At 63.7% G+C, this 55,734-nt stretch carries 51 protein-coding genes and 1 riboswitch (1 of these 52 only partly in view); of the genes, 28 read left to right on the top strand and 23 right to left on the bottom strand.

Features of this window, described 5'->3' with window-relative positions; translation table 11 throughout:
* The 4 genes from EOC83_RS12655 to serA all read left to right on the top strand — a co-directional run.
* Nucleotides 1–456, top strand: partial view of an outer membrane protein gene (locus EOC83_RS12655; RefSeq protein ID WP_013529156.1) — the 3' portion only. 381 nt of this gene lie to the left of the window's left edge; the window shows 456 of its 837 coding nt (coding positions 382–837); its start codon lies off the left edge, out of view; its stop codon occupies nt 454–456.
* 225 nt (nt 457–681) lie between these two features.
* Nucleotides 682–1,521: an outer membrane beta-barrel protein gene (locus EOC83_RS12650; protein WP_318011902.1), complete on the top strand. Its 840-nt coding sequence runs from the start codon at nt 682–684 to the stop codon at nt 1,519–1,521.
* Between the two features lie 200 nt (nt 1,522–1,721).
* Nucleotides 1,722–2,897 (top strand): phosphoserine transaminase, encoded by a 1,176-nt coding sequence (locus tag EOC83_RS12645; protein WP_013529158.1) that lies wholly within the window; start codon nt 1,722–1,724, stop codon nt 2,895–2,897.
* A 67-nt stretch (nt 2,898–2,964) separates the two neighbouring features.
* Nucleotides 2,965–4,566 carry a phosphoglycerate dehydrogenase gene (gene serA / locus EOC83_RS12640; protein WP_024502929.1) on the top strand — a complete coding sequence of 534 codons (1,602 nt, stop codon included), beginning with the start codon at nt 2,965–2,967 and terminating at the stop codon, nt 4,564–4,566.
* 57 nt (nt 4,567–4,623) lie between these two features.
* Here serA and EOC83_RS12635 read toward each other — a convergent pair whose 3' ends face one another.
* Complete coding sequence (locus tag EOC83_RS12635; protein WP_013529160.1) at nt 4,624–5,088, bottom strand: DUF2231 domain-containing protein; 465 nt, start codon at nt 5,086–5,088, stop codon at nt 4,624–4,626.
* Between the two features lie 152 nt (nt 5,089–5,240).
* A complete protein-coding gene (locus tag EOC83_RS12630) occupies nt 5,241–6,146 on the bottom strand; it encodes a DMT family transporter (RefSeq protein ID WP_063169196.1) in 906 nt (301 codons plus the stop codon).
* Nucleotides 6,147–6,354: 208 nt separating this feature from the next.
* On the opposite strand from EOC83_RS12630, the gene EOC83_RS12625 reads away from it, so the two are divergent.
* Both EOC83_RS12625 and EOC83_RS12620 read left to right on the top strand, forming a co-directional pair.
* A complete protein-coding gene (locus EOC83_RS12625) occupies nt 6,355–7,653 on the top strand; it encodes an adenylosuccinate synthase (protein WP_063169195.1) in 1,299 nt (432 codons plus the stop codon).
* Nucleotides 7,654–7,727: 74 nt separating this feature from the next.
* Nucleotides 7,728–9,386 (top strand): hypothetical protein, encoded by a 1,659-nt coding sequence (locus EOC83_RS12620; RefSeq protein ID WP_063169194.1) that lies wholly within the window; start codon nt 7,728–7,730, stop codon nt 9,384–9,386.
* Nucleotides 9,387–9,403: 17 nt separating this feature from the next.
* Here EOC83_RS12620 and EOC83_RS12615 read toward each other — a convergent pair whose 3' ends face one another.
* From EOC83_RS12615 to EOC83_RS12600, 4 genes are all read right to left on the bottom strand, one after another.
* A complete protein-coding gene (locus tag EOC83_RS12615; protein ID WP_063169193.1) occupies nt 9,404–9,703 on the bottom strand; it encodes a CcdB family protein in 300 nt (99 codons plus the stop codon).
* A complete protein-coding gene (locus tag EOC83_RS12610; protein ID WP_063170355.1) occupies nt 9,703–9,945 on the bottom strand; it encodes a type II toxin-antitoxin system CcdA family antitoxin in 243 nt (80 codons plus the stop codon). The genes EOC83_RS12615 and EOC83_RS12610 overlap by 1 nt, the downstream gene beginning before the upstream one ends.
* A gap of 167 nt (nt 9,946–10,112) precedes the next feature.
* Nucleotides 10,113–11,933, bottom strand: coding sequence for an ABC-F family ATP-binding cassette domain-containing protein (locus EOC83_RS12605; protein WP_063169192.1), 1,821 nt, complete (start codon nt 11,931–11,933; stop codon nt 10,113–10,115).
* Between the two features lies 1 nt (nt 11,934).
* Nucleotides 11,935–12,594 (bottom strand): thiamine diphosphokinase, encoded by a 660-nt coding sequence (locus EOC83_RS12600; protein ID WP_027162509.1) that lies wholly within the window; start codon nt 12,592–12,594, stop codon nt 11,935–11,937.
* An 87-nt stretch (nt 12,595–12,681) separates the two neighbouring features.
* A riboswitch (TPP riboswitch) is annotated at nt 12,682–12,796 on the top strand.
* A gap of 43 nt (nt 12,797–12,839) precedes the next feature.
* Between EOC83_RS12600 and thiB the strand changes: the two genes are divergently transcribed.
* From thiB to EOC83_RS12580, 4 genes are all read left to right on the top strand, one after another.
* Nucleotides 12,840–13,838 carry a thiamine ABC transporter substrate binding subunit gene (gene thiB / locus EOC83_RS12595; protein ID WP_063169191.1) on the top strand — a complete coding sequence of 333 codons (999 nt, stop codon included), beginning with the start codon at nt 12,840–12,842 and terminating at the stop codon, nt 13,836–13,838.
* An 8-nt stretch (nt 13,839–13,846) separates the two neighbouring features.
* Nucleotides 13,847–15,472 carry a thiamine/thiamine pyrophosphate ABC transporter permease gene (thiP, locus tag EOC83_RS12590; RefSeq protein ID WP_024502936.1) on the top strand — a complete coding sequence of 542 codons (1,626 nt, stop codon included), beginning with the start codon at nt 13,847–13,849 and terminating at the stop codon, nt 15,470–15,472.
* Nucleotides 15,465–16,256 (top strand): thiamine ABC transporter ATP-binding protein, encoded by a 792-nt coding sequence (gene thiQ / locus EOC83_RS12585; protein ID WP_063169190.1) that lies wholly within the window; start codon nt 15,465–15,467, stop codon nt 16,254–16,256. Before thiP ends, thiQ begins: the two co-directional genes overlap by 8 nt.
* A 258-nt stretch (nt 16,257–16,514) precedes the next feature.
* A complete protein-coding gene (locus EOC83_RS12580) occupies nt 16,515–17,984 on the top strand; it encodes a M48 family metalloprotease (RefSeq protein WP_024502938.1) in 1,470 nt (489 codons plus the stop codon).
* Between the two features lie 24 nt (nt 17,985–18,008).
* On the opposite strand, the gene EOC83_RS12575 is transcribed toward EOC83_RS12580, so the two are convergent.
* Nucleotides 18,009–18,872, bottom strand: a complete 864-nt coding sequence (locus EOC83_RS12575) for an RNA polymerase factor sigma-32 (RefSeq protein ID WP_013529172.1) — start codon at nt 18,870–18,872, stop codon at nt 18,009–18,011.
* A 322-nt stretch (nt 18,873–19,194) separates the two neighbouring features.
* Here EOC83_RS12575 and EOC83_RS12570 point away from each other — a divergent pair, with 322 nt between their 5' ends.
* The 3 genes from EOC83_RS12570 (at nt 19,195) to EOC83_RS12560 (ending at nt 21,543) form a co-directional block, all read left to right on the top strand.
* The gene (locus EOC83_RS12570; protein WP_013529173.1) at nt 19,195–19,968 is read left to right on the top strand and encodes an amino acid ABC transporter substrate-binding protein; all 774 of its coding nucleotides are present in this window, start codon (nt 19,195–19,197) and stop codon (nt 19,966–19,968) included.
* A 127-nt stretch (nt 19,969–20,095) separates the two neighbouring features.
* Nucleotides 20,096–20,776 (top strand): amino acid ABC transporter permease, encoded by a 681-nt coding sequence (locus tag EOC83_RS12565; RefSeq protein WP_013529174.1) that lies wholly within the window; start codon nt 20,096–20,098, stop codon nt 20,774–20,776.
* Nucleotides 20,773–21,543, top strand: coding sequence for an amino acid ABC transporter ATP-binding protein (locus EOC83_RS12560; protein WP_013529175.1), 771 nt, complete (start codon nt 20,773–20,775; stop codon nt 21,541–21,543). The genes EOC83_RS12565 and EOC83_RS12560 overlap by 4 nt, the downstream gene beginning before the upstream one ends.
* A gap of 181 nt (nt 21,544–21,724) precedes the next feature.
* Here the strand turns inward: EOC83_RS12560 and EOC83_RS12555 are convergent, their stop codons facing one another.
* Nucleotides 21,725–22,336: a LysE family translocator gene (locus EOC83_RS12555; RefSeq protein ID WP_024502939.1), complete on the bottom strand. Its 612-nt coding sequence runs from the start codon at nt 22,334–22,336 to the stop codon at nt 21,725–21,727.
* 157 nt (nt 22,337–22,493) lie between these two features.
* A complete protein-coding gene (locus tag EOC83_RS12550) occupies nt 22,494–23,153 on the bottom strand; it encodes a response regulator transcription factor (protein WP_063169189.1) in 660 nt (219 codons plus the stop codon).
* A gap of 130 nt (nt 23,154–23,283) precedes the next feature.
* On the opposite strand from EOC83_RS12550, the gene EOC83_RS12545 reads away from it, so the two are divergent.
* Entirely contained in the window at nt 23,284–25,053 is a 1,770-nt protein-coding gene (locus EOC83_RS12545) for an ATP-binding protein (RefSeq protein ID WP_063169188.1), read from the top strand.
* 165 nt (nt 25,054–25,218) lie between these two features.
* Here the strand turns inward: EOC83_RS12545 and EOC83_RS12540 are convergent, their stop codons facing one another.
* The 6 genes from EOC83_RS12540 to EOC83_RS12515 all read right to left on the bottom strand — a co-directional run bounded on the left by EOC83_RS12540 (nt 25,219) and on the right by EOC83_RS12515 (nt 33,369).
* Nucleotides 25,219–25,800: a CarD family transcriptional regulator gene (locus EOC83_RS12540; RefSeq protein ID WP_013529179.1), complete on the bottom strand. Its 582-nt coding sequence runs from the start codon at nt 25,798–25,800 to the stop codon at nt 25,219–25,221.
* A gap of 367 nt (nt 25,801–26,167) precedes the next feature.
* Nucleotides 26,168–26,506: a ferredoxin FdxA gene (fdxA, locus tag EOC83_RS12535; RefSeq protein WP_013529180.1), complete on the bottom strand. Its 339-nt coding sequence runs from the start codon at nt 26,504–26,506 to the stop codon at nt 26,168–26,170.
* Nucleotides 26,507–26,740: 234 nt separating this feature from the next.
* Nucleotides 26,741–27,127 carry an RNA-binding S4 domain-containing protein gene (locus EOC83_RS12530; RefSeq protein ID WP_013529181.1) on the bottom strand — a complete coding sequence of 129 codons (387 nt, stop codon included), beginning with the start codon at nt 27,125–27,127 and terminating at the stop codon, nt 26,741–26,743.
* A 16-nt stretch (nt 27,128–27,143) separates the two neighbouring features.
* A complete protein-coding gene (locus tag EOC83_RS12525) occupies nt 27,144–30,536 on the bottom strand; it encodes a helicase-related protein (protein ID WP_063169187.1) in 3,393 nt (1,130 codons plus the stop codon).
* Between the two features lie 730 nt (nt 30,537–31,266).
* Nucleotides 31,267–31,992 carry an acetoacetyl-CoA reductase gene (gene phbB, locus EOC83_RS12520; RefSeq protein WP_013529183.1) on the bottom strand — a complete coding sequence of 242 codons (726 nt, stop codon included), beginning with the start codon at nt 31,990–31,992 and terminating at the stop codon, nt 31,267–31,269.
* A 198-nt stretch (nt 31,993–32,190) separates the two neighbouring features.
* Nucleotides 32,191–33,369 carry an acetyl-CoA C-acetyltransferase gene (locus EOC83_RS12515; RefSeq protein ID WP_127325941.1) on the bottom strand — a complete coding sequence of 393 codons (1,179 nt, stop codon included), beginning with the start codon at nt 33,367–33,369 and terminating at the stop codon, nt 32,191–32,193.
* 86 nt (nt 33,370–33,455) lie between these two features.
* On the opposite strand from EOC83_RS12515, the gene EOC83_RS33565 reads away from it, so the two are divergent.
* Together EOC83_RS33565 and phaR are read left to right on the top strand one after the other, a co-directional pair.
* A complete protein-coding gene (locus EOC83_RS33565; protein ID WP_255337222.1) occupies nt 33,456–33,584 on the top strand; it encodes a hypothetical protein in 129 nt (42 codons plus the stop codon).
* A gap of 84 nt (nt 33,585–33,668) precedes the next feature.
* Nucleotides 33,669–34,280 carry a polyhydroxyalkanoate synthesis repressor PhaR gene (phaR, locus tag EOC83_RS12510; protein WP_063169186.1) on the top strand — a complete coding sequence of 204 codons (612 nt, stop codon included), beginning with the start codon at nt 33,669–33,671 and terminating at the stop codon, nt 34,278–34,280.
* A gap of 21 nt (nt 34,281–34,301) precedes the next feature.
* On the opposite strand, the gene EOC83_RS12505 is transcribed toward phaR, so the two are convergent.
* Nucleotides 34,302–35,441: a citrate synthase gene (locus EOC83_RS12505; RefSeq protein WP_063169185.1), complete on the bottom strand. Its 1,140-nt coding sequence runs from the start codon at nt 35,439–35,441 to the stop codon at nt 34,302–34,304.
* A 92-nt stretch (nt 35,442–35,533) separates the two neighbouring features.
* On the opposite strand from EOC83_RS12505, the gene EOC83_RS12500 reads away from it, so the two are divergent.
* The 3 genes from EOC83_RS12500 to EOC83_RS12490 all read left to right on the top strand — a co-directional run bounded on the left by EOC83_RS12500 (nt 35,534) and on the right by EOC83_RS12490 (nt 38,772).
* On the top strand, nt 35,534–36,622 hold the full coding sequence (locus EOC83_RS12500) for a citrate synthase/methylcitrate synthase (RefSeq protein WP_063169184.1): 1,089 nt from the start codon (nt 35,534–35,536) through the stop codon (nt 36,620–36,622).
* Between the two features lie 178 nt (nt 36,623–36,800).
* Complete coding sequence (locus EOC83_RS12495) at nt 36,801–37,592, top strand: 3-hydroxybutyrate dehydrogenase (protein ID WP_063169183.1); 792 nt, start codon at nt 36,801–36,803, stop codon at nt 37,590–37,592.
* Nucleotides 37,593–37,641: 49 nt separating this feature from the next.
* On the top strand, nt 37,642–38,772 hold the full coding sequence (locus tag EOC83_RS12490) for a patatin-like phospholipase family protein (protein WP_027162499.1): 1,131 nt from the start codon (nt 37,642–37,644) through the stop codon (nt 38,770–38,772).
* Nucleotides 38,773–38,805: 33 nt separating this feature from the next.
* On the opposite strand, the gene EOC83_RS12485 is transcribed toward EOC83_RS12490, so the two are convergent.
* On the bottom strand, nt 38,806–39,402 hold the full coding sequence (locus tag EOC83_RS12485) for a TetR/AcrR family transcriptional regulator (RefSeq protein WP_013529190.1): 597 nt from the start codon (nt 39,400–39,402) through the stop codon (nt 38,806–38,808).
* 123 nt (nt 39,403–39,525) lie between these two features.
* On the opposite strand from EOC83_RS12485, the gene EOC83_RS12480 reads away from it, so the two are divergent.
* The 6 genes from EOC83_RS12480 (at nt 39,526) to EOC83_RS12455 (ending at nt 47,704) form a co-directional block, all read left to right on the top strand.
* A complete protein-coding gene (locus tag EOC83_RS12480) occupies nt 39,526–39,987 on the top strand; it encodes a (2Fe-2S)-binding protein (RefSeq protein WP_063169182.1) in 462 nt (153 codons plus the stop codon).
* Nucleotides 39,988–39,989: 2 nt separating this feature from the next.
* Nucleotides 39,990–42,263 carry a xanthine dehydrogenase family protein molybdopterin-binding subunit gene (locus tag EOC83_RS12475; RefSeq protein ID WP_063169181.1) on the top strand — a complete coding sequence of 758 codons (2,274 nt, stop codon included), beginning with the start codon at nt 39,990–39,992 and terminating at the stop codon, nt 42,261–42,263.
* On the top strand, nt 42,260–42,868 hold the full coding sequence (locus EOC83_RS12470; protein WP_063169180.1) for a hypothetical protein: 609 nt from the start codon (nt 42,260–42,262) through the stop codon (nt 42,866–42,868). Before EOC83_RS12475 ends, EOC83_RS12470 begins: the two co-directional genes overlap by 4 nt.
* A 155-nt stretch (nt 42,869–43,023) precedes the next feature.
* Entirely contained in the window at nt 43,024–44,199 is a 1,176-nt protein-coding gene (locus tag EOC83_RS12465) for an efflux RND transporter periplasmic adaptor subunit (RefSeq protein ID WP_013529194.1), read from the top strand.
* An 80-nt stretch (nt 44,200–44,279) separates the two neighbouring features.
* Nucleotides 44,280–47,453 (top strand): efflux RND transporter permease subunit, encoded by a 3,174-nt coding sequence (locus EOC83_RS12460; RefSeq protein WP_063169179.1) that lies wholly within the window; start codon nt 44,280–44,282, stop codon nt 47,451–47,453.
* A 92-nt stretch (nt 47,454–47,545) separates the two neighbouring features.
* On the top strand, nt 47,546–47,704 hold the full coding sequence (locus EOC83_RS12455; RefSeq protein ID WP_013529196.1) for a DUF3309 family protein: 159 nt from the start codon (nt 47,546–47,548) through the stop codon (nt 47,702–47,704).
* 57 nt (nt 47,705–47,761) lie between these two features.
* On the opposite strand, the gene EOC83_RS12450 is transcribed toward EOC83_RS12455, so the two are convergent.
* Nucleotides 47,762–48,721, bottom strand: coding sequence for an SDR family oxidoreductase (locus EOC83_RS12450; protein WP_063169178.1), 960 nt, complete (start codon nt 48,719–48,721; stop codon nt 47,762–47,764).
* A gap of 91 nt (nt 48,722–48,812) precedes the next feature.
* Nucleotides 48,813–49,022 (bottom strand): DUF680 domain-containing protein, encoded by a 210-nt coding sequence (locus tag EOC83_RS12445; protein WP_063169177.1) that lies wholly within the window; start codon nt 49,020–49,022, stop codon nt 48,813–48,815.
* Between the two features lie 114 nt (nt 49,023–49,136).
* Between EOC83_RS12445 and EOC83_RS12440 the strand changes: the two genes are divergently transcribed.
* Nucleotides 49,137–50,045, top strand: coding sequence for a LysR family transcriptional regulator (locus EOC83_RS12440; RefSeq protein ID WP_063169176.1), 909 nt, complete (start codon nt 49,137–49,139; stop codon nt 50,043–50,045).
* On the opposite strand, the gene EOC83_RS12435 is transcribed toward EOC83_RS12440, so the two are convergent.
* The 3 genes from EOC83_RS12435 to EOC83_RS12425 all read right to left on the bottom strand — a co-directional run bounded on the left by EOC83_RS12435 (nt 50,009) and on the right by EOC83_RS12425 (nt 52,419).
* Nucleotides 50,009–51,184, bottom strand: coding sequence for an MFS transporter (locus EOC83_RS12435; RefSeq protein WP_063170353.1), 1,176 nt, complete (start codon nt 51,182–51,184; stop codon nt 50,009–50,011). The two genes, EOC83_RS12440 and EOC83_RS12435, sit on opposite strands and share 37 nt — an antisense overlap.
* Before the next feature lie 117 nt (nt 51,185–51,301).
* Nucleotides 51,302–51,610, bottom strand: coding sequence for a DUF1244 domain-containing protein (locus EOC83_RS12430; protein ID WP_063170352.1), 309 nt, complete (start codon nt 51,608–51,610; stop codon nt 51,302–51,304).
* 11 nt (nt 51,611–51,621) lie between these two features.
* Nucleotides 51,622–52,419 (bottom strand): N-formylglutamate amidohydrolase, encoded by a 798-nt coding sequence (locus tag EOC83_RS12425; protein ID WP_024502956.1) that lies wholly within the window; start codon nt 52,417–52,419, stop codon nt 51,622–51,624.
* 245 nt (nt 52,420–52,664) lie between these two features.
* Here EOC83_RS12425 and EOC83_RS12420 point away from each other — a divergent pair, with 245 nt between their 5' ends.
* Together EOC83_RS12420 and pyk are read left to right on the top strand one after the other, a co-directional pair.
* Nucleotides 52,665–53,153, top strand: a complete 489-nt coding sequence (locus EOC83_RS12420; RefSeq protein ID WP_063169175.1) for a DUF1036 domain-containing protein — start codon at nt 52,665–52,667, stop codon at nt 53,151–53,153.
* A complete protein-coding gene (pyk, locus tag EOC83_RS12415; RefSeq protein WP_013529204.1) occupies nt 53,150–54,586 on the top strand; it encodes a pyruvate kinase in 1,437 nt (478 codons plus the stop codon). The genes EOC83_RS12420 and pyk overlap by 4 nt, the downstream gene beginning before the upstream one ends.
* A 42-nt stretch (nt 54,587–54,628) precedes the next feature.
* On the opposite strand, the gene EOC83_RS12410 is transcribed toward pyk, so the two are convergent.
* Nucleotides 54,629–55,693 (bottom strand): alpha/beta hydrolase, encoded by a 1,065-nt coding sequence (locus tag EOC83_RS12410; protein WP_063169174.1) that lies wholly within the window; start codon nt 55,691–55,693, stop codon nt 54,629–54,631.
* Nucleotides 55,694–55,734 lie beyond the last annotated feature (41 nt).

The following is a 55,734-nucleotide window of genomic DNA, read 5'->3' as shown; positions in this document are numbered from 1 at the left end:
TCGGATATCAACGGTACTTCGACCGAAGTATCGAAGATGAGCGCCCTGCTACTGCTTGCCAACGCCTATGTCGATCTCGGCACCTACCATGGCATCACGCCTTACGTTGGCGCCGGCATCGGCGGCGCCCGCGTCAAGTGGGATGATGTCTACGACCCGAACACCACCGAGTTCAATCCCGGCAGATCAAGCTGGCGTTTCGCCTACGGTCTGATGGCCGGCGCTTCGTACTGCTTGACCGACAAGATCATTCTCGATGCCGGCTACCGCTTCTCCCATATCCAGGGCGGCCGCATGTTCGACTGGAACATCACCAGCTCCGGTCCCGGCTTCGATCGTGGCATCAACACACACGAAGTGCGCGGTGGCCTGCGTTACCAGTTCGGTGGCAACAACGGTTGCGCCGCGCCGGTCGTTGCCTACCAGCCCGAACCCGAGCCGATCTACACCAAGTAACAGCATCTACATTACTTGAATTCTTCACAAACCGCCCGGCCTCAGCCGGGCGGTTTTTCGTTGGCCGCCTGGAATCGACAGGGGAAATGAATTCGCTAACGCTCTGTTAGCCTTAACCGCCACTTAACCACTATGGTTAACAATGCTCCTTGAAACGATGGCTGCCGCTGCGATTGCGGGCTGCGCCAAATTCGGGAGTCGGGGACCATGAAACTTACATCGCGTATGGCGCTGGCGCTCGGTGCACTAGCCCTCCTGCCGCTGACGCCGGTGCACGCGGCCGACTACGATCCGCCGATCTATGTCGACCAGGCGCCCGACTACGTCCCGGTCGAGGTCGGCTCCGGCTGGTATCTGCGCGGTGATCTCGGCTATGCCTTCAACAAGCCCTATGAATTTTCGGAAACTCCGGCCGGTCTGGTTACGGATACCAGCCCGCTGTCTGGTTCGATAGGTATGGGCTACCATTTCAACGATTACTTCCGTGGTGAATTGAATTTCGGTCTGCTGCCGACAAGCAAATTCGCCAGCAAATTCGACAGTACTTGCGATGGAACGCAGACGGTGACTGTCACCAGCGGTGGCAGCACAAGCGCGTTCGCCGGCCCAAGCACCCGTGGATGCGAAGGCTCCAACGACGGCAACAACAAGGCCTACGATGTGATGGCCAGCGCCTTTGTCGACCTGGGCACTTATGTCGGCTTCACGCCCTATGTCGGAGGCGGTGTCGGCATAGCGTACAGCACCTACAAGTACGCTCAAGGCGCTCGCAACTGTCAGAATTCATCGACAACATCAGGTACAACCACGACCATCTTTGAATGCGACGATCCAAACGGCTATGATGGGACGACGCAGTCGGAGAAGCAGTTCAGCTTCGCCTATACGCTCGGCGCCGGCTTTGCTTATCAGGTCAGCAAGAATGTTGCAGTCGATGTCGGCTATCAATACACGGCTCTGCCTTCCGCGAAATACGTGACAGCAGACGCTGTCGGCAACCCTGAGTTCAAAAAGGGCCTCGATTATCATCAGGTCAAGGTCGGGCTGCGCTACGATCTCTGGTAGGCGCGGCGAGTACGAGGACCAGCACGGCGGATCATGGGGTCCGTCGTTTGCGTTTGAAGTCACGACATCCTGATCGGGGATCGCCGGTATCCCGGCAACGACAAAAACTTTCCTCTTGACGCCTGAAGCCCGAACGAATATCGCCGTCCGTGGGCCACCCCTCCCCAACGAGGGGCCACTATCTGGAAGGATAGACCACGATGACGACGCATACGAAGCCCGGACTCCGTCCGGCAAACCCCAATTTCTCCTCAGGTCCCTGCGCAAAGCGCCCCGGCTGGTCGGTCGAGGCGCTAAGAAATGCTGCGCTCGGCCGTTCCCACCGCGCCAAGATCGGCAAGACCAAGCTCGAACAGGCGATCGAGCTGACGCGGGAGATTCTCCAGGTCCCGGCGGGTTACCGCATCGGCATCGTGCCGGCGTCGGACACCGGTGCGGTCGAGATGGCGCTGTGGTCGCTGCTCGGCGAGCGCGGCGTCGACATGGTCGCCTGGGAGAGCTTTGGCTCCGGCTGGGTCACCGACGTGGTCAAGCAATTGAAGCTCGCCGACGTGCGCAAGATCGAAGCCGGCTACGGCGAGCTGCCTGATCTCACCAAGATCGATTTCGACCGCGATGTGGTGTTCACCTGGAACGGCACCACGTCGGGCGTTCGCGTGCCGAACGGCGATTTCATTCCCGCGGACCGCAAGGGCCTGACCGTCTGCGATGCGACTTCCGCCGCATTCGCGCAGAGGCTCGACTTCGAAAAACTCGATGTCGTCACTTTCTCCTGGCAGAAGGTGCTGGGCGGCGAGGGCGCTCACGGCATGCTGATCCTGTCGCCTCGCGCTGTCGAGCGGCTGGAAACCTACAAGCCCTCATGGCCGCTGCCGAAAATTTTCCGCCTGACCTCAGGCGGCAAGCTGATCGAAGGCATCTTCAAGGGCGAGACCATCAACACGCCCTCGATGCTGTGCGTCGAGGATTACCTCGATGCGCTCAACTGGGCGAAGTCGACCGGCGGCCTCGACGCGCTGATCGCCAGGGCGGATGCCAATGCGGCCGTCCTCGATCGCTTTGTCGGCAAGTCCTCCTGGCTCGGTCATCTCGCCGTCCAGCCGGCGACACGGTCGAACACGTCCGTCTGCCTGTCCTTCACCGATCCGGACGTGTCCGCGCTCGACGCCGACGGGCAGGCGGCCTTCGCCAAGGGGCTGGTGTCGGTGCTCGACAAGGAAGGCGTCGCCTATGATATCGGTGCCTATCGCGACGCACCGCCCGGCCTGCGCATCTGGTGCGGCGCGACGGTCGAGACGTCGGATCTCGAAGCGTTGCTGCCCTGGCTCGACTGGGCATTCGCCGCACAGAAGGCGTCGCTCAAAGCGGCGGCCTGAGATCATTCGCGGCGGCCTTCGGGCCGCCCACTCCCATCAGGATCAAATCCATTTCAAGGAGGCCGCCATGGCGCCCCGCGTTCTCGTCTCAGACAAACTCTCCCCCACCGCCGTGCAAATCTTCAAGGATCGTGGCGTCGAGGTCGACTATCTGCCCGATCTCGGCAAGGACAAGGATAAGCTCGCCGAAGTGATCGGCCAGTATGATGGCCTCGCCATCCGCTCGGCGACCAAGGTCACCGAAAAGCTGATCAACGCCGCTACCAATCTCAAAGTCATCGGCCGCGCCGGCATCGGCGTCGACAATGTCGATATCCCGGCGGCAAGCCGCAAGGGCATCATCGTGATGAACACGCCCTTCGGCAACTCGATCACCACAGCCGAACATGCGGTGGCGATGATCTTTGCGCTGGCGCGCCAGATCCCTGAAGCCAACGCCTCGACCCATGCCGGCAAATGGGAAAAGAACCGCTTCATGGGCGTCGAGATCACCGGCAAGACGCTGGGCGTCATCGGCTGCGGCAACATCGGTTCGATCGTCGCGACGCGCGGCGTTGGCCTCAAGATGCACGTCATCGCCTTCGATCCGTTCCTGTCGGACAGCCGTGCCGAGGAGCTTGGCGTCGACAAGGTCGAGCTCGACGAGCTGTTCGCCCGCGCCGATTTCATCACCCTGCACACGCCGCTGACCGACAAGACGCGCAACATCATCGATGCCGCGGCGATCGCCAAGATGAAGAAGGGCGTGCGCATCATCAATTGCGCACGCGGCGGTCTGATCGTCGAGGCCGATCTGGTCGCAGCGCTGAAGAGTGGCAAGGTGGCCGGCGCTGGCGTCGACGTCTTCGAGGTCGAACCGGCCGAGAACAACGAACTGTTCGGCATGGAGAATGTGGTGGCGACGCCGCATCTCGGCGCCTCGACGACGGAGGCCCAGGAGAATGTCGCGCTGCAGGTTGCCGAGCAGATGGCCGACTATCTGATCAAGGGCGCCGTCTCCAACGCCATCAACATGCCGTCGATCACCGCCGAGGAGGCGCCGCGGCTGAAGCCGTTCGTCAAGCTCGCCGAGGTGCTCGGCGCCTTTGTCGGCCAGGTCACCGAGGATCCGATCAAGGAGGTGGAGATCCTGTTCGACGGCTCGACCGCGACGATGAACACGCGCGCGCTGATCAGTGCAGCACTCGCCGGGCTGATCCGGCCTCAGGTCTCGGACGTCAACATGGTGTCGGCGCCGATCATGGTGAAGGAGCGCGGCATCATCGTGGCCGAGGTCAAGCGCGACAAGTCGGGCGTGTTCGACGGCTATATCAAGCTGACGGTGAAGACCGAGCACATGACGCGCTCGATCGCCGGCACATGCTTCTCGGATGGCAAGCCACGCTTCATCCAGATCAAGGGCATCAACCTCGATGCCGAGGTCGGCCAGCACATGCTCTACACCACCAATGCGGACGCGCCGGGCATCATCGGCCTGCTCGGCACCGTCTGCGGCGAGAATGGCGTCAACATCGCCAACTTCCAGCTCGGCCGCAACCGGCCGGGCGGCGATGCCATAGCGCTGCTCTATCTCGACGCGCCGTTCCCGGAAGCCGTGCTGGAAAAGGTCAAGGCGCACAAGTCGATCGACTCGGCCAAGCGGCTGCAGTTCGACGTCAACGCGATGTGATTGAGGACAGGCGGTCGCCGACCCACCTCGTTGACGCCGGCCGCCGCGGCGGCCGGTTCATGTCAACTCGTCCGAGCCATCGGAGACACCCACGCGATGTCGGTAGACCAGTTCCCAGCCCTTCCAGCCCGTAAACAGCAAGATGAGAACCACGATCAGCGATAGGACGATGCCGGTTGGCATCACGGCCGCCGCTCCGCCGGCATACCGCGAGTACCAGTTGTAAAGCTCGATCAACACGACGAGTACATTGCCGCCGGCATGGAGCCATGCCGTCGTGAGATTGCGGACCTGCACATCGCCGAGAACATCCGTCAAGCCAGCAAGCGCAGCCAGGGCAGCCATGATCAGGCCTGCGCCGAGAAGCCAAAGCGACCCGGTGACCCATCCAGGATCGGCTGTTCGCCAGAAGATAAGGTCGCAAACGAAGGTGCCGACAAAAAAGGCAATCGGAAACGGAATCAGCATCGGGTGGATAGGGTGACCAGCAATGCTTGCCGTGCTGCGAGGGTTGTGGCTCATCATGTCGCCTCCCTGGCGTTCAAACTCCGCTGGAGGTGAAATGTTCCAAGTAGGGGACGCGGCAGGATTCATGCCGCTGTTTCCGCGCCATTGGCGAAGTCCAGGCCGTTCGCGTGATTACCGCGACGGCGGAGGGCGTCAGCCGCCAAATGTCATCCGCGGTGGTCCGCCACCGCCATCTTGCGCCCGCTGTATTCGGCAAGCCCGATGCCGCCCAGCACGAGCACCAAGGCCAGCGCCTGATAGAGCTGGAACGTCTCGCCGACGATCAGCACCGACAGCAGCGTGCCGAAGATCGGCACCAGATTGATGAACAGGCCGGCGCGGTTGGCGCCGATCAGCTCGTTGCCCCTGATGTAGAAGATCTGCGAAACGACCGATGCGCCGATCGCCGTATAGACGATGACGGTCCAGCCGCGCGCGTCGGGCATGATGACCTTGCCGGCGAGGACCTCCCACAGGAAGAACGGCAACGAGGTGACGAGTGCCGAAACCGACAGGGCCAGCATCAGGCTCTGCCAGTGCATCACCGGCTTCAGCCGCAACCCCACCGAATAGCCGCTGTAGAGAAAGACTGCGACCAGCATGATGGCGTCACCGAAATTGAGTTCCAGCGTCAACAGCCGGCGCGGGTCGCCATGGCAGGCGGTGAGGATCACGCCGGCGACGGTCAGCACGACGCCGACAATCTGCGCCCAGTTCACGCGCAGGCGGAAGAAGACGAAATTGGCAGTCATGATCAGGATCGGCATCGCCGCCTGTTCGATCGAGACATTGATCGCTGTCGTGTAGTTGAGCGCCGTGTAGAAGATGGTGTTGAACAGGGTGAAGCCGCTGGCGCCGAGGGCGACCAGCACGAACCAGTGCTTGCGGACTACCGGCCAGTCCTTCTGGATGGTCTTCCAGCCGATGGGCAGCATGATCGCCACGGCCAGCACCCAGCGCAGGAAGACCAGCGTCATCGGCGAGACGTGATCGACCGCCAGCTTGCCGGCCACCGAATTTCCACCCCAAAGCAAGGTGGTGAGCAGCAGGAATATGTAGGCGCTTCGATGCATCGCGGGATTCCAGTCGCCGGAGCTGCGGTGTTTGCCGGCCTATTGCCCTCGCTCGCCCAAGTAAATGATGTCAAAGCCGAAAATTGTTGTGCCTCAGGGCATTTTCGACGGCAAAGAAAGGTCGCGCTCGCGAGGTCTTGACGTTATAGAGGCCTGTCGTTTCGAACCATATTCAAGCCGCTTGGCGGCGTCTCAAGGGAAAAGAAACATGGCCAATGTGGTGGTCGTCGGCTCGCAGTGGGGTGACGAAGGCAAGGGCAAGATCGTCGACTGGCTGTCGGAGCGCGCCGATGTCGTGGTGCGTTTCCAGGGCGGCCACAATGCCGGCCATACGCTGGTCGTCGACGGCAAGGTCTACAAGCTGTCGTTGCTTCCGTCGGGCGTCGTGCGCCACGGCAAGCTGTCCATCATCGGCAATGGCGTCGTGTTCGACCCGCACGCTTTCGTCGCCGAGGTGGCAAAACTCAAGGCGCAAGGTGTCGAAGTAGCGCCGGATCGCCTGAAAATAGCCGAAAACACAGCGCTTATCCTGTCCCTGCATCGAGAGCTGGACGGATTTCGTGAGGACGCCGCATCCAATTCCGGGACGAAGATTGGCACGACCCGTCGCGGCATCGGCCCCGCCTATGAGGACAAGGTGGGCCGGCGCGCGGTCAGGGTGATGGATTTGGCGGATTTGGAAACACTGCCCTTGAAAATCGACAGGCTGCTGACGCACCACAATGCGCTGCGTCGCGGGCTTGGTCATGCGGAAGTCACGCATGACACGATCATGCAGGAACTAACCTCGGTCGCCGACGACATCCTGCCCTATATGGACCGGGTCTGGAAGATCCTCGACGACAAGCGCCGGGCTGGCGAGCGCATCCTGTTCGAGGGCGCGCAGGGCACACTGCTCGATATCGACCACGGCACCTATCCGTTCGTGACCTCGTCGAACACGGTTGCCGGACAGGCTGCCGCCGGCTCCGGCGTTGGCCCGGGCGCCATCGGCTATGTGCTCGGCATCACCAAGGCCTATACGACACGCGTCGGCGAGGGTCCGTTCCCGACCGAGCAGAAGAACGAGGTCGGCGAATTCCTCGGCACGCGCGGCCATGAATTCGGCGTCGTCACCGGTCGCAAGCGCCGCTGCGGCTGGTTCGACGCGGTGCTGGTGCGCCAGGCCGTCGCGGTCAACGGCATCAAGGGCATCGCGCTGACCAAGCTCGACGTGCTTGACGGGCTGGACGAGATCAAGGTCTGCACCGGTTACCGTCTCGACGGCGAGATGATCGATTATCTGCCGGCCAGCCAGGGCGCGCAGGCACGTGTCGAACCGGTCTACGAGACGCTCGAGGGCTGGAAAGGCACCACTGCCGGCGCGCGCAGCTGGAATGATCTGCCGGCCCAGGCGGTCAAGTATGTCCGCTACATCGAGGAGCTCATCGGCGCACCGGTCGCGCTCCTTTCCACCAGCCCGGAACGCGACGACACGATACTTGTGACCGATCCGTTTCAAGACTAGTTTCTGAGCCTTTCCGGGCATCGCGGCTGATTTGCGGGGGCCGACGCGGAAGCAAAATACAGGTCGACTGAAGCATGGCAGATTTCGTTGCTATTCTGAAAAACGCGCTCGACAAGCATGGCGACGAGACGCCGGAAAAGCGTACGCGCATCTATGCCAGCGTTCGCACCATGCTAGCGAAGAAGCTTGGTGAACGTTCGCCGCCGTGGGCTCCCGAAGCCATAGCCACGCAGATGCGTTCGCTGGAAGACGCCATTACAAGCGTCGAGCGCGATTATGCCAAGAGCGTGCCGGAGACCGACCCGCTCGCGGAGCTGGAACACATCTTTTCGTCGATCGATCGCAACAAGAACCAGCCAAGCCATACGAGGCAGCCGGCGAAGGCGGAATCGGCCTGGCCGGCACCGCCCGTCGCCAAGCCCGAGCCCTATCAACCCGCGCCGCCGCCTGCCGCCAAGGTCGAGCCAAGCTGGCAAAGGTCGACGCCGGCGCCTGCCCAGCCGGCTCGCGCCGACACGCCTCTTCCAGGCATGAACGCCGAGGAGGCGGACGACGAGGCCGATGTCTTTTCCAGCAACGAAGACAATGAAGAGCCGGTACCGGATACCTTCCAGCGCCTGCGTCCCGCCGAGCGCAAGCGCAGCTATGGCGGGCTGATCGCGGCCGTCTTCGCACTGCTGGTCGTTGCCGGCGGCGGCTACGGCATCTGGCTGAACAAGGACGCCTTCGGCAAGATGCTGGGGCTTGGCGGCAATCAGGTAGCGAAAACCGAACCCGTGAAGCCAGCGCCGGCCAAGCCGGCAACCGATGCCGCGGCAGCGCCGCCGGCGCCCGCGGCTGGCGGCACGGAAGCCGAAAGCACGAAATTCACCCAGCGGCTGACACCGCAGGGTGGTGAAGTCGACCCGGGTCCGGCCGGTGGCCAAAGCGGCATCGGCGAAGGCGAATCGGTCGCGGCGCTGACCACCCCGCCCTCGGCCCCGAACGCACCGGCGATTTCCGCACCGGCCGCCGGTACGCCTGCCGCGACTACGCCTCCGGCGACAGATGCCGCCCCCGCAACGCCGCCTGCCAACGGAGCAGCGCCTGCAGCGCCGGCCGGTGCTGCCGGCACGCCGCCAGCACCGGCAGGTGCCGCGCCGCCCGCCCCGGCGGCTGCGCCTGCGGAAGCCGCTCTGCCTGTCGGCCAGAAGGCGATCTTCTATGAGGAGCGCACCAGCACCGCCCAGGGCTCCGCCGAGCCCGGCAACATCGTCTGGTCGCTGGTGCAGGAATCGCCCGGTGGCGACCTGCCGCCGGAGCCGGCGATCCGCGCTGAGGCGACCATTCCCGGCAAGGACATCCAGTTGCGCATGACCATCCGCCGCAACACCGACCAGACGCTGCCGGCCAGCCATATCATCGAGATGATCTTCCTGACGCCCGACGGCTTCGAGGGCGGCGGTGTCGACAACATCCTGCGCGTTGCCATGAAGGCTTCGGAGCAGGATGCCGGCAGCCCGCTGATCGGCATTCCGGCCAAGATTGCCGACGGCTTCTTCCTCGTCGCGCTCAACGACACCAAGGCCGACGAAGACGCCAACATGACCTTGTTGCGCGGCCAGGACTGGATCGACGTGCCGGTGGTCTACAAGACCGGACGGCGGGCGTTGCTGACCATGGAAAAGGGCATTCCCGGAGAGAAGGTGTTCGACGAGGCAATCAAGGCCTGGCAGGCCAAGACGGCAGGCTGAGACGCTGTAGCCGCCGTTCAGAAGCCCTGGAACAGCATGTCGAGCGCAGCGACGATGTCGTCGTGGTGCTTGATCAGGTTCAGCCGACTTTCGCCCAATTCGCTGGCAGAAACGGTGGCAACCAGGTGTGTTGCCATAACGAGCTTTCGACCGTTGATCTCAAAAATCGGATGAAGCTTTCGCATCGGCGGTGGCACCATTGCGACCGGCAGAAGCGGCACGACCACCCGCGTCTTGAAATTGTCGAGCAGCTCTGACTGAACGTCGAGCACATAGCTGCCTTCGATGCGACCGGCGAAGACATCATAGCGGGGCATCAGAACTGCCGGTACTCTTCCAGCGGGATGCCATGTTTCTCGATATAGTCGTTCCACGCGTCCATCGTGGCGCGGTTCTCAAGCTTCCACAGTCGCGTTTTTTCGGCAGCCACCGCCTCCGCGATGCCGGCCTCCGCAGCGCGCGAGACATTCACGTCAAGTCCCTTGGCTTCCCTCATGAGGTTCGAATCGATCGACAGATTTGCTGGCTGACGGGTCGCACTCAAGGCAATTTTGCGCATAATAGCCTCCGCAACATGCGCATAATATATGCGCATTTCTGTATGGAGGCAATCAGGCGGTTCTAGCTGCAGGTAGGGGCGCTCGGCCCCTTCGCTATGGCTCCGGGCGTTCGTCGCTTCAATCGACAAATCGTCGTCGATTGATCGGCCTACGGCCGAAACACTCCTCACCCCTCCATCTCCTCGCGCAACATCTCCAGTTCCAGCCATTCTTCCTCGAGCGCGGCCAGCGTCGCGCGCTCCTTGTCGAGGGCGGCGATGGTTTTCTGGAACGAGGCCGGATCGCGCTCGTAATAGGCCGGATCGGCGATGTTGTTCTCCAGCCTCGAGATCGAGGCCATCACAGCTTCGATTTTCTTCGGCAGGGATTCCAGTGCGAATTTCTGCTTGAACGACAGTTTCTTCGCCGGCCCTTTTGGCGCGGCGGCTTCGCTCTTGCCTGACGCGGGCGCCTCGCCATTTTCGGCTCTCGCCCGCGCCTTGCGGTCGTCCAGCTTCGTGCCGCCGCGCTGCGCCAGCATGTCGGAGTAGCCGCCGGCATATTCGATCCAGCGGCCCTCACCATCCGGCGCGATCAGGCTGGTCACGGTGCGGTCGAGGAAATCGCGGTCGTGGCTGACCAGGATGACGGTGCCGGCGAAACCGGCGACCAGTTCCTGCAGCAGTTCCAGCGTCTCCATGTCGAGATCGTTGGTCGGCTCATCGAGCACCAGAAGGTTTGCGGGCCGCGCCAGCACGCGCGCCAGCAAGAGCCGCGCCCGCTCGCCGCCGGACAACTCGCGCACCGGCGTGCGCGCCTGCTCGGGCTTGAACAGGAAATCCTTCATGTAGGAGACCACGTGGCGCTGCTCGCCATTGATGACGAGGTTTTCGCCGCGCCCATCGGTGAGATATTGTGCCAGCGTCTCCTGCGGGTCGACCGCCTCGCGCTTCTGGTCGAGCGTGGCGATCTCCAGATTGGTGCCGAGCCGCACCGAGCCGGCGTCCGGCTTCATCTCGCCGGTCAGCATTTTCAAGAGCGTGGTCTTGCCGGCGCCGTTCGGCCCGACCAGGCCAACGCGATCGCCACGCTGGATGCGGGTCGAAAACGCCTTGACCACGGTGAGATCGCCAAAGCTCTTTTCGATGTTTTTCGCCTCGATCACCAGCTTGCCGGACTCGGTGGCGTCGCTCGCCACCATGATCGCCGACCCTTCGGCCCCGCGATGACCGCGAAAACGCTGACGCATGGTCTGCAACTCGCCGAGCCGGCGCATGTTGCGCTTGCGCCGCGCCGTCACGCCGTAGCGCAGCCAATGCTCTTCGCGAACGATCTGGCGACCGAGCTTGTGCTGCTCGCGTTCTTCTTCCTCCAGAACCAGGTCGCGCCATTCCTCGAAATGGCCGAAGCCCTTGTCCAGCCTGCGGGTCTGGCCGCGATCGAGCCAGACCGTGGCGCGCGACACGCGTTCGAGGAAGCGGCGGTCGTGCGAGATGACGATCAGCGCCGAGGAGGTGCGGATGAGTTCTTCTTCCAGCCATTCGATGACCGAGAGGTCGAGATGGTTGGTCGGCTCATCGAGCAGCAGGATATCGGGCTCCGGCGCCATGACGCGGGCAAGGGCGGCGCGCCTCGCCTCGCCGCCCGACAGGTCGTTCGGACGTTCCTCACCCGACAGGCCGAGATGCTCCATCAGATAGCTGGCGCGGTAGGGATCGTCGGCGGGGCCAAGCCCGGCCTCGACATAGGCGCGGACAGTGGCAAAACCTTCCATGTCGGGCATCTGCGGCAAATAGCGGACGGTCGCCGAAGGCTGGCGGAACACTTCGCCGTCCTGCGGCTCGATCAGGCCGGCGGCGATCTTCAGCAGGGTCGACTTGCCGGACCCGTTGCGGCCGACCAGTGCGATCTTGTCGCCGGCCGAAGCCGTCAAGGCGGCGCCATCGAGCAGCGGCGTGCCGCCGAAGGTCAGTTTTATCCCATCAAGGTTGAGAAGGGGCGGGGCCATGTCAGCTTTCAGGTAAGGGATAGGGATGAGCGAGCAGCATCGCGCGGCCATGGCCGAGCGCGATTTCGAGGCGGCCCCCGGTCTTGTCGGACTTGACCTCGTTGGAAATGGTCAGCGACGAACCGAACGCCACCTTGACGTGAGCGAGCGGCCATTTGGCGCCGGTGACGGTCAGGCCGTCGAGCTCGGAAAAGCCGAGCACCGAAAACAGCGTGCCGTCGGCATAGTCGAAGCCGGCCGTTCCGCGCAGCAGGGGGATGCCTTCCTGAGCGCCGCTGGTCAAAAGCACGTCCGTTCCCGCCTCCGCCAGCCGCAGGGCGAGCGACAGATGCAGAAAAGCGTGGTCGGCGCGCTTGCCGCCAAAGGCGCCGGCCAGCACCAGGCGGGTCGCGCCGCGCTCCAGTGCCGCGGCGACGGCAAGTTCGCCATCGGTCTGGTCCTTTTCCGCCGGGAAGGTCCGGCGCGGCACGGAAGCGAGATCGTCCGGCAGGTTGGCCGGCACCGAATCGAAATCACCCACCCACAGCTCCGGCACGAGACCCAGCAACCGCGCATGACCGATGCCGGCGTCGGCGGCGATGACGCGGGAGCCTTTGACCTGACGGTCGAGCCGTGGCGTACGGATGAGATCGCCGCCAAGCAGGATGGTGAATGTGCTCATATCGTGTGGCCCTTACCAGCCCGGCACGGGAAACGGAAGGCGGCAAACTCCCGCTTGCATGGCGGATCGGCCCGGCCTATGTGTCGAAACGCTCTAACGGGGTGCCGGACGCGATCTTCGCGGACCGGCTGAGAGGCAGTCTCGCCAACCCGCTGAACCTGATCCGGTTTGTACCGGCGGAGGGATTAGACGTTTCGGACAGTCCGACGCCTCAATTCCTTTCAATTCAAACGAAGGAGGCGCCGATGCGCACGCTTTTATACGCTCTTGTTTCAGCAACGGTCGTGGCCTTGTCCGGGCCCGCCTTGGCCAAGGACAAGCTCACCGTCTACACCTATGAGAGTTTCACCGCCGACTGGGGTCCGGGTCCCGTGGTGAAGAAGGAGTTCGAGGCCGAATGCGGCTGCGACGTCGACTTCGTCTCGGTCGCCGATGGCGTCGCGCTGCTCAACCGCGTCAGATTGGAAGGCACATCGACCAAGGCCGATATCGTGCTTGGCCTGGATACCAATCTCACCGCCGATGCCAAGGCGTCAGGCTTGTTCGCGCCGCATGGCGCGGTGACGGATGTCAGTGTGCCGGGCGGCTGGAGCGACGACACGTTTGTCCCCTTCGACTACGGCTATTTCGCTGTCGTCTACGACACGCAGAAGATGAAGACGCCGCCGAAGAGCCTGAAGGAGCTGATCGAAGGCAGTGCCAACGACAAGATCGTCATCCAGGATCCGCGCACCTCGACGCCAGGCCTCGGCCTGCTTCTTTGGGTCAAGTCGGTCTATGGCGACAAGGCACCCGAGGCCTGGGCCAAGCTCAAGGCCAAGGTGCTGACCGTGACGCCGGGCTGGAGCGAGGCCTATGGGCTGTTCACCAAGGGCGAGGCGCCGATGGTGCTGTCCTACACGACGTCGCCAGCCTACCACATGGTCGCCGAGAACACGGAGCGCTACCAGGCGGCCTCCTTCGAGGAGGGCGAGTATCTGCAGATCGAGGTGGCGGGTATCACCACGACAGGAGCCAAGAATCCGCTGGCGGCCAAGTTCATGGCCTTCATGACCGGGCCGAAATTCCAGGATGCCATCCCCGAGACCAACTGGATGTTCCCGGCAGGCAAGACCGACAAGCCGCTCAATCCGGCCTTCGACAAACTGGTCAAGCCGACGAAGACCTTGCTGTTCAGCCCGCAAGAGGTCGCCGCCAACCGCAAGGCCTGGGTCGATGAATGGCTGGCGGCGATGAGCAAATAGGCAGCGCGATGGCGCCGGCGCATTCCACGGATTCCCGCGTCAGTGCCGGCATTGTCGCGCTCGCTGCAATCGCGCTGCTGATCGGCGGCGCGTTTGCCGGCCTGCTTTTCGAGGGCGCCCATGATTTCTCGGGCGCCTGGGCAGCCTTCGATCCCTATCTGCTTCGCGTCATTCGCTTCACGCTCTGGCAAGCGGTCCTGTCGACGCTGCTTTCGGTCATCCCGGGGCTGTTTGTGGCGCGCGCTCTGTCGCGGCATCCACGTTTCTTCGGCCGCGCCTTCATCCTGCAGATCTTCGCCGTGCCGTTGGCGCTGCCGGCCATCGTTGCAGCGCTCGGCATCCTGGCGCTTTATGGCCGTGCCGGCTACTTCGCCGGCGTGCTTGCCGTTATCGGCGGCGGAAGCTGGCCGGGCATCTATGGCCTGTCCGGCATTCTCGTCGCCCATGTCTTCTTCAACCTGCCGCTGGCGACGCGGCTGTTCCTCGAGGCGCTGCAGACCATACCGGCCGACCAATGGCGGCTGGCGAGCCAACTCGGCATGGCGGCCCGGCCGGCGTTCCGGCTGATCGAATGGCCAACGCTGCGCGCCGCACTGCCCGGCGTCGCCGGGCTTGTGTTCATGCTCTGCATCACATCCTTCACGATCGTGCTGACGCTCGGCGGCGGGCCGGCCGCGACGACGCTTGAGGTCGGCATCTACCAGGCGCTGCGCTTCGATTTCGATCCCGCACGGGCCGTTGCACTGACGCTGCTGCAGATCGCCTTGACCTTTATCGTGGTGCTGGCACTGACGCGGCTAGGCGCCAATGTGGTCGGCGACACCAATTTGCCGGTCGCGCAACGCCGCTATCTCTCGGTCAATCGGAGCGAGACCTGGTTGAACGCGCTACTCATCGTCCTGGCGCTGCTGTTCGTTGTCGGGCCGATGGCGGCAACCGTGATGGCCGGATTGAGTGCCGATCTCGCCCGCTTGGCCGGCGAGGCCACTGTCCGGCAGGCAACGCTGACCAGTGCGGCGCTCGCCTTCCTGTCGGCGCTGCTTTCGGTGATGCTGTCGCTGGCGCTGACCATGGCGCGGCGGGCACTGGCGCTGAACCGCCGTGCCGGCGCAAAGACACTGCTCGAACACGCCACCGATACAGGCGCCGGTTTTGTCCTGGTCGTGCCGCCGATCGTCGTCGGCGCCGGCTGGTTCCTGTTGTTGCGCCATGTCGGCGATGTCTTCGCCATCGCTCCGGTCATGGTCGTCACCGTCAACGCGGTGATGGCGATGCCGTTTGCGCTCCGCGCCGTGCGTCCCGCCTATGATGCAGCGAGCGAGCGTCACGAACGGCTCTGTGCACAGCTCGGCATTGCGGGCTGGAACCGGCTGATGCTGGTCGACTGGCCGTCGCTGCGGCGACCGCTCGCCACGGCCTTCGCTTTCGCCATGGCGCTGTCGCTCGGCGATCTCGGTGTCATTGCCTTGTTCGGCAGTGATTCCGTGCAGACATTGCCCTACCTTCTTCTGGCTCGGATGGGCAGCTACCGCACCGAGGATGCCGCCGGCCTCGCACTGCTGCTCGGCCTCGTCTGTCTCGCGTTGATCGTGGCGGCGCACTGGCTGGGAAGGGAGGAGGTCCGTGATGCGTGAAAAGGCGGCCAACGGGCTCGCGAAGGGCGCGCCGGTGCGGCTGGACAAAGTGTCGTTCAGCTATGGCAGCTATGGCGAGGCGCCGCTTGTTTTCGATGTCGAGTTTGCCGCGGCGACGATCACCGCCATCATGGGGCCGAGCGGTTCGGGCAAGTCGACACTGCTCAATCTGGTCGCCGGCTTCGAGACCCCACGGTCGGGCCGCGTGCTGGTCGGCGGTGTCGATGTCAGCGCCGAGCCGGCCTCGGCGCGGCCGGTGTCGATGGTGTTCCAGGAGAACAATCTCTTCGCGCATCTTTCCGTCGAGCAGAATGTCGGGCTCGGCCGCTCGCCATCCCTGCGGCTGACCGAGGCGGACCGCGCTGCGGTCGCCGAGGCGCTTGCGCGCACCGGTCTTGCGGGCAAGGAGAAACGCCTGCCGCGCGAGCTCTCCGGGGGCGAACGCCAGCGCGTCGCCCTGGCCCGCGTGCTGGTGCGCGACCGACCGGTGTTGCTGCTCGACGAGCCCTTCGCTTCGCTCGGACCGGCTTTACGCGACGAGATGCTGGATCTGGTTGCCGCCGTTCATGCCGAACGCGCCATGACAGTGCTGTTCGTCACCCACCAGCCGGAGGATGCACGCCGCATCGGCGAGCATATGGTGTTTGTCGACAATGGGTTGGTCGCCGCCACCGGCAAGGCTGATGATTTCTTCGCCGGGGCTGGTCCGGAGGCGTTCCGGCGCTATATCGGCGCGGGTGCCGGATATTCCACATCACGCGATGTTGCCCGGAAGCGGACATAATTTACGGTCAAACCGGCTCCAGGCGATGTGGCGTTTGCTTGCCATGACCGGGGGAGTGTGGCTAGGTCCGCCCTACCGGTCCGGCACAGGCCGTGATTTGCCTGCAGTATCCGGCGCCCGCCCCTGGGATGGGCCGCGGATACTGCAGCAGTTTGAGATATGGCACGTGAACATTCTGAAGATCGTCCCCGATTTTCAATGTCATGTGCCGGGACCCGAAAGGAAGCCGTTCTGGCGATCGGCGCTAACACATTGGGAATGAAACCGCTGGCGCGCTTTCTCGCGCTGGCCGGCTTTGCCGTGGCGTTGGCAAGCTGCCAGATGTTCACGCCGCCGGAGGTTCAGGAATCCGGCTTCCAGCCTTCCGACAAGCCGATCACGGTGGACAATGTCGGCGCCAACAACAAGCTCGCCGAATTGGCCAGGGCGCAGCATCCGCGCATCCTGGCGACCTATGGCGGCGAATATTCCGATCCCAAGCTCGAGCGCATGGTCGCCAAGGTGGTCGGTAGTTTGACGGTGGTGTCCGCCAACCCGACACAGACCTATCGCATCACCATTTTGAATTCGCCCAATGTCAATGCCTTCGCGCTGCCGGGCGGCTATCTCTACATCACGCGCGGCCTCCTGGCGCTGGCCAATGATTCGGCCGAGCTTGCAGCTGTCATCGCGCATGAGATGGGCCACGTCACCGCCAATCACGGCTTGCAGCGCCAGCAACTCGAGGCAGAGGAAGGCCTGGCGACCAAGGTGGTTTCCGATGTGCTCGGCGACAGCCCGACCGCCAAGGCGGCGTTGATCCGCGGCAAGCTGAGGCTCGCGCAATTCTCGCGCAACCAGGAGCTGGAAGCCGACGCCATCGGCATCAAGTCGATCGGCGAGGCCGGCTACGATCCTTTCGCCGCCGGCCGCTTCCTGCAATCAATGTCGGCCTACACCGATTTCCGCTCGATCAGCGGCGCCACCGACGCCAGCCTCGATTTCCTGGCCACGCACCCCAATACGCCGCAGCGCATCGATCTGGCGCAGCGCCATGCCCGCCAGTTCGGCGCGCCGGGCGTCGGCACGCGCGACCGCGATTCCTTCCTCGCCGGCATAGACGGCCTGCTCTATGGCGACACGCCGGAAGAAGGCTATGTACGCGGCGAAACCTTCCTGCATCCGGGCCTTGGCGTTTCGTTCACGGTACCGGACGGCTTCATCATCGACAATTCGGCGGCAGCGGTGACGGCCACCGGCCCCGGCGACATAGCGATCCGTTTCGATGGCGTGTCGATCGACAAGAACCGGGCGCTGACGGACTATATCCGCAGCGGCTGGGTGGCTGGTCTCGTCGACAGCAGCGTCAGGCAGGAAACCATCAACGGCAACGAGGCAGCGACCGCGCATGCCGGCGCCGAAGGCTGGCAGTTCGACATTGCGGTGATCCGCGCCGGCGGCCAGGTCTACCGGCTGCTGACCGCGGCCCCTTCGGCCAGCACGTCGCTGGACACAATCGCCCGCTCGGTCAGCGGCTCGTTCCGGATCTTGAGTGCCGCCGAAAAGGCGGCGCTGAAGCCGCTGCGCATCCGCGTCGTCACTGTCCAGCCTGGGCAGACGATGGGTTCGCTTTCGGCGCAGATGGTCGGCGTCGACCGTAAGCTCGACCTGTTCCGCGTCCTCAACGCGCTGTCGCCTGGTGCCGCGGTTTCGGCCGGCGACAAGGTCAAGATCGTCACGGACAAGTAGGCACCTGCGGACGCCTGCCGCCGTTCAGGCGGCAGTCGCCATGAACTCCGGATTCTGCTTCACCAACGCGACCTTCAGCTTTTCCATGGCGCGGGCCTCGATCTGGCGGACGCGTTCCTTGGAGATGCCGAGGGTTTCGCCGAGCGCTTCCAGCGTCGCGCCCTCGTCGTTAAGCCGGCGTTCCTCGATGATCCTCAACTCCCGTGCGTTGAGCGCGCGAAGCGCCTCCCTCAGCCAGAGCGAGCGGCGCGCGACATCGATCTTGTCGCCGACGATCTCGTCGGGCAGCGGATCGTCCGAGACCAGGAATTCCATGCGCTCGGTCGAACCCGCATCGTCGGCAACCGGCATGTTGAGTGAGGAGTCGGGAGCCGACAGCCGCGAATCCATCATCGCCACGTCGGCTTCGGAGACGCCGAGTGCTTCCGATACTTCGCGATAGAGCGTTGCGTTTGACAGTGGCTCGGCGCCATTCGCCAGCCGCGCGCGCAGGCGTCGCAGGTTGAAGAACAGCGCCTTCTGCGCCGAGCTGGTGCCGCCACGCACGATCGACCAGTTGCGCAGGATATAGTCCTGCATCGAGGCCCGGATCCACCATGTCGCATAGGTCGAGAACCGCACCTCGCGCTCCGGCTCGAAGCGGGCGGCGGCCTCGAGCAGTCCGACATGACCCTCCTGGACCAGGTCGCCGAGCGGCAGGCCGTAATGGCGGAATTTGGAGGCCATGGAAATGACCAGCCGCATATGCGCGACGGTGATGCTGTGCAGCGCGTTCTGGTCGTTGTCCTCTTTCCAGAGCAATGCAAGCCGATGCTCTTCGTCACGCTCGAGGTAGGGAGCCTTCATCGCCGCGCGGACCATGATCCGTCCTGCCGTGTCTTCCATCATGAGGCGCTCCCTGGGTGGTGCGGATGACTTTGCAAACTTGGCTGGCGCCTGGGTTGAAATGGCGGCGTCGTGCCCTAGAACAGCCAGAACTGCCATGCGCGGGAAAGGTTCCGCGACCGTGGCTGCGGGTATGTGTTGCCTGGCGGACTCCGGGGACTACCCGCGATAGCCGTGATGTCGGCTGGAAAGCGCCAGTTTGAGTATCTGATTTCAGAAACTGATTGTTTTTGGAATTCTGTTCCTTATTTTTTCGACTTGCATCTGTCAGTTTCCAGCGCTCACAATATGCCGGTCGGCCGGCCAAGGACGGGATCACAGAAAAATGAAATGGCTCAAGTCGCTCATCATCGCCGGAACGCTGCAGGCCTTGGCTGTCACCGCAGGCCATGCCGGCGCCAATCTCGACCAGATCAAGCAGGCCGGGGTCATCAAGGTCGGCACGGAAGGCACTTATGCGCCATTCACCTATCATGACACTTCGGGCGCACTGGTCGGCTTCGACGTCGAAATCGCCAAGGCGATCGCCGACAAGCTCGGCGTCAAGGTCGAATTCCTCGAAGGCAAGTGGGACGGGCTGATCGCCGGCCTCGACGCCAATCGCTATGACGCCGTCATCAACGAGGTCGGCATCACCGATGCCCGCAAGGCCAAGTACGACTTCTCCGATCCTTACATCGCCTCCAAGGCGGTGCTGATCGTGCGCGGCGACAACACAGACATCAAGACCTTTGCCGATCTCAAGGGCAAGAAGTCGGCGCAGTCGCTGACCTCGAATTTCGGCAAGCTGGCCGAAACGAACGGCGCCGAGCTGGTCGGCACCGATGGCTTCGACCAATCGATCCAGCTGCTTCTGACAGGCCGTGCCGACGCCACGATCAATGACAGCCTGTCGTTCCTCGACTTCAAGAAGCACAAGCCCGACGCCAATGTGAAGATCGCCGCGCAAGAGGAAAACGCCGACTATTCCGGCGTCATCGTGCGCAAGGGCGATCCGGAGCTGGTCGCGGCGATCAACAAGGCGCTGGCCGACATCAAGGCCGACGGCACCTATAAGAAAATCTCCGACACCTATTTCGGCCAGGACGTTTCGAAGTAATCTATGAGGCGGGCCGCTCCGCGGCCCACAGGACATATCGAGCGGCGAGTCGTCTTTGACGGTCCGCCGCTTTTGTCGTGATATGTCGCGCCTCGACGAAAGCCTCGACTTATTTGGAGGGTCTTACGTGCCGCACTGGCTGCAACTGATGCTGGAGTCGCTGCCTTCGCTGTTGTGGGCGGCGCTGATCTTCACCGTGCCGCTGACGCTGTTGTCCTTCGTCCTTGGGCTGACCGTTGGGTTGGGTGCGGCGCTTGCCCGGCTGTTTGGTCCGAAACCGCTGGTCGCGCTGGTGCGCTTCTATGTCTGGATCTTCCGCGGCACGCCGCTGCTGGTGCAGCTGTTCCTTATCTTCTACGGCCTGCCGTCGGTCGGTATCCTGCTCGACGCCTTCACGGCGGCGTTGATCGGCTTCACGCTCAACATCGGCGCCTACACGTCGGAAATCATCCGCGCGGCCATAGGGTCGGTGCCGAAGGGCCAGTGGGAAGCGGCCTATTCGATCGGCATGACCTGGAGCCAGGCGATGCGGCGCACCATCCTGCCGCAAGCCGGCCGGGTCGCGGTGCCGCCGCTTTCCAACACCTTTATCTCATTGGTCAAGGATACGTCGCTGGCCGCCGCCATCACCGTGCCGGAGATGTTCCAGGCGGCGCAGCGCATCGTCGCCACCACCTATGAGCCGCTGATCCTCTATGTCGAGGCGGCGATCCTCTATCTGGCGCTGAGTTCGGTGCTGTCGGCCTTGCAGACGCGGCTGGAGACCCGGCTCAACCGCTATGGCGGCTTCCTGGAGGCACGCTCATGATCGGCCTCAGCAACATCGAAAAGCGCTTTGGCGACAATCTCGTGTTGAAGGGCGTGACGGTCACCATTGCCGAAGGCAGCGTCACGGCGCTGGTCGGCCCGTCGGGCGGGGGAAAGAGCACCCTGCTGCGCTGTATCAACCTCCTGGAGATCCCGACCTCGGGCACGGTGCGCATCGGCGACGAGACGCTCGAATTCCATCCTGGTGGCAGGGTTCCGGCCAGGGATATCCAGCGCCTGCGGCTGCAGACCGGCATGGTGTTCCAGAACTTCCAGCTGTTTCCGCATCGCACCGCGATCGAGAACGTCATGGAAGGGCTGGTGACGGTGCTGAAATGGGCGCCTGAGAGGGCACGCGAGCGGGCGCTGGCTCTGCTGGAGAAGGTGGGGATGGCGCACAAGGCCGACGCCTGGCCGGCGACGCTGTCGGGCGGCCAGCAGCAGCGCGTGGCGATCGCCCGCGCCTTGGCGCCGTCGCCGAAAGTGCTGCTCTGCGACGAGCCGACCTCGGCACTCGACCCGGAACTGGCGCAAGAGGTGGTCGACGTGCTTGGCAAGCTCGCCAGTGAAGGCACGACCATGGTGATGGCGACGCATGATCTGCGCCTCGCCTCCAAGATCGCCAAGGAAGTGGTGTTCCTCGATGCCGGCGTCGTCGTCGAGAAGGGACCGGCCGCGGTGCTGTTCAACAATCCGGAGCAGCAACGGACGAAGCGGTTCATTGCGACGCTGAAGCAGGAGGCTGAGAAGGAAGGCGGCGGCGGGTAGGCGCGGCCTAGGGTCTGTAGAATTCGGGCGATGGCCCCGAAGGCGCGCCGGTTCCGGTATATCTTGCCGGATGCGCGAGCAGGCCGTCAGCCATCCTTCGGCATATCGGGCCTTGCCGCCAGCAGCCGCTGAAATTTCACCGTCAGATCTCCCTCGAAATCGCGGCTCTTCATTTGCAGGTTCAGATATGATGGCTGACGAGCGCCACGCCAAGTCCGATGAGGATCGAACCGCATGTCTTTGGGATCACCCATCCGGCGCCAGTGAACCGGCCAACGGCGAGCGAGGCGATGCCGACCGCCGCAAGGTCGGCCATCGAGAAGATGAGATTGACGATGATGCCGAGGATGAGGAACTGCAACCCGACGGCCATGCCGGCTGACGGATCCACGAACTGCGGCAGGAAGGTCAGGAAGAACAGTGCCGTCTTGGGATTGAGGATCTCGACGACCATGCTGTCGCGAAATGTGTTCGGGGCCGGCCTGGCACCATCCTCGCCCATCCGGTTCCAGCCCAGGAACATGGCAAGGCCCAGCGAAATGAGATATGCGGCGCCCGCCCATCGGATCACCAAGAAAGCGACCGGCGCGTGTTCCATCAGTGCGGCGAGCCCGACCGCCGCGGCCAGGATGTGCACGTAACAACCAAGATGGACACCCAGTGCCGCCATCAATCCCGCCTGACGGCCATGGGCCAGCGTCTGCGCTGTCATGTAGAGAATCGCCGGTCCTGGCATGCAGGCGAAGGCGAGTGTTGCGAGGGCGAACGGAATCCAGAGATCCAGCGATGGCATGACAGCTCCTCCCATGTGATCAAGCCGTGGGAGGAGTAGGCCGGGGGGCAGGCCGAAAACATACGGCGGATGCCGTATTTGGATGATGATCGGGTTTGGCTAATCTGCCGATGGTTAAGGGGCCGTTGCCGGGTTGCCCATTGTAGCGGCTGCGATATCAGCCGGTGGGCAATCCCAGACGAACCGCGTAGGCGGTCAGTTCGGCGGTGTTGTGGAGACTGAGCTTGCCCATCAGATTTTCGCGATGTTTGCGAGCGGTCGGCAGGCTGATGCCCAGTCGTTCGGCGATGTCGCGCGTGATCATGCCTTGCGCCACCAGTTGAAGGATCTGCCGTTCGCGCCGCGTCAGCGGTACCGGGGACAGGATTTCCTGCGCGGCTATCGGCTCGCTTTCCCTGCCTATATCGCTGACCGCGAAGCGAACGGTTTTCGCCAGATAGGTGCCTCCGTTCTTGACCGCTTCGATGGCAGCGCCGAGTTCCTCGGGATCGCCATCCTTGGTCAGGTAGGCGTTGGCGCCGGCGCTGAGCGCGGCGCGTACTGTCCTCGGCTCGACATTGGCCGTCAGCACCACGATCCGCAGGCGTGGCGCCAAGGTCCTGATGGTGGCGATAAACTGCATCCCGGCCACACCTGGCATGCCGAGGTCGAGGATCAAAAGGTCGGCGCGCGTGCTTCGCAGCTGGCCAAGCAGCGCCTCGCCATCCGCAGCCTCGGCGACGACCGAGACATTGTCCATAGCCGAGATAAGCAACTTCAGCCCCTCGCGCACGATGGCATGGTCGTCGGCGAGTATGGCGGTGAGCGAGCGGTTCATCGGGGCACCATCCAGGGCTGCAGCGGCGTATATGGATCGATCGCCAACTTATGCGAAACAGGTTGCCGGTAGATCAACGGTACCGGGGAAGACCGGCCGGAGAATTACTTGGGACAATTGGAGGGATTCGATGCAGGAAGACAAGATACGCCAGGCCCTGGTCGAACTCCTGTATCGCAATTCCTACGGCGTGGTCATCTCCAACATCGTGATCTCGATGGCGGCGGTCTATGTTCTGAGAACGGCCGTTTCCGCCAATTGGCTGATCGGCTGGCTGGCGGCGCTGTATCTGCTGACGGCTATCCGGGTGCTGGCGTCGCGCCGTTTTTTCAGCCGCTCAAGGGATCGCGGCTCGATCTTGCGCTGGGCATGGCTGGCCACGGCGTTTTCCTGTATGTCGGGCCTTCTGTGGGGGGTGCTTGGCTGGGTCGGCTTTATGCCCGAGGCGCCGATCGTGCTGTCCTTCACGGTCATCGTCCTGACTGGTCTCGTCTGCGGTACGGTGCCGTCGCTGTCGGCCTTTCCGCCGGCGCTGGTCGGTTCCATCCTGGCCACGGTGGTGCCGGTCGCCTTGCGCTGCTTGACCACCCAAAGCGATATTTCCGGCGCCTTCCTGTTCCTGCTCGCATCGCTGGTGGCGATCAATTTCTACTACTGCCGTATCACCTACCGCATGCTGCGCGAAACCGTCAGCCTGCGACTGGAGAACGAAACGCTGGTCGAGCACCTGCAAGAGGAACGCGACAGGGCGCAGACCGCCGACCGTGCCAAGACGCGTTTTCTGGCGGCGGCGAGTCACGATCTGCGCCAACCGATCCATGCCCTGAGCCTGCTGGTCTCGACGCTTGCCATATTGGGGCAGCGCGGCGACGTACCCTCCGGCGAGGCGCGCGATCTGGCCAGCCGGGCGAAATCGGTTGTCAGCAACTTCAGTGGGCTGCTCAACGCTTTGCTCGATATCTCGCGGCTCGATGCGGGCATCGTCACGGTCGCGAGCGAGGCGGTGCCGCTGCGCGACCTCTTTGGTGATCTTCGCAATGAATTCGCCGCCGAGGCAAAACAACGCGGACTTACGTGGCGCGTGGTAGACAGCAGTCTCTACGTCGACAGCGACCCGATGATGTTGAAGCGCATCCTCAACAACCTGATCTCGAATGCCCTTCGCTACACCAAGCAAGGTGGTGTCCTGCTGGGCTGTCGCCGGCGCGGCGCATGTGTGGAGATACAGGTCCTCGACAGCGGCCCCGGCATCCCCGCCGATCAGCAGGGGATGGTCTTCGAGGAGTTCGTGCAGTTGCAGAACCCGGCGCGGGACCGCACGCAAGGCCTGGGACTCGGGCTCGCCATCGTTCGCCGCACCGCCGAGCTGTTGGGGCACCCCCTGAAATTGGCTTCGACGTCCGGGCGCGGTTCCCTGTTTTCCATCACCGTCGCGAAGGCCGGCGCGGTGCAAGCTCGCTTGGAGGTCGACACGACATCGCCGGCCAGCAGTGCCGCCGGCATCATGGTGGTCGAGGACGAGGGCGACGTTCTCGATGCCATGGTGCGCTTGCTCAGCCTGGAGGGACATCGTGTCTATCCCGGCCGCTCCGCCGCAGAGGCGCAGGAGGCCCATACGGCGGCGCTGGCTGCCGGCGATGCGCCGGTCGACCTGATCATCGCAGACTACCGTCTCGAGAATGACACCACCGGCACCGACGCGATCCGTGCGCTTCACGCCCATATCGGCCGGCTTGTCCCGACCATCATCATTACTGGCGATACGTCGCCGGCGCGCCTCAAGGAGATCAGCGCCAGCGGCAGCCGCATCCTGCACAAGCCGATCGCCGACGAGGAATTGCGCGAGACCATTACCGCGGTCTGCTTTGGCGGCAAGGCGATAAGTGGCGACACACGTTAAAACGAAACGCGCGCTCGACGGCTCGGCGCGCCGGCAAGCCGCGATGCAGCACGCTGGTGCGCAGGGCCTACCAACATCGAAGCTGCCGCCCGAAAGCAAAAGAGGCCCCGGTCAAACCGGAGCCTCCAATCGTTTCACGCAGGATTTCTCGAAAGGTGAGAAAGATCAGGCAGCTTCTTCCTGCTCGGCCTCTTCATTGTCGGCCTTGGCGCCACGCTTAGGGCCCTTGTTGAGGTTGACCTCGATTAGGCGCACGGCTTCGGTTTCCGACATGCGGTTGACGGCCGCGATCTCGCGGGCCATGCGGTCGAGCGCCGCCTCGTAGAGCTGACGCTCGGAATAGGACTGCTCCGGCTGGTTGTCGGCGCGGTAGAGGTCACGCACGACTTCCGAGATCGAGATCAGGTCGCCCGAATTGATCTTCGCATCATATTCCTGGGCGCGGCGCGACCACATGGTGCGCTTGACGCGGGCGCGGCCCTGCACGACCTTCAGCGCGCGCTCGACATAATCCTCTTCCGACAGCTTGCGCATGCCGATGGAGGTCGCCTTGGCGACCGGCACCTTCAGGCGCATCTTGTCCTTCGAGAAGTCGATGACGAACAGTTCCAGCTTGTGTCCAGCAACTTCCTGCTCGTCGATCGAGACGATCTGGCCGACGCCATGCGCCGGGTAGACGATGTACTCGCCGGTCTTGAAACCGTGACGCGCAGCGGTGGACTTCTTCTGCGGGGTGATCGTTGCCATTGCGCACTGAACTCCTTGTTGTGGTACCGGCGTCCTGCCGGCCCGAACTCGCGCGATCGGAGAAACCGACCGTTAGCCGCACAACAGATGAACCCATCGGAAAAGCCGGACCGGCAAACCGCAACATCGCGACCGCCTGGCCCAGATCGCTCTGGTCCGAATGGGATTTTCACCTTTCAGTGATTTGGGGCGTCTGCGCCATAAATCGACGTTGTGTCACCGGCATGTTTCGCTGATGTAACACAAAAAGTCGGAAGAATCAAGGTTTTGCTGCATACGCGAAGGCCACAACCCGGCGCCGGCTGTCAAGCCGGTTAATGTGACGTGCCTCTTACCCTGCGTAATACCGGCCTTTCCGGCCGTATTGTCAATCGCCTTCGCCGGGCTCGGCGGAGAAGTATTTCTCGAACTTGCCGGCCTCGCCGTCGAAGGATTTCGCGTCTGCCGGCGGTTCCTTCTTGGCGGTGATGTTGGGCCATTTCTCGGCATATTCGGTATTGACCTGCAGCCATTTGTCGAGGCCGGGCTCGGTGTCGGGCTTGATCGCGTCGGCCGGGCATTCCGGCTCGCAAACACCGCAGTCGATGCACTCGTCGGGATGGATGACGAGCATGTTCTCGCCTTCGTAGAAACAATCGACCGGACAGACCTCGATGCAGTCCATGTATTTGCATTTGATGCAATTGTCGGTCACGACATAGGTCATCGGTCGGCTCCGGGACGTCCCATTTTGTTGGGCTTTTTCCGTCAGGTAACGCCTTTGGCCGCTGCTTGCAAGGGCAGCCATTCCTGTCGGCATCAGCGTTTCGAAATGGAATTCCAGGCAGCCGGCGCCCCAGAGGCCGGCGACCTCATGCAGGGCTTCCTGTTTGCCGGGTTCAGTTTTGCTTCAAACACGTCGTTATCCTGGCAAGCGCCGCCTGTTTTTGGACGCCAGGCATCAATCTTCGCCGAGCAATCGGTCGGTCTGGCGACGTTCCTTCTTGGTCGGGCGGCCGCTGCCGGCCTCGCGCAGCCCCGGAATTGCATCGGGAGGGGCTTCGCCCTTCGGTGCGGGCGGTGGCGACATATCCTCGTAGAGCGTACGGGCTTCCTCGGCCGGGCCGCGTCGCGCACCCGCGCCGAGGACCTTCCAGATGAAGATGCGCCGCTCGAGCGTGATGGTCAGGACGTCGCCTGGCTTGACCTGATCGGAAGCCTGCGCTGCTTTGTCGCGATTGATGCGGACCCGGCCGGCGACGACCAGTTTCGCCGCCAGCGAGCGCGATTTCACGACGCGGGAGAAGAACAGCCATTTGTCGATGCGCTGGCGGCCTTCGGCAACCATCGAAGCGAGCCGGGTTCTACTTCTTCAATTGGTCGCGCAGAGCGGCGAGCTTGGCGAAGGGCGAATCCGGATCGAAACGCACCGGGCGCTCCTCGCGCGGCTTTGGCTGGAAGGCGGGCTTGCCGCCTTGCGGACCACCCTTGCCATCCGGCCTGCCACCCTTCCAGTCGGGACGGCCTTCGCGGCGGTCGGGACGCTCGCCCTGCGGCCTGTCACGTCGCTGTTCGCCTTCGGCCTGCGGCTTGGGTTTGAACTTCGAGCGGTCGAAGCGCGGCTTGCCGGCTCCATCGCGCCGTCCTTCATGGGCCGGACGCTCTCCGGGTGCAGCGGCGTTCGGTGCGCCGGCGTCCGCAGGCGCATCGCTTCGGCCGCGCGCTTGTCCGTTGCGTGGGCGATTGTTCCTGCGGTTGTCGTCGCGGTTGCGCGGGCGCTGTTCGAAACGACCCTGACGCCACAACAGGATGGGTTTTGGCGCTTCGGCTTCCGGGGCGGGTTCCCCGGTGGCTGCTTCAGTCACCGTCACGGGTTCGTCCGGCGCGGCGTCCGTTGCCGGCGCGGCATTTGACACCAGCTCGGCCGGTGCAACTTCTTCTGCCGCTGCGGCTTCAGTCTCGGCAGCTTCAGCCTCTGCCTGCGGTTCAACCGGTGCCGGTTCAGCAGCAGCCTCGGCAACAGGCGCTTCGTCTTGCACGGTTTCGACCGGAGCGTCCGCCTGTTCTCCCACGGCAGGCGCAGCAGGTTCCGCCGCGGCGTCGGAGGTCATTTCGGTCGCCGTTTCCGAAACGGCCACTGCGTCCGATGCCGGCTCCGACCCTTCGACTGCTGCCTCTGCTGCGGCGTCCGCCGCCTTGGTCTGCTCGGCTCGTGCAGCCTCTTCCGCCGCAAGCTTCGCCATCGCTGCTTCGCGCGCGGCATTGTCCTGTGCTTCGAGCCGCGCCTTGACCTCGACGGCCGGCTTCGGCTCGGCACGGTAGCCGAGACCTTTGAGGATCTCTTCCATGTCGTCCGCGGTGGCGCCGAGGATCGACATCATCGGCGGCGTCACCATGAAGGACTGGCCGTCATAGGCGCCGTCCGGGCGCTGGCCGAGGCCGGGCTTCCAGTTGGTCGCCGGGCGGATCAGATCCGCCAGCCGTTCCAGGATGTCGATGCGCACGGCGCGACGGCCGAGATTGCGGTAGCCGGCAAGCTTGTAGAAGGTCTTGTCGAAGGCGGGGTCGATGACCACCGAGGTGCGACCCGAGGCGAGCGCATGGACCACGTCGCCAAAACCTGGCTTGTCCTTGCCGTCGTTCTTCAGCGCCCACAGCAGCGTCACCAGCCCGGCAGGCGCCGGCTTGATCAGCGCCGGCACGAAGACATGGTAGGCGCCGAAGCGCACGCCAAGCCGGCGAAGGGCTGCGCGGCCTTCCTGGTCGAGCGACTTCATCTCCTCGGCGATGTCGCGGCGGTTGATGAGGCCGAAATTCTCGACCAGCTGGAAGGCGATGCCACGGCCGATGCCGGAAATCTGGTCGGCGTTTTTCAAGTCGACCAGCGGCTTCAGCAGCGACTCGATCTGGAAATTGACGAAACGCTCGGCACGCGCGGCGACCTTGTCGCGCGCCGGGCCGGTCAGCTGTTCGTCGGCCAGCAGCACCAGCCGCGGCTTCAGCGCGTCTTCGCCTGATACAAGCGTGCCGATCGGCGCACCGATCCAGCGCAGCGTGCCATCCGACCCGAGCGCGATATCGCCATTGGCCGAGGCGCCGAAGCGTTCGGCGCGCGCCTCGAACTCGGCGGCCAGCGCCTTCTGGGCAGCGGTGCGCACCGCCTTGGCGTCTTCGCCGCCGGCGGTCTGGTCGGCGGTGAAGCGGAACCCTTGCAGCTCGCCGACATGGTGGCCTTCGACAAGGACGGTTCCGGTAGGACTAATTTCGGCTTCAGGCATGGTATTTTCTCTAAGGCGCCGCATGAGGACGGAAGTCCTGCGGTCTACGAAGCGTTTCGTCAACCGCTCATGCAGCGCATCCGACAATCTGTCTTCGATTTCGCGCGTCTTTTCCTGCCAGTGTGCCTGATCGGCCAGCCAGCCGGGCCGGTTCGACACGAATGTCCAGGTGCGGATCTGGGCAATGCGATGCGAGAGCGTATCAATGTCGCCCTCTGTTGTGTCGGCGCGGCGAACCTGCTCGGCCATATAATTCTCGTCGACATGGCCGTGGCGTGCGAGGTCCGTGTAGATCGAGGCAATGAGGTCGGCATGCTGGGCCGGCGCGATCCTGCGGTAGTCGGGCAGCGCGCAGGCTTCCCACAACAGCGCCACGCGCTTGGCATTGGTGGTGAGTGCGCGGATGTCCTCGTCGCGCGACAGATGCTCGAGCGCCTGTGCATCGACGGCAGGCAATGCCCGTGTCAGTCCCTCGACCGGGGCGTTGGTTTCGATCGAGCGCTTCAGCGCGTCGAGGCTGGCAAAGTCGAAATGTGCGGTGCGCCATTGCAGCACCTTCACCGGGTCGAAGTCGTGGCCTTCGATCTTCTTGATCAGATCCTCGTCCAGCGGGTCGACCTGGCCGGTGACACCGAACGTGCCGTCGCGCAGATGCCGGCCGGCGCGGCCGGCGATCTGGCCAAGCTCGGCCGCCGTCAGATTGCGGTACTGGAAGCCGTCGAACTTGCGATTCTGGGCGAAGGCGACGTGGTCGAGATCGAGGTTGAGACCCATGCCGATGGCATCGGTGGCGATGAGGTAGTCGACATCGCCGGACTGGAACAGCGCCACCTGGGCGTTGCGGGTGCGCGGCGAGAGCGCGCCGAGCACGACGGCGGCACCGCCCTGCTGGCGGCGGATCAACTCGGCGATGGCGTAGACCTCGTCGGCGGAAAAGGCGACGATCGCCGTGCGCCGCGGCAGGCGGGTCAGCTTCTTGGAGCCGGCATAGGCAAGATGCGACAGCCTCGGCCGCGTCACCACCGAGACACCCCTCAGCAGGCGCTGCAGGATACTTTGCATGGTGGCGGCGCCCAGCAGCAGCGTTTCCTGGCGGCCGCGCAGGTGCAGGATGCGATCGGTGAAGATGTGGCCGCGCTCGAGGTCGCCGGCGAGCTGCACCTCGTCGATGGCGACGAAGGCGGCGTCGGTCTCGCGCGGCATGGCCTCGACGGTGCAGACCGAATATTTGGCGCCCGGTGGCTGGATCTTTTCCTCGCCGGTAATCAGCGCAACCTTGTGGGCGCCGACCTTTTCGCAGACGCGGGCGTAGACCTCGCGCGCCAGAAGCCTGAGCGGCAGGCCGATGATTCCACTCTCATGCGCCACCATGCGCTCGATGGCGAGATGGGTCTTGCCGGTGTTGGTCGGCCCGAGCACGGCGGTCACGTCGCGGCCCGACAGGATCAGCGGCTCAGTGTGTTTGGGCTGGATGTTCATCAACCTAGAATAAGGCTTCCGGGACCTGGAGATAAGGCTTCTGGCCTCTGGTTGTCGGGAGCGTGCCTCAAATGGGCGCGTATGACAGGCGACACATAGGGATTTCGGGCGCGAAGCGAAAGCGGAATGTTCCGTCGGCAGCCAGAAGGTGGTTCCGTCAAGCTCTCAATCAGAATGCGGATTAACGGATAGAACGAGTCTGGAACGAATCGGCGACGAATCAGTGACTCCTGCAGGTTCAGCTTTTGTTCACGGCTATATGTGGATTTCGCGACCACGAGACGCACCACATGCTGAATCGCTGAACTGGCCCGTTTCGTGCTAAGAGGGCATTGCCATTAACCTTTGCCGATAAACGATCACAATGGCTTGGCGTGCCTCGACCAAGGTTATGAAATTGTTGATCTTTCTTAATCTGCGTTAAGCAATTGGCAGGGGATTCCGGCTGTCGTCGTTAACGTTCAGCTCAAAGCCGGAACGAATCGGCGACGAATCAGCGATGGCGGAATTTTCCCGTTTTGTTCACCTCAATATCTTGTGTTGTGAACAGCTTATCCACCGAGAATCCACAGGCTTGGAAGCTGGTTTCGCACAGGCCGGCCGGGCCGCTGTTAACCTCTGCGTGCCGGATTGGGTCAGCAGCCGTGCTGTCACTTCGAAGGGACCATGGCGCAAACGAAAAACGGGCCGGCGCGCCGGCCCGTCGATCTCTGCGCCTACATCGCCGTCGTCAGGCGAAATACTGGCCGCCATTGGCCGTGATGGTCGAGCCGGTGATGAAGCCGGCATCTTCGGATGCGAGGAAGACGACGCAGCGCGCGATTTCTTCGGGCTCACCGAGGCGGCCGACAGGAATCTGCGGAATGATGCGCTCGTTGAGCACCTTCTCGTCGATCGCCTTGACCATCTCGGTGGCGATATAGCCGGGACAGATGACGTTGACAGTGATGCCGGCGCGCGCCCCCTCTTGGGCGAGAGCCTTGCTGAAACCGATATCGCCGGCCTTGGCGGCGGAATAGTTGACCTGGCCGGCCTGGCCCTTCTGGCCGTTGATCGAGGAGATGGTGATGATGCGGCCGAACTTGCGGTCGCGCATCCCGCTCCACAGCGGATGCGTCATGTTGAAGACGCCGGACAGGTTGGTGTCGATGACCTCTTTCCACTGCTCACGCGTGATCTTGTGGAACATGGCGTCGCGGGTGATGCCGGCATTGTTGACCAGCACCGAGACCGGGCCGAGATCGGCCTCGACCTGCTTGATGCCGGCGGCGCAGGCATCATAGTCGGCGACCGACCATTTGTAGACCGGAATGCCGGTCTCAGCCTTGAATTTCGCCGCTGCGGCATCATTGCCGGCATAGTTCGCCGCAACCGAATAGCCGACGGTCTTCAATGCGATCGAGATCGCCGCGCCGATGCCGCGCGATCCGCCTGTGACGATTGCTACCTTGGTCATGCATTTCCCCTTTTTTGATATCGCCCTGTTGTCGGGCTTGGCAGGCACTGGATACAGAACGGGCGGCTAAAGCGCGTCGCGCTGAAGTAGGTTCAGGCGATGCGCTTCAGCTGTTTGGTTTTATGCATGTCGGTGTTCCCAAAACCGCTGCGCAGTTTTGGGCGACATGCATGCACGCCGCCCGTTTAGTGACTTTCTTCAGAGTGCTTCGACACACATGGCGACGCCCATGCCGCCGCCGATGCACAGGGTAGCGAGACCCTTCTTGGCGCCGCGCCGGCGCATTTCGAAGACCAGCGTGTTGAAGACGCGAGCGCCGGACGCACCGATCGGATGGCCGATGGCGATGGCGCCGCCATTGACGTTGACGATCGAGGGATCCCAGCCCATGTCCTTGTTGACGGCGCAGGCCTGCGCCGCAAAGGCTTCGTTGGCCTCGACCAGGTCGAGATCGCCGACCGACCAGCCGGCCTTTTCCAAGGCCTTGCGCGAGGCGGGAATGGGTCCGGTGCCCATGATCTGCGGATCGACGCCGGCGGTTGCCCAGGACACGATGCGCGCCAGCGGGGTGATGCCGCGCCTCACCGCTTCCGCTTCGCTCATCAGCAGCGCGCCGGCGGCGCCGTCATTGATGCCGGAGGCGTTGGCGGCGGTTACCGTGCCGTCCTTGTCGAAAGCCGGGTTCAGCTTGGTCATGGCGTCGATCGTGGCGCCGTGGCGGATGTATTCGTCCTGGTCAACGATGGTGTCGCCCTTCTTGCCCTTGATGGTGACGGCGACGATCTCGTCCTTGAACTTGCCGGCCTTCTGCGCGGCCTCGGCCTTGTTTTGCGAGGCGAGCGCGAACTGGTCCTGGTCTTCGCGGGTGATCTGGAACTGACGCGCGACGTTTTCGGCTGTGTTGCCCATGTGGTAACCGTTGAAGGCGTCCCACAGCCCATCCTTGATCATGGTGTCGATCAGCTTGAAGTCGCCCATCTTGACGCCGGCGCGCAGGTGCTGGGCATGCGTCGAAAGCGACATCGATTCCTGGCCTCCGGCGACGATCACCTTGGCATCGCCGATGGCGATCTGCTGCATGCCGAGCGCGATGGCGCGCAGGCCCGAGCCGCAAACCTGATTGAGGCCCCAGGCGGTGGTTTCCTTGGGCAGGCCGGCATTGATCGATGCCTGGCGGGCCGGGTTCTGGCCTTGCGCGGCGGTCAGCACCTGGCCGAGGATGACCTCGTCGACCTCGCCTGGTTCGACGCCGGCACGCGACAGCAATTCCGTGATGACGACGGCGCCGAGCTCATGCGCCGGGGTGGCGGCGAAAGCGCCGTTGAAGGAGCCGACCGGCGTGCGCGCCGCACTGGCAATGACGATGGAAGCGGACATTTTCTTCTCCAGACTTCAAGGGTGTTGCTCTGTCGTTGGGGACTTTTCTTGCCCTTTCCCAACCCCAAGTCAAACCGGAAATGGGCATGGCGCCCATGCGCCGCAAGCAGGCCATGCCTTGCCATGGCGGCCATTCGTCCATTGCTGCGCAGCATATTTTGCCTGCCATGCAGCATTTAGTGATCCCGCACTGCACAAACTGCTTGGAATTGTGAGGCTTTTGCGCATATCCTCAAAAAAGGCACAATCGTTATCGGCGGCTTACTCAGAGGCGCGCCGGTGTCCCCGGGAGGATGTAGATGGCCGCTAAAGACGATCCGATCATCATCAAGAAATACGCCAATCGCCGCCTCTACAACACCGGCACCAGCACCTATGTGACGCTCGAGGACCTCGCCGAGATGGTCAAGAAGGGCGAGGAGTTCACCGTCCAGGACGCCAAGACCGGCGACGACATCACGCATCCGGTGTTGACCCAGATCATCTTCGAACTGGAGAACAAGGACGGGCAGAACATGCTGCCGATCCCGTTCCTGCGCCAGCTCATCGCTTATTACGGTGACCAGATGCAGATGATCGTCCCGAGCTTCCTCGAACAGTCGATGCTTGCCTTTTCCAAGGAGCAGGAGCGCTTTCGCGAGCAGATGAAGGGGGCGCTCGGCAAGTCGCCGCTCGACATGATGAAGATCACCACGCCGATCAAGGCGCTGGAGGAACAGACGCGCCGCAACATGGAAATGTTCCAGAATGCGATGCGGCTGTTCACGCCGTTCCCGCCCGCTGGCTCCGCGCCAGCCGCTGCGACGTCGCCCGAGCCGGCCAGGAAGGAAACGCCTGACAAGCCCGACGATCTTCAGGAACTGAAGGACCAGATCGCGGCCATGCAGCGCAAGCTCGACACGATGTCCTGAGCGCCTGGCGTTCTTGCGGCCTTACACCAGCACGCCCTCATAGCGGCCGCGCGGCCGGATGACACTTCCGCTTGTTATCTGTTCGACCGTGTGCGCGGCCCAGCCGACGCTGCGTGCGAGCGCGAACAGGCGGAACGGTGCATCGCGCGGCAAGCCTAGGCTGCGCGTCAGCGCGGCCAGCCCAAAGTCGATGTTGGGAAGCGCGCCGGTCGCCGCAAAGGCAGCGTCGCGCAGCGACGATAGTGTGCCGTCAACCTCGATCACCGACAGCAGCGCCGCCCCGCGGGGATCGCCGTCAGGATAGAGTTGATGACCGAACCCCGGCAGCGGCCGGTCATGGCTGAGCCAGCGCCGGATCGTCGCATCGGCGCCATGCCGCGCCGCATCCTCGGCCAGTTGCATCACCGCCTCTCCGGCGCCGCCATGGCGCGGGCCTGACAGCGTCGCGAGCCCTGCCAGCAGGCAAGCGGCCAGCGGCGCGCCGGTCGAGGCTGCGACGCGCGCGGCGAAGGTCGACGCATTCAGTTCATGATCGGCAAGCAGGACAAGCGCACGGCGGATCGCATCGGCGCGGCCGGCATCCACCGACCAGTCCTGCGCAAGCCGCTGATGGACGGGATTTGACCCCGCCGGTGCGCCCAGCGCGGCGGCCAGCACGCCGACCGCGTGCGCGGCATCGGTATGCAGCGAGGCGGCGCTGCGCCCGAGCGACGGGCGCCCCTGACCGGCAAGCACGGCAAGTTGCGCAAAGGCCGAGGCTCGGCCAGCTTGATGGGGTGCGTCCGGCGACGCTGCTTCGAAAGCCACCGGTTTCGGCAGAGCCCACAGAACGGCGGCGGCTTCTTCCAGTGTGGCGTGCCCGGAGAGCACTGCGGCGTCCTGCCCGCGATAGATAAGCCGACCGCGCGAGACGGTCGAAATCGCCGTTACGATCGAGGGCTCGCCCCAGGCGATGGCGCTTTCGGCGATGACTGACGGGCTGCGGCCGCGCGCCCGGCGGGTCGCCAGTGCGGCGATATCGTCGGCGCGGTACTGGCTGCGGCGCGGATCGGCGCGGTTGGGCCGCATGCCGATGCGCCCACGGCTGACATAGGCGTACAGCGTCTGCGCCCGCACCTTGAGTCTCTCCAGCGCCTCTTCCCGGGACAACCACTCGGACATATCGAGCCCTGATATTGATTATATTGATCAAGATTGATGGAAACGTTGCCCATCTCTATCTCCGATCCGGAAATGCTTCAAGGAGACAGGCTATGGCGAATGGGCTCGATGATGTGGTGGCGGCGGAAACCGTGCTTTCCGATGTGGATGGTCTTGGCGGCCGTCTGACGATCCGAGGTCATTCGCTGCCGGAACTGGCCGGCCGTTGGAACTATGCCCAGGTGGTTAGGCTGCTGCTCGACGGCTTCTTCAACGACCTTCCCGATGATGCGCAACTGACGCGGGCGCTGGGACAGGCGCGTGCGGACGTGTTCGAACGGCTCTTGCCCTCGCTGCCTTTGCTGGCGCCGCTCGATGTCTACAGCGCCATGCGCGCCGGCATGGCGCAGCTGCCGGATGGCGAGACCTTGACCGACGCCTTGCTGCTGATCGCGGCGCCCGCCGTGCTGACGCCGGCGCTGCTGCGCCTGCGGCGCGGCGAGCAGCCGATCGCGCCGGACAGCCGCACCGATCATGCCGCCGACATGCTGAGGATGCTGGGCGGCCGCGTCGCCTCGCCGGCGCTCACAAAAGCGCTCGACACCTATCTGGTGACCGTCTGCGACCACGGCCTCAACGCATCGACCTTTGCGACGCGCGTGGTCGCCTCCACGCAGGCCGGCCTGACATCCTCTGTGCTGGCCGGGCTTGGCGCGCTCAAAGGGCCGCTGCATGGTGGCGCGCCTGGCCCCGTCATCGAGATGCTGGATGCGATCCAGGCGCATGGCGATGCCGCCGGCTGGCTGCGCAACGAGATCGCGCAGGGCAGGCGCATCATGGGGTTCGGCCATCGCATCTACCGTGTGCGCGATCCGCGCGCCGATGTGCTGAAGGCCGTCGTGCGGCAACTCGGCGGCGAGGGCGAAACCGGTCGCCGGCTGGCCTTTGCGGAGACCGTCGAGCAAACGGCGCTCGAGGTGCTTAGGATCGCCAAGCCGCAGCGTTCGCTGCAGACCAATGTCGAGTTCTACACCGCGCTGGTGCTGCAAGCGGCGGGCTTTCCGCCGCAAGCTTTCAGCAATGTCTTTGCCGCCGGGCGCGTGGCCGGCTGGATCGCGCATGCGCGTGAACAGCAGACGACTGGACGGCTGATCCGACCGCAGTCGCGCTATGTCGGGCCGGTGCCGGACCTGGTCGCCTGAGGTTCTTTCGGCGCCTGGCGAGCGACTCCGATCCGATCAGGATCCTCCTGGTGAGCGGCCGTGTGGCCGCTCATGACGAAAATTTCATCTCGTCGAAAAATTCTGGCCGCTGTTATTGCGTCGCATTGAGCATATATGCTGCACTGCAACATAAGATCGCTCTTGCCGCAACCAGAGGATTTCGACCTTGGCCGCCAGAAAACACGCAGTCATCACCGGCTCCACATCGGGCATTGGCCTGGCCATCGCCCAGGCGTTGGCGGCCGAAGGCCATAATGTCGTCGTCAACTCCTTCTCCGACACGGCTGCCGACCACGCCATCGCTGACGCGATCGCCAGACAGCACAAGGCGAAGACGGCCTATATCAAGGCCGACATGTCGAAGCCGGCCGAATGCCGGGCGCTGATCGCCAAGGCGGCCGAGACATTCGGTTCGGTCGATATTCTCGTCAACAATGCAGGCATCCAGCATGTCGCGCCGGTGGAAGAGTTCCCGATCGAGAAATGGGACGCCATCATTGCCATCAACCTGTCGTCGGCGTTCCACACCATCGCGGCCGCCATCCCGCTGATGAAAAAGGCCGGCGGCGGCCGGATCGTCAACATCGCCTCGGCGCATGGCCTGGTCGCGTCGCCGTTCAAATCGGCCTATGTCTCGGCCAAGCACGGCATCATGGGATTGACCAAAACCGTTGCGCTCGAACTGGCGCGCGAAAAAATCACCTGCAACGCCATCTGCCCCGGCTATGTGCTGACGCCGCTGGTCGAGGCGCAGATCCCCGCCCAGATGAAAGCCCATCAGATGGACCGCGAGACCGTCATCCGTGAGGTCATGCTGGACAAGCAGCCGACCAAGGAATTCGTCACGGTGGAGCAGATCGCGGCAGCGGCGGTGTTCCTGTGCTCGGACGCGGCGGCGCAGGTCAACGGCACGCAACTGTCGGTCGACGGCGGCTGGACCGCCGCGTGAGGCGCAAAACTCTCTCATCCACCCAAAGGGATAGATCAAGGACGACGCCATGACCAAGAACGGCAAGGCGGAGGAGACGAAGAAGATCAACGTAGCGCTTCAGGGCGGCGGCTCGCACGGGGCCTTTTCCTGGGGTGTGCTCGACCGGCTGCTGGAGGACGGACGGCTGGAGATATCAGCAGTGTCCGGCACCAGCGCCGGCGCCATGAACGCGGTGGCGCTGGCCGACGGATATGTGCGCGGCGGAGTCGAAGGCGCGCGGCAAAAACTTGACGATTTCTGGCGCGCGGTGGCGGCCAAGGGGCGGTTCAGCCCGGTGCAGCGCATGCCGTGGGACGTCGCCTGGGGCAACTGGTCGATCGAGAACACGCCCGGCTATCTCTTCTTCGATACCATGTCGCGGGTGTTCTCGCCCTATGTCGCCAACCCACTCGGCCTCAATCCGCTGCGCGACGTGGTGCAGCAGGAGATCGATTTCGAGAACGTCCGCGCCTGCAAGTCGATGGAACTGTTCATCTCGGCGACCAATGTCGAGACCGGACAGTTGCGCGTCTTTTCCGACGGGGAGATCGACCTCGATACGGTGATGGCCTCGGCCTGCCTGCCGCAATTGTTCCGCGCCGTCGAGATCAAGGGCGTGCCCTATTGGGATGGCGGCTATGGCGGCAATCCGGCGCTTTATCCGTTCTTCAAGACGGCTGCGACCGAGGACGTGCTTCTGGTGCAGATCAATCCGGTGGTGCGCGAGGGAACACCAAGAAGCGCCAACGAGATCCAGAACCGCATCGACGAGATCACCTTCAACGCCGGGCTGCTGCGCGAATTCCGCTCGATTGCCTTCGTCAAGGAGCTGATCGCCGCCGGCCGTCTGCCACATGGCGAGTACCGCGACATCCGCATGCACCGCATCGATGCCGACGAGGCGTTCAAGGACCTGTCGGCGTCCTCGAAGGTCAACGCCGAATGGGCGTTTCTGACCTACCTCAGAGATCTCGGCCGCACCGCCGCCAGCGACTGGCTGGAAGAGAATTACGACGCCGTCGGCAAGCGACCGACGCTCGATCTCTCCGGCGAACTGGATGACGGCTTCAAGCCGGTACGCGGTCCGGCACCCGGCCGGCGGGTCAAGGAATTTCTTGCGGCCCGCAAGAACCCGGAGGCAGAGCGCCGGCGCGCCTGAGCGACCAATCGATGTGCATCGATTGGTCCGCAATCATGCTTTCAAGGTCAGGTCGATCACCCTGATCAGGGCAGCGGCTGCCTGCCGCTGCCCTTCCGGATCTCTGATCCGCGCCTTCATGCCTTCCAGCCCGTCGAGCAGCATGTCGGCAAGCAGTTGCGCCGACAGGCCCCTGGCCGCCAGATCGACGCCGTTCCTGGCTGCCTCGCCCTCTATCGCGGCGCCGATGTGTTGGCCAAGCCCGCCGCGCCAGCAGCCCACCAGATCGCCAAGGCTCGATTTCATGTCCAGCAATTCGGCGCCGTGCGGCGAGGCAACGACCGCGCTCATCATCGAGATAAAGGCCTCATCGATGGCTCGCATCATGCGCTCGGTGAAAGGGCCGTCGCCGGATAGGGCAAACCTTGCCGCCTCGACCGAGCGCGACAGGATCATCATGGCGATGGCGCGGAAAATGTCGGTCTTGTTCTTGAACAGGAGATAGAGCGCCGGGCGCGACATGTCGGCGGCACGGGCAATGTCGTCCATGGTGGTGCGCGAGAAGCCATAGGCCAAAAACACCTTCATCGCGCCATCCAGAATACGGACGCGTTTGGGATCGGCGGTGGCGGTGTCTTCGATCTGGTTCATAGAGCAATTCTATCCTGCAAAATCCTAATTGACAAAATGACGAAATTTGTCAATCTGTATCGGAGCGAAACGGCCGGGAGGCCGCTTCGCCCTTGGCAGTGGACGACAACAAAGGGTATCCCCATGCGCCTCACCGTCGACGGTCAGTCATTCGATATCGACGCCGATCCGGACATGCCGCTGCTGTGGGCACTGCGCGATCTCATTGGCAAGACCGGGCCAAAGTTTGGCTGCGGCATCGCCGCCTGCGGCGCCTGCACTGTACATGTCGACGGTCAGCCGGTGCGTTCCTGTTCGTTTCCCGTCGGCGAGGTCGGCGGCGCCGTCACCACCATTGAAGGCATCGGCACGGCAGGCGGACTGCATCCGGTGCAGCAGGCATGGCTGGAGGAACAGGTCGCGCAATGCGGCTACTGCCAGGCCGGCCAGATCATGAGCGCGGTGGCGCTGCTCGATGAAGTCGCCGACCCGAGCGATGCCGACATCGACAACGCCATGGGCGGCAATCTCTGCCGCTGCGGCACCTATCCCAAAATCCGCTCGGCCATCAAAAAGGCCGCGGCGCTCAAGACGGCGGGGCTCTGACCATGGCCAGTGTCGGAAAGATCGCCCGCCGCACGTTTCTGATTGGCGCTGCCGCTGTCGCTGGCGGCGTTGCCGTCGGCTATTACTACTATCGCAAGCCGTTCCCGAACCCGCTCGAGGCCGAGCTTGGCAAGGGCGAGGCGACGTTCAACCCTTATGTGAAAATCGGCGCCGACAACACCATCACCATCGTCGCGCCGCGCGCCGAGATGGGGCAAGGCATCTCGACGACGCTTGCGGCCATGGTCGCAGAGGAACTCGACGTCGGGCTCGACCGGGTCATGGTCGAGCATGGACCGGCATCCCATGCCTATTACAACGCCGCGATCCTCGAGGAGGGCGGTCCGTTCGCCTTCTTCGATGAAAGCCTGACCGCGCAGGCGGTGCGTTCCGGTCTCGGTGTGGTCGGCAAATTCCTTGCCCTGCAGGGCACCGGCGGTTCGGCTTCGACACGCGACGGTTTTGACAAGATGCGGCAAGCGGGTGCCGCTGCCCGGCAGATGCTGGTCGCAGCGGCAGCGCAAAAACTGGGTGTCGCGGCGGCCGATCTGGAAACGGCCGACGGTTCGATCCTGCACAAGGCGTCGGGCAAATCGCTGACCTACGGCGCGGTCGCCGCGGCTGCCGCCGCGATGGCGCGGCCGGCCGAAGTCAGGCTCAAGGACCGGGCCGACTGGAAGCTGCTGGGAAAGCCGCAGAAGCGCATCGACATGCTGGCAAAGCTCACCGGGGCGCCGATCTTCGGCATCGATGTCCGGCTGCCGGAGATGGTCTACGGCACGGTCAAGATGAGCCCGCGCTTCTGGTCGAAGCCGGTCAAGGCGGACCTCTCCAAAGCCGAGAAAATGCCTGGGGTGATCAAGATCGTGCTGCTCGAGACGAATTACGGCCATGGCTTCGGTATCATCGCGAATAATACATGGGCAGCATTCAAGGCGGCCGAGGCGATCGACGCCCAGTGGTCCGATCCTGAATATCCGCTCAGCAGCGCCGCCATTTCAGATGTGCTGAAGCAGGCGCTTGCCACCAAGGGGTCGGTGATGCGCGACAATGGCGATGTCGAAACCGCCTTTGCCGACGCGCCGCGCGAAAGCATCATCGAGGCAGACTATGCCGTGCCCTATCTGGCGCATGCGACGATGGAGCCGATGAACGCCACGGCACAGTTCAGGGACGGTGCGCTCGACATCTGGTGCGGCAACCAGGCGCCGACCCTGGTGCGGCAGCTTTGCGCCAACGCGGTCGGCATCGAGCAGGACAAGATCAATGTGCACACCACCTTCATGGGCGGCGGTTTCGGCCGGCGCGTCGAGATGGACTACGCGCTGTGTGCCGCGCTGATGGCGAAGGAGACGGGCGGACGCCCGATCAAGGTGACGTGGACGCGTGAAGAAGACATGCGGCACGACGCCTATCGGCCGGCTGCTATCGGCAAGTTCCAGGCGCGGCTCGGTGACGATGGCATGCCGATCGCGGTCGACATGAAGATGGCCTCGCCATCGGTGATTGCCGGTACGCTGCGCCGGCTGTTCCCCTCGGTATCGCCGCTCGGTCCCGACAAGACCATTGTCGATGGCGCCTATGACCAGCCCTACACGATCCCGAATTATCGGGTCAGGGGTATCGCGGCGCCGGTCTCCATCCCTGTCGGCTCCTGGCGTTCGGTCGGCAGTTCGGTCAACGGCTTCTTCCATGAGGGCTTCATGGACGAGATCGCGGTCGCCGGAAAAATCGATCCGGTCGAGATGCGCAAGAGACTGATGGCCGCCTATCCCTCGGCGGTGAAGGTGGTCGAGAAAGTCGCCGCGATGGCGAAATGGGGCGAGGCGCTGCCCGCCGGCAAGGCCAAGGGCATGGCCTTCACGCTGTCCTTCGGCAGTTGGGTCGGCGAGATCGTTCAGGTGGCGGACACGCCGGCCGGCATCCGCATCGAGAAGGTGTGGATCGCCGCCGATGTCGGCACCGCGCTCGATCCCGGCATCATCGAGGCGCAGTTGATTTCCGCCGCCATCTACGGCCTTTCGGCGGCGATGGGTCAGGAAATCACCTTCGCCGACGGCATGGTCGAACAGTCGAACTTCCACGATTTCGATGCCATGCGGATCTTCCAGTGCCCGGTCTTCGAAGTCGCCATCCTGGAAAATTTCCACAAGATGGGCGGCGTCGGCGAGATCGGCACACCGCCGGCGGCTCCAGCACTCGCCAACGCCATCTTCGCGCTCACCGGAAAGCGCATCCGCACGCTGCCGCTGTCGAAAACGGTGGCCTTCGCATGAAGAAGCTCCTCATCATGCTGACGCCTGCTGCCATGCTCGTGCTCGCAGCGCCGTTTGCGATTGCGCAAGAGAGCCAGACGCCGGCGCCGGCGACCGTCGACGCGGCGAAAGGCCTGCCCGAATGGGACAAGGTCTATGCGGTGTTCTCGCATCCGCGCTGCGCCGACTGTCATGTCGCGGACGACCGGCCGCGATGGTCGGGTGCGCACTATCGCGGTACGCGCGTTCACGCCTTCAATGTCCAGCGCGGTGCTGACGGGTCGGGCTTCGGCAATCCGGGCCTGCGCTGCACGACTTGCCATTTCTCCAGCAATTCCAAGGCATTGCACGGGCCGCCCGGGGCCGAGAACTGGCATTTGGCGCCGGCCGAGATGGCCTGGTTCGGCAAATCCTCGGCCGAAATCTGCGCCCAGATCAGGGATCCCCTGCGCAATGGCAACCGCAGCTTGAAGGACATCGCGCTGCATGTTCGCGACGACAGATTGGTCGCCTGGGGCTGGGCGCCGGGGCCGGATCGTGAACCGGCTCCGGGCTCTGCCGAAGCGACCTATCAAGCGATCGAAGACTGGGCCGCGGCGGGCGCATCTTGTCCGCCGGGGCAATGATCTTGCAACTTTCAGACTATATTGCGGTGCAACTTTGATGTAGAAGCGCGCTTCGCCGATCACGGCAAATTGAACACGGCTTGGCGCGCACCCATATCGGCGACGCGCCCGCGTTATGAGGACGCTGGCCGAACCCGCAGTGGAAAACAACGACGATGCCGAGAATCAGGTTTCACAAGCTTGCAGCCATTGTTGTGCTCATTGGTTTCGCGGCGTGGATGGCGACAGGCGAGTTTTCGTCGGTCGGCAGCGTAGCCGCCAACAAAGCCAAGGCAGCCGGAGCCGAACAGGCCAAGGCGCCGGACGCGGCCAAGCCGAAGACGGCTGAAGCCGAGCCGAAGGCACCGCTGCGCACCGTTGCGGTGGTGACGCCGCCACGCAAGACCTATGCACGCGCCATCCGCATTTCCGGGCTGACCGAAGCCGACAAGCGGGCGGTGCTGGCGACGCGCGTCGCCGGTGTCATCGACAAGCTGCCTGTCAAGCAAGGCGATCACGTCAAGACGGGGGATCTGGTACTGATGCTTGCGGCGGAAGAAAAGATCTCGATGGTCGACAATGCAAAGCAGTTGGTGGTGCAGCGCCAGGCCGAGTTGGACGCAGCCTTGCGGCTGATGAAGACCGGCAATCTGCCGAAGCTGCAGCTCGACACCGCGCGCTCGAACCTGACCTCGGCGCAGTCGCAACTGGAAACGGCACAGGCCGAACTCGACCGCAACGAGGTGAAGGCGCCCTTCGACGGCGTTATCGACCGGGTGCCGGTGGAACTTGGCAGTTCCATCATGCAGGGCGGCGAGGTGGCAACCATCCTCAAGCTCGATCCGGTGATTGCCCGCGGCGAAGTCAGCGAGCGCGATCTCGGCTACCTGAAACTCGGGGACAAGGCCACCATACGGCTGGTCAGCGGCCAGACTGTCGAAGGCACCGTGCGCTACATCAGCCGCGACGCCTCTTCGGCGACCCGCACCTTCCGCGTCGAGGTTGCCGTCCCCAATGCCGACGGCTCCGTGCCGGCCGGCATGACGGCGGAAATCGCACTCAGCGCGTTGCCGACCGATGCGGTGCTGCTGCCGCGCTCGGTGGTGACGCTCGGCGACAAGGGCGACCTCGGCATCCGTGCCGTCGGCAAGGACAACAAGGTTGCGTTCTTCCCCATCGACCTCGTCGACGACACGCCGACCGGCCTGGTGCTTGGCGGCATCCCTGCCGATGCGCGCATCATCGTTGCCGGCCAGGAACTGGTGAAGGAAGGCGATGAGGTCAAGCCGGTCGAAGCCGACCAGGCAACCATCCAGAAACTGCTGGGCGAAGCGACCGCCGGCACGCAGTAGCATGGGGTACGGCGGACAGACCCCGGGCGGGGACACTTGGCTGCGACGCAGCTCGTGAAATTCAAGAACAGGCGTTAGCCATGGATATCGTCAGACTCGCAATCAACAATGCCCGCCTGACCATTTCGGTCCTCGTCTTCCTTCTGCTCGCCGGCTGGGTCGCCTATCAGTCGACGCCGAAGGAAGCCGAGCCCGACGTTCCGATTCCGATGATGTATATCAGCCTGATCTATCAGGGCATTTCGCCTGAGGATTCGGAGCGCCTTCTGCTGCGGCCGATGGAAAGCAAGCTGAAGAGCCTGAAAGGCCTCAAGGAAATGCGCTCGGCCGCCTTCCAGGGCGGCGGCTATGTGCTGGTCGAGTTCCAGCCGCAGACAAATCTGGCGACGGCCTTGCAGGACACGCGCTCCAAGGTGCAGGACGGCAAGGCCGACCTGCCGCAGGCGGCCGAAGAGCCGGTCGTTACCGAAGTCAACATCTCCGAATTCCCCGTCCTCGTCGTCACCCTGTCGGGCGAATTGCCCGAACGCGTGCTGACCGCCGCCGCGCGCGAACTGCGCGACCGTATCGAGGAAGTGCCAGGCGTCCTGGAGGGCTCGTTGCAGGGTTCGCGCGACGATCTTGTCGAAGTCGTCATCGATCCGATGAAACTGTCGTCCTACGGGTTGCAACTCGATCAGCTGATCGGCGCTGTCGGGGCCTCCAACAGTCTGGTCGCCGCCGGCAATATCGAAGGCTCGGAAGGCAAATACGCCGTCAAGGTGCCGTCACTGATCGAGACGCCCGAGGACGTGGCGGCCTTGCCCGTGGTCGCCGGCCCCAATGCCGTGGTGCAGGCCAAGGACATCGCGACGATCCGCTCGACCTTCGCCGATGCCACGACGATCACGCGCCTCAATGGCAAGCCGGCCATCGCCATCGAAGTCAAGAAGCGCATCGGCGCCAATCTGATCGACACGCTCGCCAAGGTGAGGGAGGTGTCCGACGCCTACGTCAAGACGATGCCGCAAGGCATGAACGTCACCTACACGCAGGACAAGTCGGTCTTCGTCAACCAGTTGCTCGGCGATCTGCAGAACCACGTCATGATCGCCGTCATCCTGGTGTTCATCGTCATCCTCTACGCGCTGTCGGGTCGTGCCTCGCTGCTGATCGGCCTGGCCATTCCGTCGTCTTTCCTGATCGGCATCCTGCTGCTGGCGATGATGGGCTACACGATCAACATGATCGTGCTGTTCAGCCTGATCCTGGCTGTCGGCATGCTGGTCGACGATGCCATCATCGTCACCGAGTTCGCCGAACGGCGGATGAGCGAAGGCATGCCGAAGGCGGAAGCCTTCGCATTGGCCGCCAAGCGCATGGCCGGTCCGGTCATTGCCGCGACGATGACGCGCATAGCCGCCTTCTCGCCACTGCTGTTCTGGCCGGGCATCATCGGCGACTTCATGAAGTACATGCCGATCACCCTGATCGTCACGCTATCGGCCTCGATGCTCTATGCGCTGGTGTTCGCGCCGACGCTGGGGGCGATCTTCGCCAAGGCGCCGGAGCATCATGAGGATGATAATCGCGACGGCTGGTACATGGCGATCGTCAAGCAGGCGGTGCGGTTTCCGATTACGGTGGTTTTGCTGACGGTCGCTCTGCTGTTCGGCGTCGGCTTTGCCTATTCGAAATATGGCGCCGGTGTCGAATTCTTCCCCAGTGTCGAGCCCGACTACGGCCTGCTCTACGTGCACGCGCGCGGCAACCTTTCGCTGGCCGAAATGGATACGGCGACCAAGATTGCCGAAAACAGGATGCTCGGCTGGCCCGGCATCAAGTCGGTCTACACCCGCGTCGGCAAGACACAAGGCGGCGGCCAGGATGTCCCTGAAGACGTCGTCGGCGTCATCCAGTACGAATTCATAGATTGGCGCGAGCGCAAGTCGGCGAACCAGATCCTGAACGATTTGCGCGGCGTCATGGCCGGCATTCCCGGCGTCGATGTCGAGGTGCGCGTGCCGGAGGCCGGTCCGCCGACCGGCAAGCCGATCCAGATCAGGCTTTCGGCCGTCGACCCCAAGGGGCTCGACGACAAAGCGCGCGCGGTTGCGGCACGCATCGGCAAGGTGCCTGGCGTCATCGACATTTCCGACGGCCTCCCGCCACCCGGCGTCGACTGGGCGCTCGAGGTCGACCGTGCCAAGGCAGCGCAATATGGCATCAGCCCAACCGCTGTCGGCACAGTGGTGCAACTGGTGACCAACGGGCTGAAGCTTTCGGAATACCGGCCTGCCGGCGCCGACGACGCCGTCGACATCAGGCTGCGTCTGCCGGAAGACCGGCGCACGCTGTCGACGCTCGACGAGCTCAGGGTGCAGACCTCGCAAGGCTCGGTGCCGATCTCGAATTTCGTCGTGCGCAAGCCGGAGCCGACGGTCGGTATCCTCAACCGTATCGACGGCGCGCGCACGGTGGTCGTCCAGGCAAACGTTGCCGCAGGCGCCCAGGTCGCGGCCGTGCAGGCGGAGGTCACCAAGGCCGTCTCCGGGATGGATCTCGGCAGCGGCATACGTTGGAAGCTGGCCGGCTCGAACGAAGACAGCGCCGAGGCCAGCGCCTTCCTTGGCAAGGCGTTCGGGGCGGCGATCTTCCTGATCTTCCTGGTGCTGCTGATGCAGTTCAACAAATTCACCAGCGTGCTGATGGTGCTGTCCTGCGTGGTCATGGCGACGGTTGGCGTGTTCCTGGGGCTGCTGATCACAGGCGAGACCTTCGGCATCGTCATGTCGGGCATTGGCGTCATCGCTCTGGCCGGCGTGGTGGTGAACAACAACATCGTGCTGATCGACACCTATGACCGGCTGCGCGAAGAAGGCTGGGACAAGATGGACGCGGTGCTGCAGACCTGCCGCGAGCGCGCCCGGCCGGTGGTGCTGACGGCGGTGTCGGCGATCCTCGGCGTGTTGCCGATCGCCTTCGGCCTTGGGCTGGAAATCTTCCATCACGAGACGACGATCAACGCGCCGTCGACGCAATGGTGGATTTCGCTGTCCTCGGCGATCGTCTTCGGCCTGTCCTTCGCCACCTTGCTGACGCTGGTGGTGACGCCGTCGATGCTGATGATTTTCACGCGCAGCAAGAACAGCCGCTTCTATGCGTTTTTCCGCCGGCTGTTCCGGCGCGGCAAGGGAACGGTTTCGCCGACCGACAGGCCTGGCCAGGAAGCAGGCGACGAACCGGAAATCGCCTTTCCGAAAGCCGCCGAATAGACCCCATCGCCGATTTGACCGCAGAGGCCGCCCGGAACAACCGGGCGGCCTCTGCATTGTCTCTGAGCGAAACGTCGAAGCGAGGGCTTCTCATGCCGATCACCACCATCGTCATCATCGTCCTGATCCTTGTCCTCATCGGCGCGGTGCCGGCCTGGCCGCATTCGCGCTCCTGGGGTTATGGGCCGTCGGGTATTGTCGGCGTCGTGCTGGTGGTGCTCATGGTGTTGCTGTTGATGGGACGGCTCTGAGGCGCCCTCTCGTGGATTGTTCAGTGTGCAGAGGGGCGGCGCCCATGATCGCGGGAGTCAGGCAGCTTTCGCAACGCCATTCACGGTGGCAATGCCGATATCGCCAAGAGCTTCAGCAACCGCCTGATCCAACGGCGTGTGCGGGATCTCGCCGACGATGCCTTCCAGCCGTATCGAAGCCAGCTGATGCGGCTCGAAGCGCAGGTAGGACATGGAGACGATCTCGCGCCACATCGCCACGAACGGGCTGCCAGCGCGCAGCACCCACCAGGGCATCGAAGTCATCTTGAGCGGACGACCAATAGCCTTCTCGGCAGCGGCCTTGATCTGCAGATCGGTGACCGCGTGGCCCGGAAAGTTCAGCGCTTCATAGAAGCCGAGCTTGTCCAGATTGCGCGCCAGCGCGACGAAACCCACAGCGAAGTCAGGCAGATAGGCCCATTCATGCACGAGCTCGACCGGGCCAGGCGCGGTGTAGATACCTTTGTTGATCTTGGCGGCAACGATCAGGTCGAACCATGATCCGCTGCCGGTGCCGCCGAAGAAATCGCCGGCCCGCAGAAGAATGGTGCGGACGCGGCTCGCGTCGGCCTCGCGACGAAACAACTCCTCCATGGCGCAGCGGATGCGGCCCTTTTGCGTGCTCGGGTGGAAGGGTGTGTCTTCCGATATCACCGCCGGCATCGGCGAGCCGTAATTGTAAACGGTGCCGGGGAAGAGGTGCAGTGCGCCGTTCGCGTGGCAGGCGGCCATGACATTCTGCGCCATCGGCAGGCACTTGCCCCAGTCGGTGTAGATCGGGTTGAGGCCGTTGAAGACGATATCGACACCTTGCGTGGCGCGGATGAGGGCCTCGCGGTCGAGAGCGTCACCGGCAACGGCCGTGGCGCCCTTGAGTTCGGCCGGTACCTTGCCGTTGCGGGTGACGGTGCGGACCTCGTAGCCCGCGTCGATGAAGGCCTTGGCGACCACGCGGCCGAGCCGGCCACCGGCACCGAGAATTGCGATCTTGGTCATTGGAAGCACTCCTGGTTGGGATTTAGGTGGTCGGTCGGGCGATCGGTACCAGCGACAGCGCGATCGGGATCAGCGACAAGCGCGATCGGGATCAGCGGCTGCCGAAGAGGTCGCGGTTGCTGCCCTGTGTGACCGGCTTCCGGATGGCCGCATCGGGGTTGTGAATCGAAGCGGTGGTCGTGTCGTCGGTGCTGGTGGCGGCCGGCTGGCTGGCGTCGTTCGAACCAAACTTGTCGCTGCCGGCAAAAGCGGCGCTGACGGAAATGAGGATAGCGGCGGTGGTGAGAGCGATCTTGGTCATCTGAGTTCTCCTGGTAGGTGTTTGCAGTCCGTGTTGGTGTCTGCAGCTGGAATATGGGCGCTTCGAATACGAATGGAAATTGACTAAAGGTGGCGTTCTGATATTCATAAATGAATGGCAGAAATCGACTGGAACCTGATCAAGAGCTTTGTCACCGTGGCGGAATCCGGCAGCCTGTCGGCTGCCGCGCGAAAGCTTTCGGCCAGCCAGCCGACGCTTGGCCGTCACATCGGCGAGTTGGAACAGGCGCTGGGCGTCACGCTGTTCCGTCGAGGACGGCACGGCTACGAACTGACGGAGGCCGGCAGCACGCTGTTGGAACGCGGCAAGGCGGTCAGCGAGCAGGCAAGCGCCTTCTCACTCCTGGCACTGGGTTCGGTCGAGGCTATCGAAGGCACGGTGCGTATCGCCGCCAGCGAGGTCGTGGCGGCCTATGTCCTGCCTGAGATGACGATGCGGCTGGGGATCGAGGAGCCCGGCATCGAGGTCGAGATCGTCGCTTCCAATCAGGTTGAGAACCTGCTGCGTCGAGATGCCGACATCGCCATCCGCATGGTCAAGCCGGCGCAGAACGAGCTGATGGCACGCAAGGTCTGCGACATCGAGCTCTGCGCCTGCGCGGCCAAATCCTATCTCGACAGGCGCGGCCGTCCGCTGAAGCCTGCCGATCTTGTCGGCCACGATCTGGTCGGCTTCGACCGCGGCGACGAGATCATCAGGGGTTTTACCCAGCACGGCATCCCCGTCACCCGGAGCAGCTTCCGCTTCAGGACCGACAACCAGATGGTTTTGTGGGAAGCGGTGCGGGCGGGAAACGGCATTGGTCTTGGCCAGGAGCCGCTGGCCGACAGGGATCCTTTGATTGAGAAGGTGCTGCCTGACCTGCCGCTGCCAGTTCTGCCGGTGTGGCTGGCGATGCATCGCGACGTGCGTACCAGCGTGCGCATCCGCCGTGTGGTGGATTTCCTTCACGAGGAGCTGAAACGCTATTCTGCGGGTGCTGGCGCGAATTCGGCGCGGTGAGCGAGCCCGGCCATCAGCAACACGATGATCAGCAGTCCCGACATGGTGATGAAGATCGGGCCGAAGCTGGAATGCTCGGCAACGAAGCCGATCGCCGACGGCGCCACCAGTATGCCGCAGTATCCGATCGTTGTGACCACGCTCATGCCGGTGCCGGAAGACATGCCTTCCTGGTTGCCGCCGGCCGAAAAGATGATCGGCACCATATTGGCGATGCCGAAGCCGCAAAAGGCAAAGGCTGCAATGGCGAGCCAGGGCGAGGGCGCCAGGCCAGCCACCAGCATGCCGACCGCGGCTACGAGGGCCGACGCGCGTAGCGTCGTCACCGCGCCGAAGCGATTGCGTATGCCGTCGCCGAAGAACCGCGTAACCGCCATGACGCCTGAAAATCCGGCGTAGGCGAGGCCGGCGACGGCGAGATCGGCGCCGAGCTCCTGGCGCAGATACAGGGCTGCCCAGTCGAGCACCGCGCCCTCGGAGATCATCGCCAGTAACGCCATCAGCCCGATCAGATAAACCAGCGGGTTTGCCGGCAGTGCGAATTTGTGGTGCTCGGCCGCCTGCGGTCTGTCTTCGGCGAGGAGATAGCGAACGGCCACCGCGATCACCGCGAAGGCAAACGCCGTTACTGCCGCCGCGTGGACGAGGTGGCCGTAATGCTGGATGGCAAAGCCGCCGAGGCCGCCACCGGCAAAACCGCCGAGACTCCAGAAGCCGTGCGAAGACGACATGACGGCGCGGGAGAGCCGCCGTTCGACCACCACGGCGTTGGCATTCATCGCAACGTCCATGCCACCGATCGAGCCGCCGAAGATGATCATGGCAACGGCCGCCAAGGGTACGTCGGGCGCCAGCGCCACGACCATGAGACCGAGGCTGCCGCACAGGGCGAACCAACGCAGTACGGTGCGCGAACCATGTCTGGAGATCAAATGGCCACACCAGGTCATCGCGACGACGGCGCCGACCCCAAACAACAGAATCAGCAGACCGAGCGTGAACTTCGAAATCTCCAGCCGGGTCAGGAACACCGGAATCTGCGGCGCCCAGCTGCCCGTCAGGAAGCCGTTGGCGAGGAAAATGGCCGCGAGCGCCCATCGGCCGCGAATGGCAGTCAGCTTGGCAGTTGACGCGTTCATGAGGCGAATCCCGCAAGAAATGGCTTCGCGCGGCAAATTAGATCGATTCAATTTTCAGTCAAGGCTCTTTCGGGAAGCATTTTTTGAGCCAAACACAGCCTTGAGTGATCGCCGGCCTTAATGGTCCTTGTGGCGCCTTGCCTCGAATTCGGCCTTCTTGGCGTCGGAGGCCTCGGTCTGGTTGAGCGCCTGCCATTGCGCATAAGGCATGCCGTAGACGATCTCGCGCGACTGATCCTTGGTGAGACCGACGCCCTCGGCATTGGCCGCCTCGCGATACCAGTTCGACAGGCAGTTGCGGCAGAAGCCGGCGAGGTTCATCAGGTCGATGTTCTGCACGTCGTTGCGTTCGCGCAGATGCTCGACCAGCCGGCGGAAGGCGGCCGCCTCGAAATCGCGTTGCTGCTCGTCGCTGAGTTCGGTCATCGAAACCTCCGTCATAGCGGCCCGGTGCGCGAGCCGAACATCTTCACCACATGTATATCGGGACGGCGGTCGATGGCGTCAACGATCGGCGCCAGCCGTTCGGCCCAGGCGAGCGCGCCCTTCTGGTCCGATATCAAATCCTGTCGGATCTCGATCAGCGCATGGGCGAAGCCGTTGACGATGGCGTGCTTGTACATGGTGTCGCCGCGCAGCGCGCCGTCATAGGGTTCGTTGTCGCCGACGACGAGGTTCCTGTCCTGCGCCAGCATGTCTATCAACGGCCGCGCCACGCGGTCGTCGAGGTCCCACAGGATGCCGACGTGCCAAGGACGCTGGATTCCTTGCATGGCCGGGGTGAAGGAATGCACCGAGAAGATGAAGGGCGCCTGGGCGGAAGCCTGTGCGACCGAGGCGATCATGGCGCTGACGGCGTCGTGATAGGGCCGGTAGAACCCGTCGAGCCGCCTCTCGCGCTCCTCGGCAGCGATGGGGTAGTTCCCAGGTACGACCGTGCCGTCATAAAGCTGGCGAATGAGCGTCGGGTCGTCTTCGCCGCGATTGGGATCGATCAGCAGCCGCGAAAAATTGGCGAGCACCGCTGGCACGCCCAGCAGGGCAGCCAGTTCGCGCGTCACGCCCTCGACGCCGATGTCATAGGCGATGTGGCGGTCGAACTCCGCTGAGGGCAGGCCGAGGCTGCCATAGTCGTCGGGCAGGTCGCGACGGGCATGATCGCCCAACAGCACGATGCCTCGCTTGCGGTCGCCCTCGATGATGTCGAAAGGCGCGAAAACTGTGGATCGGGTCATTGGCGGGAAATGGTCTGTTCGCTGGCTTCCGGGGAGGATGCTATCGTCATTCCACGAAGACGACGCTTGCGCAATGCCGTTGTTTGGCCAAGGTTTCCCGGGAAATCTGGCACAAGTCGGCGAATTGTGCGCCGGAGCCTTTCTAAATCGATTGGAATTGGACAAAACGGTGCGTTGACATGCGCCCGGACTTTTCCGAAAAGGGGCGCAGAGAGATGCTGATGTGGTTTTTGAGGGGTTTTCGGATGAGTTCCGCCGGCGGGCAGCGCATGCGCTCTGCCTTTGCCATGCCGCTCCTCACTCTTGCCATCGGCCTGCCGGCCATGGTCGTGGCTTCGCCGGCGCGTGCCGATTTCCGCGTCTGCAACGCCACGCAGAACCTGGTTGGTGTCGGCATCGGCTATCGCGCCAAGGCCGGCTGGATCACTGAAGGCTGGTGGCACATCGAGGGATCGAGCTGCAAGACGCTGATCGAAGGGCCGCTGTCATCAAGGTTTTACTATCTTTATGCAGAAGACGCCGAACGCGGTGGACGCTGGGACGGCCCGATCAACATGTGCGTGGCTGAAAAAGAGTTCAAGATCGCAGGCGTAACCGACTGCGTCGCCCGGGGCTTTCAGCGCGCCGGATTCCAGGAATATGACACGGGCGAACAGGCAAGCTGGATGGTCCAGCTGACCGATGAGTCCACAACGGGAGGCGCTCCAGCCACCCCGGGAACAAACAGTCAATGAGACGTAGCCGCAAGGTCAAGATCCTAGCCACCATCGGTCCTGCCTCCTCCTCGGAGGAGATGCTGAAGAAACTGTTCGAAGCGGGCGCCGATGTGTTCCGCATCAATATGAGCCATACCGACCATGAACTGATGCGCACGCTGGTCGGACGCATCCGCGCTGTCGAGGAAGCCGTTGGCAGGCCGATCGGCATCCTCGCCGATCTGCAAGGGCCAAAGCTGCGCGTCGGCAAGTTCGCCAACGGCAAGGAAGTGCTGACGCAAGGCCAGACCTTCACGCTCGACGACAATCCCGAGCCCGGCACCTCGACCAGGGTCTATCTGCCGCATCCGGAAATCCTGAGCTCGGTCGAAGCCGGCCATCGCCTGCTGATCGACGATGGCAAGCTCGAGCTGAAGGCGGTGAAGAGCGACGGCAAGTCGATCGTCTGCACCGTCGTCGCCGGCACCACGATTTCCGACAAGAAGGGCGTCAGCCTGCCTGACACCGACCTGCCGGTCGGCGCGTTGACCGAGAAGGACCGCAAGGACCTCGATGCCGTGCTGGCCACAGGCGTAGACTGGGTGGCGCTGTCCTTCGTGCAACGGCCGGAGGATCTGGCCGAAGCGCGCAAGATCGCACGCGGCCGGGCGCTGATCATGGCCAAGATCGAGAAGCCGCAGGCTGTCGCCCGGCTGGCCGAAATCATCGAACTGTCCGACGCGCTGATGGTCGCCCGCGGCGATCTCGGCGTCGAGATGCCGCTCGAGGCGGTGCCCGGTATCCAGAAGCAGATCACGCGCGCCGCACGCCGCGCCGGCAAGCCGGTGGTGGTTGCAACGCAGATGCTGGAATCGATGATCACGGCACCGGTGCCGACCCGCGCCGAGGTGTCCGATGTTTCGATCGCCGTCTTCGAAGGCGCCGATGCCATCATGCTGTCGGCGGAATCGGCGGCGGGTGCCTATCCCGTCGAGGCCGTGGCAATGATGAACCGTATCGCCACCAAGGTCGAGACCGATCCGACCTATGCCGGCATCATCAACGCCCAGCGCTCCGAGCCGGAAGCGACCGGCGCCGACGCCATTTCGCTGGCCGCGCGCGAGATCGCCGAAACGCTGAAGCTGTCGGCGATCATCACCTACACCGCATCAGGCACCACAGGCCTGCGCGCCGCCCGCGAGCGGCCGCAAGTGCCTGTTATCGCGCTGTCGCCGATCCTCAACACGGCGCGGCGGCTGTCGCTTTTGTGGGGCACGCATTGCGTTGTCTCGCCCGACGCCGTCGACCTCGACGACATGGTCAACCGCGCCTGCCGCATCGCCTTCGACGAAGGCTTCGGCAAGCCGGGCGACCGCGTCATCATCACCGCGGGCGTACCGCTGCGGACACCGGGTTCGACCAACATGCTGCGCATCGCCTATATCGGGTCGGACACACAAGTCAGCCGCTAGATTCCCAAAGCGTGTCGGCTCTGAACGGTTCGGGCGACCGCCTTAGGTCGGCGCGAGTTCGGCCTGCGGTACCTTGATATCGGCGCATCTGCCGGCGCCGTAGGCGTCGCCGGCGATGCGCGCCTCCACGGTCCTGGCCATCGCCTGCAGGTCGACACTCTTGCCGGCGACCTTCTCGATGGCGCCGACGGTCAGGTCGGGCGCCATCCAGTCTGGCTTGTGACCGAGATTGTGCACCCAGACGAGTTCGGCACCGGCAATGTCGCGCGCCAGACCGACCGAATGGATATGTGCATAGACCACCTTGTCGCGATCGCCTGAAATGACCACGGTTGGCGCCTTGATCTCGTTGTAGCGCGGTGCGGCGTCGAGGGCATAGCGATAGAGCCCGGCGACATCGGTGGCGTTGGCGCGAAAGGCTTTTGGTCGCAGCACCAGCGGGATAGAGGCCATTCCGAGATAATTGTCCGGCACCTTGTTGGGCGAGAAAACGCAGGTGGTGGCGTCGGCCATCTGCAGTGTACCGGCCGGATAGGTCAGCGTTTCGGAAAACAGCCAGCCGAGCACGGGAATGGTGGTCAGATCGTAGTACCAGGCGGTTGCGCCGCCCGGCCATGGATGGGTCGCCGGTGCGAGGAAGACCAGTCCAAGTGTCTTGTCTGGATGCTCGCGGCCAAAGGCCGATGTCACCACGCCGCCGAAGGAATGGCCGACGATGACAGCCTTCCTGATGCCGAGATGGTCCATCAGTGCGGCAATGGTGTTGGCCTGCGCCGACGGGTTCTCGTTGTTGGTGCCGCGACCCGACCAGCCGTGGCCTGGCCGGTCGAAGAACAGCATTTCGGCGCGGCCTTCGAGCAAGGGACGCAGCGGCAGCATCTGGTCCCTGAGATTGGCGCTGGCGCCGTGGATGAAGACGATCGGCGGCAGCTCGGCGTTGGCGGGTGCCGGAACATGGACATAGTGGATGCGGGCGCCGTCGATGTCGGCGAACTCGCCGAACGGCGGATCGCGGTGCTCGATCAACCATGAGCCGACGCGGGTGATGCCGACAAAGCCGAAGACAAGCGCCATCAGGAAGGCAAGGGCGGCGTAGATCAGGTTCATGGGGAAGATACGGAAGTGGAGGGGGGTAGGTTGTAGGGGAG

It is taken from the genome of Mesorhizobium sp. Primo-A, assembly GCF_003997175.1.
In the GTDB taxonomy this organism is placed as follows: Bacteria; Pseudomonadota; Alphaproteobacteria; order Rhizobiales; family Rhizobiaceae; genus Mesorhizobium; species Mesorhizobium ciceri.
This window is presented reverse-complemented; position numbering and strand designations above follow the sequence as displayed.

Bases quoted from the DNA above. Each gene is read 5' to 3' on its own strand.
- EOC83_RS12650 (WP_318011902.1), top strand. From the start codon at position 682: ATGGCGCTGGCGCTCGGTGCACTAGCCCTCCTGCCGCTGACGCCGGTG.
- EOC83_RS12645 (WP_013529158.1), top strand. From the start codon at position 1,722: ATGACGACGCATACGAAGCCCGGACTCCGTCCGGCAAACCCCAATTTC.
- serA (WP_024502929.1), top strand. From the start codon at position 2,965: ATGGCGCCCCGCGTTCTCGTCTCAGACAAACTCTCCCCCACCGCCGTG.
- EOC83_RS12635 (WP_013529160.1), bottom strand. From the start codon at position 5,088: ATGAGCCACAACCCTCGCAGCACGGCAAGCATTGCTGGTCACCCTATC.
- EOC83_RS12630 (WP_063169196.1), bottom strand. From the start codon at position 6,146: ATGCATCGAAGCGCCTACATATTCCTGCTGCTCACCACCTTGCTTTGG.
- EOC83_RS12625 (WP_063169195.1), top strand. From the start codon at position 6,355: ATGGCCAATGTGGTGGTCGTCGGCTCGCAGTGGGGTGACGAAGGCAAG.
- EOC83_RS12620 (WP_063169194.1), top strand. From the start codon at position 7,728: ATGGCAGATTTCGTTGCTATTCTGAAAAACGCGCTCGACAAGCATGGC.
- EOC83_RS12615 (WP_063169193.1), bottom strand. From the start codon at position 9,703: ATGCCCCGCTATGATGTCTTCGCCGGTCGCATCGAAGGCAGCTATGTG.
- EOC83_RS12610 (WP_063170355.1), bottom strand. From the start codon at position 9,945: ATGCGCAAAATTGCCTTGAGTGCGACCCGTCAGCCAGCAAATCTGTCG.
- EOC83_RS12605 (WP_063169192.1), bottom strand. From the start codon at position 11,933: ATGGCCCCGCCCCTTCTCAACCTTGATGGGATAAAACTGACCTTCGGC.
- EOC83_RS12600 (WP_027162509.1), bottom strand. From the start codon at position 12,594: ATGAGCACATTCACCATCCTGCTTGGCGGCGATCTCATCCGTACGCCA.
- thiB (WP_063169191.1), top strand. From the start codon at position 12,840: ATGCGCACGCTTTTATACGCTCTTGTTTCAGCAACGGTCGTGGCCTTG.
- thiP (WP_024502936.1), top strand. From the start codon at position 13,847: ATGGCGCCGGCGCATTCCACGGATTCCCGCGTCAGTGCCGGCATTGTC.
- thiQ (WP_063169190.1), top strand. From the start codon at position 15,465: ATGCGTGAAAAGGCGGCCAACGGGCTCGCGAAGGGCGCGCCGGTGCGG.
- EOC83_RS12580 (WP_024502938.1), top strand. From the start codon at position 16,515: ATGAAACCGCTGGCGCGCTTTCTCGCGCTGGCCGGCTTTGCCGTGGCG.
- EOC83_RS12575 (WP_013529172.1), bottom strand. From the start codon at position 18,872: ATGATGGAAGACACGGCAGGACGGATCATGGTCCGCGCGGCGATGAAG.
- EOC83_RS12570 (WP_013529173.1), top strand. From the start codon at position 19,195: ATGAAATGGCTCAAGTCGCTCATCATCGCCGGAACGCTGCAGGCCTTG.
- EOC83_RS12560 (WP_013529175.1), top strand. From the start codon at position 20,773: ATGATCGGCCTCAGCAACATCGAAAAGCGCTTTGGCGACAATCTCGTG.
- EOC83_RS12555 (WP_024502939.1), bottom strand. From the start codon at position 22,336: ATGCCATCGCTGGATCTCTGGATTCCGTTCGCCCTCGCAACACTCGCC.
- EOC83_RS12550 (WP_063169189.1), bottom strand. From the start codon at position 23,153: ATGAACCGCTCGCTCACCGCCATACTCGCCGACGACCATGCCATCGTG.
- EOC83_RS12545 (WP_063169188.1), top strand. From the start codon at position 23,284: ATGCAGGAAGACAAGATACGCCAGGCCCTGGTCGAACTCCTGTATCGC.
- EOC83_RS12540 (WP_013529179.1), bottom strand. From the start codon at position 25,800: ATGGCAACGATCACCCCGCAGAAGAAGTCCACCGCTGCGCGTCACGGT.
- fdxA (WP_013529180.1), bottom strand. From the start codon at position 26,506: ATGACCTATGTCGTGACCGACAATTGCATCAAATGCAAATACATGGAC.
- EOC83_RS12530 (WP_013529181.1), bottom strand. From the start codon at position 27,127: ATGGTTGCCGAAGGCCGCCAGCGCATCGACAAATGGCTGTTCTTCTCC.
- EOC83_RS12525 (WP_063169187.1), bottom strand. From the start codon at position 30,536: ATGAACATCCAGCCCAAACACACTGAGCCGCTGATCCTGTCGGGCCGC.
- phbB (WP_013529183.1), bottom strand. From the start codon at position 31,992: ATGACCAAGGTAGCAATCGTCACAGGCGGATCGCGCGGCATCGGCGCG.
- EOC83_RS12515 (WP_127325941.1), bottom strand. From the start codon at position 33,369: ATGTCCGCTTCCATCGTCATTGCCAGTGCGGCGCGCACGCCGGTCGGC.
- EOC83_RS33565 (WP_255337222.1), top strand. From the start codon at position 33,456: ATGGCGCCCATGCGCCGCAAGCAGGCCATGCCTTGCCATGGCGGCCAT.
- phaR (WP_063169186.1), top strand. From the start codon at position 33,669: ATGGCCGCTAAAGACGATCCGATCATCATCAAGAAATACGCCAATCGC.
- EOC83_RS12505 (WP_063169185.1), bottom strand. From the start codon at position 35,441: ATGTCCGAGTGGTTGTCCCGGGAAGAGGCGCTGGAGAGACTCAAGGTG.
- EOC83_RS12500 (WP_063169184.1), top strand. From the start codon at position 35,534: ATGGCGAATGGGCTCGATGATGTGGTGGCGGCGGAAACCGTGCTTTCC.
- EOC83_RS12490 (WP_027162499.1), top strand. From the start codon at position 37,642: ATGACCAAGAACGGCAAGGCGGAGGAGACGAAGAAGATCAACGTAGCG.
- EOC83_RS12485 (WP_013529190.1), bottom strand. From the start codon at position 39,402: ATGAACCAGATCGAAGACACCGCCACCGCCGATCCCAAACGCGTCCGT.
- EOC83_RS12480 (WP_063169182.1), top strand. From the start codon at position 39,526: ATGCGCCTCACCGTCGACGGTCAGTCATTCGATATCGACGCCGATCCG.
- EOC83_RS12475 (WP_063169181.1), top strand. From the start codon at position 39,990: ATGGCCAGTGTCGGAAAGATCGCCCGCCGCACGTTTCTGATTGGCGCT.
- EOC83_RS12470 (WP_063169180.1), top strand. From the start codon at position 42,260: ATGAAGAAGCTCCTCATCATGCTGACGCCTGCTGCCATGCTCGTGCTC.
- EOC83_RS12465 (WP_013529194.1), top strand. From the start codon at position 43,024: ATGCCGAGAATCAGGTTTCACAAGCTTGCAGCCATTGTTGTGCTCATT.
- EOC83_RS12460 (WP_063169179.1), top strand. From the start codon at position 44,280: ATGGATATCGTCAGACTCGCAATCAACAATGCCCGCCTGACCATTTCG.
- EOC83_RS12455 (WP_013529196.1), top strand. From the start codon at position 47,546: ATGCCGATCACCACCATCGTCATCATCGTCCTGATCCTTGTCCTCATC.
- EOC83_RS12450 (WP_063169178.1), bottom strand. From the start codon at position 48,721: ATGACCAAGATCGCAATTCTCGGTGCCGGTGGCCGGCTCGGCCGCGTG.
- EOC83_RS12445 (WP_063169177.1), bottom strand. From the start codon at position 49,022: ATGACCAAGATCGCTCTCACCACCGCCGCTATCCTCATTTCCGTCAGC.
- EOC83_RS12440 (WP_063169176.1), top strand. From the start codon at position 49,137: ATGGCAGAAATCGACTGGAACCTGATCAAGAGCTTTGTCACCGTGGCG.
- EOC83_RS12435 (WP_063170353.1), bottom strand. From the start codon at position 51,184: ATGAACGCGTCAACTGCCAAGCTGACTGCCATTCGCGGCCGATGGGCG.
- EOC83_RS12430 (WP_063170352.1), bottom strand. From the start codon at position 51,610: ATGACCGAACTCAGCGACGAGCAGCAACGCGATTTCGAGGCGGCCGCC.
- EOC83_RS12425 (WP_024502956.1), bottom strand. From the start codon at position 52,419: ATGACCCGATCCACAGTTTTCGCGCCTTTCGACATCATCGAGGGCGAC.
- EOC83_RS12420 (WP_063169175.1), top strand. From the start codon at position 52,665: ATGAGTTCCGCCGGCGGGCAGCGCATGCGCTCTGCCTTTGCCATGCCG.
- pyk (WP_013529204.1), top strand. From the start codon at position 53,150: ATGAGACGTAGCCGCAAGGTCAAGATCCTAGCCACCATCGGTCCTGCC.
- EOC83_RS12410 (WP_063169174.1), bottom strand. From the start codon at position 55,693: ATGAACCTGATCTACGCCGCCCTTGCCTTCCTGATGGCGCTTGTCTTC.